Below are 55872 nucleotides of genomic sequence, written 5' to 3'. Positions count from 1 at the left end.
TTCGCGCTGGCCATCTTCAACCTTGTACCCCTGCTGCCTCTCGATGGCGGCCACGTGGCAGGTGCGCTGTATGAGGGGGCGCGGCGCCAAGTGGCCAGGCTGAGGGGAAAGCCGGATCCAGGTGCTTTCGATATCGCAAAGCTGCTTCCCGCCACATATGTGGTGGCAGCGCTGCTGATGGCCATGGGCGCGCTGCTGATCTACGCGGACATCGTCAAGCCCGTCAATATCTTTGGCTGAAATCCTCATGCCTCGGACAGCAGGGTCTGTTGGTGAGCTGGAATGGATGGCGGATCATCGCCACGCGGCGGGATAGGCTAGCTTCATGACTGTTTTCGCTGTTGAGTATGTATACGTCGCCGAGTCCGGCGCCCTCCGCGACGAAGCCCGCGCGGCGCACCGTGCCTGGCTGGGCGATCTCGCAGAGGATGGCACGCTGCTTGCGAGCGGACCCTACGGTGATGGTGCCGGCGCACTGCTCATCTTCAAGTCAGCAGATGAAGCCGAACTCAATGACCTCCTGAAGCAGGATCCGTTCGCTGAAGCCGGAGTGATAGCCGGCATCCGCACCACGGAATGGGACCCCATCATCGGCGTCCTGGCTGCCCACGCGTCCTAGCTCCGGCGTCCCCACCACAACGATCCACCCCAAACCCAAGGAGTCCACGTGACCTCGGTCAGCCTGGGAATGCCAGCCGCCCCACCCCCCGTCCTTGCCCCGCGACGTAAGACGCGGCAGATCAAGGTTGGGTCTGTTGGCGTTGGCTCCGATTCGCCCATCAGCGTGCAGTCCATGACTACCACGCCCACCACGGATATCAACGCCACGCTTCAACAGATCGCTGAACTGACGGCCTCCGGCTGCGACATCGTCCGCGTTGCGTGCCCGTCGGCAGACGACGCCGAGGCATTGCCGATCATTGCCCGCAAATCCCAGATCCCCGTGATCGCCGATATCCACTTCCAGCCGAAGTACGTTTTTGCGGCCATTGAAGCGGGATGCGCAGCGGTTCGTGTGAACCCAGGCAATATCCGGAAGTTCGATGACCAGGTCAAGGAAATCGCGGCAGCCGCGAAGGACCACGGCACATCCATCCGGATTGGCGTCAACGCTGGTTCCCTGGAGCCGGGCATCATGAAGAAGTACGGCAAGGCCACCCCCGAAGCGCTGGTGGAGTCCGCGGTCTGGGAGGCCTCGCTCTTCGAAGAGCACGGTTTCCACGACTTCAAGATCTCCGTGAAGCACAACGACCCCGTGATCATGGTTGCTGCCTACGAGATGCTCGCCGAAAAGGGCGACTGGCCCCTGCACCTTGGCGTGACCGAAGCCGGTCCGGCCTTCCAGGGAACCATCAAGTCCGCAACTGCCTTCGGGGCACTGCTGTCCCGCGGCATCGGTGACACTATCCGCGTTTCCCTCTCGGCGCCGCCCGTGGAGGAAATCAAGGTTGGCAACCAGATCCTGCAGTCGTTGAACCTGCGCCCCCGAAAGCTTGAAATTGTGTCCTGCCCGTCCTGTGGCCGCGCCCAGGTGGATGTGTACACGTTGGCTGAGCAGGTAACCGCCGGCCTTGAGGGGATGGAAATCCCCCTCCGCGTGGCCGTTATGGGCTGTGTAGTCAATGGTCCGGGTGAAGCCCGTGAAGCAGATCTCGGTGTGGCATCCGGAAACGGCAAGGGCCAGATTTTCGTGAAGGGCGAAGTCATCAAGACAGTGCCTGAAAGCGAAATTGTTGAGACACTGATCGAAGAGGCCATGCGTATCGCTGAAGAGATGGGGGAGGCCGATGGCGAAGATGCTGTCAAGGGTAGCCCCGTGGTTAGCGTCTCGTAACGAGACAGGCCTGGGGGTCAGGGTGCTCGGCAGTGCCGACACCTTGGCCCTTCGCGCGCTTGCGAGCGAAGATCCCGTTGCCAACGTCTTCATCCTTGCGCATCTGGACAGCGTAGGAACGGCAGCGCCCACCAGCGGCGGCGCCAGCGTCTTTGGCGTGTTCGACGACGACACCCTCCTTGGAGCCTGTTGGGCGGGGGCCAATCTGGTCCCGGTGCAACTCGACCCAGGGCTTACCGGATATGTAGCTACGGCGGCCCACCAATCCGGCAGGCGGTACGCCTCCATCTTCGGGCCGGCGGAAACAGTCCTCGCGCTCTACTCCCGCTTTGAGCAGTTGGGCCACTTCGCGCACGAAGTCCGCTCCAGGCAGCCCCTTTTGACCATTTCCGGCGGGCCGGCCATCGAAGCCAATCCGCTGCTGACCTTCGGCACTATGGCGGACTTCGAACGCATCCTGCCCGCCTGCGCCGCCATGTTCGAAGAAGAAGTTGGCTACTCGCCGTTCCTGGGCGGTCAGGACTTCTATAGCAGGCGCGTTGCCGGGCTTATCCGCCAAGGGCATTCCCTGGTCCACATCGACGCTGCCGGAAGCGTGGTTTTCAAGGCAGAGTTGGGTGCAGTTACCCAGGACGTCACGCAGGTCCAGGGCGTATGGATGAATCCGGAGATGCGTGGACACCACCAAAGCGCCGGTTACATGGCCGCCGTCGTAAATCTTTCACGTACCTTTGCGCCCGTAACGAGCCTGTACGTCAATGACTACAACGCTAAAGCGCGGGCCACCTACGAAAGAGTCGGCTTCGAGCAAGTGGGCACGTTCGCAACGGTCTTGTTCTAGCCCGGGGCGTCCAGGTTCCCGGTGAGATACCGCCGGATGGTGGGTGCCACCATGCTCACCACTTCCTCCTGATCAGCACTCGCCAGAGGTTCGAGCCGGATCACGTACCGGAGCAGCATCAGTCCCACCATTTGTGTCGCCACCAGGTTGCCACGCAGGCGGACTTCCTCAGCAGGACCTTGCACGCCCACCATGACCCGGGACAGGATGGTCCGGCTCACGGTCTCCCGCAGCAGTGCCGTTTTGGCTTTCGATCCGATGGTTCCCCGAACGAATGCCACCAGACCGGGCTGCGCCGGGCCCTCCCATAGCCGGACGACCGCACGGACAAGTGCTTCTGCCCTCGCCTCCGGTTCCAGGGTTTCAACGCCGGCCAGGACCTCTTCAGGATCGGCAGGCAACTCCACGCTGGAGGCGAACAATTCGTCTTTGCCTTTGAAGAAGTGATGCACCATGGCCGGGTCCACTGAGGCTTCCCTCGCCACTTGCCGAAGACTGGTGCCGTCGAACCCGTGCTCTGCGAACAACTTCCGGGCCGCCACCACAATGGCTTCGCGCGAATGGTCGCTCCCGCTTCGACGGCCACGGCGCAGGGGTTCCAGGCTCATGAGGTCTGCCGCCTCAGCGTCAATGAGGCCAGGACAAGGACTCCCACCACGATTCCGCCCATCACCATAGTGTCCTGCCACATGGTTTCAGTGGCATCGATGTTCCCTGCGATCTCCTGAAGGGCATCAACAGAAAACGTCAGGGGAAGAACTCCGGAGATGGCCTCGAGGACGTCGTTCATCTGCTCCCGGGCCACGAAGAGTCCGCAGAGCAGGATCTGTGGCACCACCACTACCGGCATGAACTGCACAGCCTGGAACTCGGTGCGTGCAAAGGCCGAACACAGCAGCCCCAGGGCCACGCCAAGGACAGCGTTGATGACCGCGATCAGCACGACGAACCCGGGACTGCCCTTGATGTCGAGATCGAAGATCCAGTATGCGACAGCCGTGGCAACCAGCGACTGCAGCGCGGCCATGATGGAGAAGGCAATGGCGTAGCCGAACAAGAGGTCCGCTTTATGGATGGGTGTAGTGAGGAGCCGCTCCAAGGTCCCGGAGGTTCGTTCCCGCAGCATGGTGATGGACGTGACCAGGAACATGACGACGAACGGGAAGATCGCCAACATCATCAGGCCGACGCGGTCGAAGGTGCGTGGAAAGCCCGGGGGCAGCGTTTCGTTCTCGAAAAGATAATAGACGGCGGTGAGCAGCAGCGCCGGAACCACCATAATGAGCGCCACACTGCGGTGATCGTGCCGCAATTGACCCAGGACCCGGGCGGTGGTGGCAAAGGTCATCCGAAGATTCATGATGCCACCTGGCTTTCCTTTGCCGGCTGACCACTGTCCGGGCCACGTTCGGCGTCTTTGATCATGTTCAGGAACGCGCGCTCAAGGTCATTGCTGCGTCCCCGGCTTGCGAGCTCGGCGGGTGTGAGCTGCGCCAGCAGCAGGCCGTCCCGCAGAAGCAGCAACGAAGAACAATGCGACGCTTCTTCCATCACATGACTGGAAACCAGGAGCGTTGTTCCGCCGGCGGCCATGTCAACGAACCGCTCCCACAATTCCGCACGCAGTACCGGATCCAAACCCACTGTCGGTTCGTCCAGGACCAGGAGCTTGGGGTGCGCCACCAGCGCGCATGCCAGGGACACGCGGCTGAACTCCCCGCCCGAGAGGTTCCCGGCTTTCTGCTTGGCAAACGATTCGAGCCCGACGGCGGCAATCGACTCCGCGACGTCCGTCGCCGTTGCCTTGTGCATGGCGCCGAAGTACTTGACGTTGGCTTCGACGCTGAGGTCCGCGTAGACGCTGGCACCTTGGGTGACGTACCCGACGTCGTGCCTTAACGGTGCGCTGCCGGCTGGGCGGCCTAAGACGCTGATGGACCCGCGGGTGATCCGCTGAACCCCCACGATGCCACGCATGAGTGTTGTCTTGCCGCTTCCTGACGGGCCGAGAAGCCCCGTGATGCGCCCGCTGTCCACCGTGAAGTCCAGGCCCCGCAGGATTCTTGTTCTGCCCCGGGAGATGTGCAGGCCTGTGGATTCTATTGCTGCTTGTGACATGGCTGCCTCCGGCACCAGCGAGTAATTCACCAAGTGATGAATTAACGCTAAGTCCGGCCAGTGGGGCGGTCAATAGGCCTTTGCCATCAAAATCCTTGAAAACGTGTCCGCTATCACATAGGTTTTTCCCAAGCCGTGTCGATGGGGCACGGGTGGTTACAGGGGGAATCATGGCAAAGACCTTGAAGGATGCCTTTGGCAGCCGCACCATCCGTGAGTTCGGCAGTCACCAATGCGTCCCAGTCGCAGGCGATCCCGTTCCGCTGGAGGGAACGGGGGACTAGTCCCCGGACAGAGTCTGCGGCCGGCCGGCCGCTGAGCCACGCCATCGCAGGATGACCAGCCGATCTTTGGCCAGGGGCTTCCAGACGCGACGGCGTGGCTCTTCTCTGTGATTACCGTTTTGGGGCTGAGCCATTCTGTGCCAAGCCGCCCGCTGGCAGCCGGTAGATTAGTAGACAGTTGTTTTTGCCACATCTGCCATAGAAACGGATACGTACCCGTGGTCCTTCGCCTTTCCCAGTTGTTCCTGCGCACCCTGCGTGAAGATCCCGTCGACGCCGAGGTCGCCAGCCACAAGCTCCTGGTCCGGGCCGGTTACATCCGCCGTGCCGCGCCTGGCATTTACACGTGGCTGCCGCTGGGACTCAGCGTCCTGCGCAAGGTGGAGGAAATCATCCGGCAGGAAATGTCCGCCATCGGCGCGCAGGAAGTCCACTTCCCGGCACTGCTGCCGCGCGAACCCTACGAGGCCACCAACCGCTGGACCGAGTACGGAGAGGGCCTGTTCAGGCTTCAGGACCGCAAGGGCGCCGACTACCTCCTGGCTCCGACGCACGAGGAAATGTTCACCCTCCTGGTCAAGGATCTGTACTCCTCGTACAAGGACCTGCCGCTGAGCCTGTACCAGATCCAGAACAAGTACCGCGATGAAGCGCGTCCCCGTGCAGGTCTCCTCCGTGGGCGCGAGTTCATCATGAAGGACTCCTACTCGTTCGACGTTGACGACGCCGGCTTGGACGCGAGCTACGCCGCCCACCGCGCCGCATACCTGAAGATCTTCGAACGTCTGGGCCTGGAAGTCATTCCGGTTGCTGCCACGGCAGGCGCCATGGGCGGCTCCAAGAGCGAAGAATTCCTCTTCCCCACGGAGATCGGCGAGGACACCTTTGTGCGCTCGGCCGGCGGCTACTACGCCAACGTCGAGGCCGTCACCACGGTTGTCCCTGAGGATATTGATTTCACGGACGCGCCGGCTGCCCAGGTTCTGGACACCCCGAACACACCCACCATCGAGACGCTGGTTGACGCAGCCAACCAGCTCGCACCCCGCGGCGAGGCCGACGGCGGCGCCTGGACTGCCGCTGACACGCTCAAGAACGTCGTGCTCGCCGTGACTCTCCCCACCGGCGAACGCCAGATCGTCGTCCTCGGCGTTCCGGGTGACCGTGCCGTGGATCTCAAACGGGTGGAAGCGAACATAGGATCGTTCCTTCCCATTGCCGGCGAGATCGGCCTGGAGGCAGCCAACGAAGAAGACCTCAGGAAGCTGCCGTGGTTGGTGAAGGGCTACATCGGGCCTGGCTTGTCCCTGGATGAAGCAGTGCTGGGCCTGGAAGGCTCTTCCAAGCTGCTGTACCTCGTGGATCCCCGCGTCGTCTCAGGCACAACCTGGGTGACGGGCGCCAACATCGATGGCAAGCACGTCTTCGGACTGGTAGCGGGCCGCGACTTCACCTGGGACGGCGTCATCGAATGCACCGACGTCCGCGCAGGGGATCCGGCACCGGATGGCTCCGGACCGCTTGAAACTGCCCGTGGCATCGAAATGGGCCACATCTTCCAACTCGGACGCAAGTACGCCGAGGCGCTGGATCTGAAGGTACTGGACCAGAACGGCAAGCAGGTAGTTGTCACCATGGGCTCCTATGGTGTTGGTGTCACCCGCGCTGTCGCAGCCCTTGCCGAAGCCAACCATGACGACCGCGGCCTCGTGTGGCCACGCTCGGTGGCCCCGGCCGACGTACACGTTGTGGCTGTGGGCCGCGGTGACGAAATTTTCGAAGCTGCAGAGAAGCTATCGGCGGAACTCGAGGCTGCAGGCCTCGACGTCATCTTTGATGACCGGCCCAAGGTTTCTCCCGGCGTCAAGTTTGGCGATGCCGAGCTCGTCGGCGTGCCCACTATCTTGGCCGTCGGCCGTGGACTCGTGGACGGCGTAGTGGAGATCAAGGACCGTCGCAGCGGTGAAGCCGAGAACATCTCGGTGGAAAAAGCCGTGGATTACGTGGTCAACGCTGTCCGTAACCGGTGATTTCCGGCTTCGAGACCATCCAGCTCACCACCATCATCCTGATTGTGGTGGCTGGATTCGCAGCCGGCTGGGTTGATGCGGTAGTAGGAGGCGGGGGGCTGATCCAGCTCCCCGCACTGCTGCTGGTGCCTGGCATTACCCCCGTCCAGGCCCTGGCCACGAACAAGATGGGTTCCATCTTCGGCACCACCACCAGTGCCACAACCTATTACCGGCGGGTGGGACCGGACCTCAAGACGGCGATACCCATGGCGGTGATTGCACTGGCGGGGAGCTTTGGCGGTGCCATCCTCGCTTCATCGCTGCCGGCCAGCGTCTTCAAGCCAATCATTGTGGTGGCGCTGATCGCCGTCGCGATTTTCACCGCACTCCGCCCCAGCGCAGGTGAGCTGACGGCTCTGCGGCACGATGGGCACAAGCACTATGTGGTGGCCTGCCTGATCGGTGCAGTGATCGGTTTCTACGATGGCCTGATCGGTCCCGGTACGGGATCATTCCTGGTGATCGCCTTGGTCTCGGCGATGGGCTACGCCTTCCTTGAAGCCAGCGCAAAAGCCAAGATCGTCAACATGGCCACCAATGCCGGTGCCCTCATTTTCTTCCTCCCTCACGGCTCCTTGCTGTGGGGAGTGGGCCTGGTGCTGGGGCTGGCGAACATGGCGGGCGGATACCTTGGTGCCCGGACAGCTGTAGCCAGGGGGAGCAGCTTTGTACGGATCGTCTTCCTGATCGTCGTGGCGGCACTGATCATCAAGCTCGGCGTGGACGTCTGGAACGACAACGTCAGCTGACTGCGTCCCCGGGCTCGGGCAAATCATGTGCTGCTGGAAGTCCTTCGAGCGTCCTGCCCGCCAGTGTGCTCGCCACCCACAGGGAACGGGCCAGATCGCCTTCGTGTCCTCGTTTTCCCGCATACCACAGGGCGTTGTCCACTTCGCGGGCAACGCTCCACTGTCGCGCGACCTCCGGATCAAGCCCAGCGGCGAGGCTGAAATCCCTGCATCGCTCCCGCAGGGCAGCTGCAGGGTCGCGATGTGACAGATCCTTGATCCGATTCCACAGAACAGGTGCCACCGCAAATTCGGCCTCACCGATCTGCGGCTGGGGATCAATGGCCAGGTAGTCGCGGCGGCCGGCGCCCAAGATGGCGAGGATGTTCATGAAGTGCAGATCGGTGTGCACCAGGACGTCCCTGCTGGATCGGCGGCCAACAGCACCGCGGGTCTGGCACACTTCCAGCGCGGCCTCCAATAACCATCGCGGGAAGGGCCGGTCCTGCCGCTCCCACTCCGAAGGCATTTCGTCGCTCCAGCGCTCGGCCGTGGCAGCGATGTGATCGAATCCCCGCCACTCGGGACGATCATCCGGGGCAATTGAAAGCTCGCGCATGATGTCACCCCAGACCTGCCGGGCTTCATCCATGGGGGCGTCCTGCAGCCACCGGGACGCGTCAAGGCGTTCCAGCAGCATCGAGCAACTCGTGGTGTCGGCAGCCAGGAGCCGGACAGCTCCGTGGCCGCCCCACAGGGCCAGGGCATGGCGCTCTGCAAGTGCTTCCTCATGCGGATAGGCGATCTTCAGCGCAGCCTGCCTGCCGTGCTGGAGAACGGGCACAACCAAGGCTCCGTGTCCGTTCCAGGGCTCTTCACCGGGTGCGAGGTCCACGGACAACTGCCAACGGTCCAAAGCCTCACGGATAAGCCCCGGAAGGCTCGCCAACCAGTCCCGCCCCGCAGAATCGCGGTTGTATCGGGCGTGCAGGTCGCCCGGAATCGGAATCATGGCGTGAAGGGTCACGCCATCAGCCTAGCTCTGCCCGGCGGTACTACCCTCAGAAAACGCCGCTGGCGCCCAACAGGCTTCCGATCGAGAACGTGGCTGCAAGCGCCAAGGCTCCGCCTGACACCACCCGTGCTGCAGCGCGGAATCTCGGTGCCCCACCAATCCAAGCCCCCACGGCTCCCGTGATCGCGAGAGCCAGCAGGACGGCAGCGAACGTCAGTGGAACGCGCATTCCGGGGGGAGGGAGCAGGATGGCCAGCATGGGAAGCACGGCGCCCAGGGTAAACGCCACTGCCGATGCAAGGGCGGCGTTCCACGGACTCACGATGTCGTCTTCATGGATATTGAGCTCGGCTGACAGGTGGGCGGCAAGAGCATCATGCTTCGTCAGTTCTTCCGCCACTGTCCGGGCGGTAGGCGCGGTGAGCCCCTTCGCCTGGTAGATCGCGGCGAGCTCTTCGAGTTCTTCCTCCGGCTGCTCAGCGAGTTCCCGGCGTTCCTTCTCGATGAGCGACTTCTGTGTGTCGCTCTGGCTGCTGACGGATACATATTCGCCCAACGCCATGGAAATGGCGCCACCGACCAGGCCAGCCGTGCCGGCGGCAAGGATGCTGCCGGTGTTGGTCGTGGCGCCGGCCACGCCGACGACGATTGCGGCGACGGAGACGATGCCGTCGTTCGCACCCAAAACTCCGGCGCGCAGCCAGTTCAGCCTGTGGGCAAGGTCATCGCGATGCGGTTCGTTCTCGTGTGTGGTGGCAGTTTCTGCGGAAGCCATGCTTCAAGCCAAGCACCGGCGGGCTGCCTTGACCAGCATGGCTAGGCTCGCCTATCCCATCCGCCGCTTGGACTCACTTCAGGTTGGGACTAACTGGTGTGGGCGTTGGCAGGGGAGGCAAGTCATCGTCGTCGAGCTCCAACCCCGGCAAGGCGGCAAGCGTGGCGCCCCAATCCAGGCTCCTGCGGACAGCAGCCAGCAGGCTGCTGGTAGCCCAGTCCCGGGTCTCTCCTGTCGAAAGCGCGATGAGGTCGCCAAATCCCTGCAGGGAGTCCGATTCCAGGGCTCCCAAGCCCGCGGCCGGGTCTTCAGCGAACTGTCCAGGCAGCCTGTATCCGGCCTCCCGGGTAGGGACGTCGCCACAGTTACGGCGGGTCAGGGCTTCCGCTTGTTGAAGGAGACGCTCGTGTACCGCAAGGTCCTTGGCGGCTTGGGCAGTTGCGCCAGCGTCCAATCGCTTCAGCGCCACCTGATAGATGTAGACGGCTTCCTGTTCGGAGCGGACAGTGGCCGCAAGAGCCGCATCGGTAGTGGCAGCGGTTGCCTCCGGGGTGGGGCTGACTGAAGGGCACTGGTGCACAGCTGGTGTTGTGGCAGGCGGGTTACCGCTCGACGTCGGCGACGGTACCCGCAGCTGCCACATCGCAGCCAGTTTTTCGCCCTGCAGAAGTTGGGCGGATCCGACGGCGGCGAGCAACCGGGCGATCCCGCCGTCGGCCTCGCGGGCGTCCTCCAGTCGTTGCCGGCCGCTGGCGGTCAGGCCGGCCACAACCGAAACAGGCGTCGCTTCGGGGGGCGCATCATCTTCAGCCTGGTCATCTTTATCGCCTGCCGTCGAGGCTGAGGAGGAGGCAGAAGTATCAGCAGTGCCGGCCATGGCGCTGGCTGCGGCAGAAGGTGGAAGGAGGGCCCGGGACTGTGTTGTCAGCAATGTCACAGCATCGTCCAGTGCGGCCGTTTGGGAACCGGATCCTGCAGCCGCCATCAATCCAGCAGTCGATTCCCGCAGCCTGTGGGTATCGGTGAAAGCGTCGGCGAGGGCAGACTCGGAGAACGAAACCGTAGGGGGAGTCCCGGAATCCCGCGGTAGAAGTACGATTCCCGTGCCCGCAACGAGCAGCGCAACCACGGAAATGAGAAGGAGCCGGCCCCAACCCGGTGATCGTCGTTTTTCATTTGTCTGCTCGTCCACAACACACCATGGTGTCATGTGGACGGGAAACTCCGTGCACCATGTGCTGCCGAAAATCGTTAGGCTAGTAGTCACAACAACATCTATCGGGAGGCGGCGGGCAACGTGAGTGACTCGGAAGCCACGACTTCAACAGACCGTACTGAGTCGAATTCAACGGCCACCATCCACAACCCGGAAGAGCGCAGGCTAAAGGCGCTGCTCGAACCGGCAGTCCTTGCCAACAGGCTCTACCTCGAGGATGTTTCCATCCACGTCGCCGGTTCACACCGCACGGTCCACGTCGTCGTGGATCTTCCGCAGGAGGAGACCGGGGGCGTCAGCCTTGACGCCATCGCAGATGTCTCGCGTGGGTTGTCCGATATTCTGGACAACGATCCCCACGACGACGGCCGTCCCTACGACCTCGAAGTTTCTTCGCCAGGAGTAGGCCGTCCGCTGACGGAACCACGCCACTGGCACAGGGCCCGCGGCCGCATGGTCAGGGTCAACGTCATCCAGGGTGAGAACGTCCTTGGCCGGATTGCGTCAGTAGATGACGCCGGTGTGACCCTCATTCCGGAGCACGAGGTCAAAAAGGGAATGAAGCCCAAACAGGGCGACCCCATCACTATTCCTTTCGACAGGATCCGCCACGGAAAAGTCGAGATTGAATTCAGCCACCTCCACGAGGCCGGGCTGGCAGACGAACACAATGGACCTTCCGAGGAGGCCTAATGGATATTGACATGAGCGCACTGAGACTCCTGGAGCGTGAGCGTGAAATCCCGCTGGACCTCCTGATTCCCACCATCGAGCAAGCGCTCCTGGTGGCCTATCACAAGACGCCCGGTGCCTTCGAGAAGGCCCGCGCCGAGCTGGACCGCAAGAGCGGCCACGTGACCATCTGGGCAACCGAAATCGACGACGACGGCGAAGCCATCGGGGAGTTCGAGGACACCCCGGCCGGTTTCGGCCGCATCGCTGCAAGCACGGCGCGCCAGATCATCCTTCAGCGTCTTCGTGACGTTGAGGACGATAACGTATTGGGCGAATTCAAGGGTCGCGAAGGCGAACTCGTCGCCGGCATGATCCAGCAGGGCAACAACCCGCACATGATCCAGGTAAACCTTGGATCCGTGGAGGCCCTGTTGCCGCCACCGGAGCAGGTTCCTGGCGAGAAGTACATTCACGGCAGCAGGCTTCGTGCCTTCGTGGTGGATGTCCACCGCGGGGCGAAGGGCCCGTCCATTACGTTGTCGCGTTCGCACCCGGGCCTGGTCCGTAAGTTGTTCGAAATGGAAGTTCCGGAAATCGCGGACCGTTCCGTCGAGATCGTGGCACTTGCCCGGGAAGCTGGCCACCGCACCAAGATCGCCGTCAAAGCGAACACCCCCGGTGTCAACGCCAAGGGCGCTTGCATCGGCGAAATGGGCTCCCGCGTCCGTGCAGTCATGACTGAGCTCAATGACGAAAAGATCGACATCGTGGACTTCAGCGAGGACCCGGCGACCTTCATCGCCAACTCCTTGTCACCGTCCCGGGTGAATTCGGTCACTATCACGGACGAGGCAACGCGCTCGGCCCGGGTAGTTGTGCCGGACTACCAGCTCTCCTTGGCGATTGGCAAGGAAGGCCAGAACGCACGCCTTGCTGCGAAGCTGACCGGATGGCGGATCGATATCGTGTCCGACGCCGCCCCGGCCAAGACCGACTAGCGATCGTTCCGGCGGCCTGGCCGTCGGGAGCCGCGCCGCGCTGGCGGTGTGGCCGGTTTCGGCTGTCCGGGGCCGGGGGGCTAGAATAGATGGAACCGGGCTTACGTCCGGTATCCGCGCGCTTTGACGTGCCTTATCTGCATGTGCAGTATCGGCCGTCAGCGCAAGTTTGCAGAGGCAGGTAAGGACACGTCGTGGCTGAACTGCTTGAACGCGGCCATGGCCCTGTTCGTACGTGCATCGGATGCCGGAAGCAAGGCTCCCGGTCCGAGCTTGTCCGGCTGGTCGCCCAAGGCCGTGGTTCGTCCACTGTCCTTGTCGATGTTCGACGCCGGATGGCCGGCAGGGGTGCGTGGCTGCATCCCAGCGAAAAGTGCTTGGCATTGGCAATCAAGCGGCGTGCTTTCGGAAGGGCCCTTGCGGGCGCTGCTGAAACGGGCGCCGTCGAAAGCTACTTCATGTCAGGCGCGCCACTTGTGGAGGCCCCGGCTGCCACAGGAAAACCGTCCAAACCTGAAAGCGGGTCAGAAAACTGATGGAAACCCGATGAGTTCCCAGCGATGAGTGCGTAACGATGACAACTTTGTTGCGCTCTGCAATGGGCCTTTCAGTCGCGCTAGCGGCAGGGGCCCGCAGTAAGAAGTAGACGGTTCGTGCCTGGCTCGGTGCGGACCGAGACAGGAGAAATGTGGCCAAGGTCCGCGTACATGAGCTCGCCAAAGAGCTCGGTATTACTTCCAAAGATGCAGTAACAAAACTGCAGGAATTGGGCGAATTCGTTCGCTCCGCCTCTTCCACCATTGAGGCCCCCGTCGTGAAGAAGCTTCGCGACGCTTACCCCGGTGCAGGCGCTGCAAAGGCAGCTGCCCCCGCACCTGCAGCCGCCCCCAAGGCTCCGGCTGCTCCCGCAACATCCCGTCCGGCCGCTCCGGCTCCGGGCCCCGCTGCACCCAAGGCTCCGGCTCCGGCAGCACCCGCCGCGGCGGCACCTGCTGCCCCCGCTGCACCTGCTCCTGCGGCGCCTGCCCCGGCAGCGCCCTCGGCTCCCGCCGCATCCACGACGCCGTTTTCGGCAAAGCCTGGTGCCCGTCCTGCTCCCAAGGCAGAGACTCCGGCTCCGTCCCGCCAGGGCGGCCAGGCCCCGCGTCCCGGCGGTCCCCGTCCGGGCAACAACCCCTTCGCTACGTCCCAGGGCATGCCCCGCGGCCGTGGTGGCGATGGCGAACGTCCGCCGCGCCCGGGTAACAACCCGTTTGCAACCTCACAGGGCATGCCCCGTGCAGGTGGCCGCAACGATGGCGAACGCCCCGGTGGTCCCCGTCCCGCAGCAGGTGCCGGTGGTCCCCGTCCCGCAGCAGGCAGCGGTGGTCCCCGTCCGGGTGCTCCGCGTCCCGGTGCACCCCGTCCCGGTGGTGCTCCGCGTCCGGCTGGCGGTCCCGGTGGCGGAAACCGGCCTACTCCGGGCATGATGCCCAACCGCACTGAGCGTCCGGCTCCCGGTGGCGCAGGTCGTCCCGGTGGCGCAGGCCGTCCGGGTGGCGGACCGGGTCGTCCCGGTGGCGCACCAGGTGCAGGTACCGGTGGCGGCGCTCCCGCCGGCGGTGGCTTTGGCAAGGGTGGCCGCGGTCGCGGTGGTACCCAGGGTGCCTTCGGCAAGGGCGGCGCCGGTCGTGGCAAGCAGCGCAAGTCGAAGCGTGCAAAGCGCCAGGAACTGGAGCAGATGAGTGCTCCGTCGCTGGGCGGCGTATCAGTACCCCGCGGCGATGGCGAGACCATCATCCGTTTGCGCCGTGGTTCCTCCATCACGGACTTTGCAGAGAAGATCGATGCGAACCCCGCGTCGCTCGTGACCGTTCTGTTCCACCTCGGTGAGATGGCAACGGCTACGCAGTCCCTCGACGAAGACACCTTTGGACTGCTTGGCGCCGAACTTGGGTACAAGCTCCAGGTTGTTTCGCCGGAAGACGAAGAGCGCGAGCTGCTGGACCAGTTCGACATCAACATCCAGGACGAGCTCGACGCCGAGGGTGACGACGTCCTTGAGGCCCGCCCGCCGGTTGTCACCGTCATGGGTCACGTTGACCACGGTAAGACCCGCCTGCTTGACGCCATCCGCAACTCCAACGTTGTGGCCGGCGAGCACGGTGGAATCACCCAGCACATCGGTGCTTACCAGATCAGCCACATCCACGAGGGCACGGCCCGCGACATCACGTTCATTGACACCCCCGGTCACGAGGCCTTCACGGCCATGCGTGCACGTGGTGCCAAGGTCACCGACATCGCGATCCTGGTTGTTGCAGCCGACGACGGCGTTATGCCGCAGACGGTGGAAGCACTCAACCACGCCCAGGCAGCCAACGTGCCGATCGTCGTGGCAGTGAACAAGATCGACAAGGAAGGCGCCAACCCCGACAAGGTCAAGGGTCAGCTCACCGAGTACGGCCTGGTTCCCGAAGAATACGGTGGCGACACCATGTTCGTTGAGGTCTCTGCCCGCCAGAACCTCAACATCGACGAACTGATCGACGCCGTCCTGCTGACGGCCGACGCCGCACTGGATCTGCGCGCCAACCCGGACAAGGACGCTCGAGGCATTGCCATCGAAGCGAACCTGGACAAGGGCCGCGGTTCCGTGGCCACCGTCCTGGTGCAGTCCGGTACCTTGGCCGTGGGTGACACGATCGTGGCCGGTACGGCCCACGGCCGCGTCCGTGCAATGTTCGACGAAAACGGCGAGGCCCTCGATGTCGCACTGCCGTCGCGTCCGGTCCAGGTCCTCGGCCTGTCCAACGTGCCGCGTGCAGGTGACACCTTCCTGGTGACGCCGGACGAGCGTACGGCCCGCCAGATCGCCGAGAAGCGTGAAGCTGCCGACCGCAACGCCGCACTGGCCAAGCGTCGCAAGCGCATCAGCCTGGAAGACTTTGACCAGGCCGTTGCTGAAGGCAAGATCGACACCCTCAACCTCATCCTCAAGGGTGACGTATCCGGTGCCGTGGAAGCCCTCGAAGACGCCTTGCTCAAGATCGATGTCGGAGACGACGACGTTCAGCTCCGTGTCATCCACCGCGGTGTGGGTGCCATCACGCAGAACGACGTCAACCTGGCAACGGTGGACAACGCCATCATCATCGGCTTCAACGTCAAGCCGGCTGAGCGCGTCGCTGAACTGGCTGACCGCGAAGGCGTGGACATGCGCTTCTACTCCGTCATCTACGCAGCAATCGATGACATCGAGATGGCCCTGAAGGGCATGCTCAAGCCGGAGTACGAAGAAGTCCAGCTCGGTACTGCCGAAGTCCGCGAAGTCTTCCGTTCCTCCAAGTTCGGAAACATCGCCGGTTCGATCGTCCGCACGGGCATCATCCGCCGTAACACCAAGGCACGTGTTAGCCGCGACGGCAAGGTCATCGGTGACAACCTCACCGTTGAGACGCTCAAGCGCTTCAAGGATGACGCAACCGAAGTCCGTACTGACTTCGAGTGTGGTATCGGTCTTGGCTCGTTCAACGACATCACCGAAGGCGACATCATCGAGACCTTCGAGATGCGCGAAAAGCCGCGCGTCTAGGTTCCGCTTGGAGCGGGTCCGTCGGGTAGCCCCGGCGGACCCGTTCCGTACCCGTTTCTACTTTCCAGGAGGAAGTCATGGCCGATCCGGCACGCGCTGCCAAGTTGGCGCAGCGGATAAAGGTCGTCGTTGCCGAGGCCCTTGGCCGCAGGGTCAAGGACCCGCGCGTCGAGTCCATCACGATCACCGACGCCCGCGTCACCAACGACCTTCAGCACGCCACCATCTACTACACCGTCTTTGGTGACGAGATAGCCCACGCCGACGCCGCCAGGGCATTGGAGAAGGCCAAGGGTGTGCTGCGACAGGAAGTCGGCCGCAATATCACCGTCCGGCTCACTCCCACCCTCGAGTTCGTTGCTGACCAGATCCCGGTCAACGCATCGAACCTTGAGGAACTGCTCCGTGAAGCAAAGCGTCGCGACGCCGAGGTAGCCGCTTTGGCTGCCGGCGCCAAGCACGCAGGCGAGGCTGACCCCTACAAGGGCGAGGCCTCCGAAGAAATCGACGAAGACGACTTCGACGAAGAAGACATCGACCTCGCGGACGATGACGAACTCGACGAAGACGCCAACCGCTAAAGATCTTTTTGAGTTTGTGTACATCTAATGCCCTTGGGACGCGTTCCCAGGGGCATTACGTGTACTCAAAGTCGTTAGTATCGAAAGCATGTCCGCGCACAGTGCACAGCAGCATAATGAATTCCTGAACCGTGATGAATTCCTGAACCGGGCCATACGGCTTGCTGTCCAGAACGTTTCCGACGGCGGTGGGCCGTTTGGCGCTGTTGTCGTTACCCCGGATGGCAGCGTCCATGAGGGCGTAAACCGGGTAACGCGCGACAACGATCCCACGGCGCATGCCGAAGTGGTGGCCATTCGCCGTGCCGCAGCGGACATGGGCAACTTCGATCTCAGCGGCTCGGTACTCTATGCCAGTTGCGAGCCATGCCCCTTGTGCCTCTCCGCCACACTCTGGGCCAGGATTGGCCGCGTGTATTTCGCTGCGGACCGGCACGGAGCCGCCAGGGCCGGTTTCGATGATGCAGTGTTCTATGAGTACTTCGCCGGTACCCGGCCTGAGCTGCTTCCCGTGGAACATGCGCCGGTAGCAGCCTCCGAGGCACCCTTTGAAGCCTGGCGTAACAACACCGAACGCACCGACTACTAGCGGCTCCTAGGGCCGGGCAGGAAGCCGGCTGACGCCGTCGAGCAGTTCCTGCTGATCGCCGCACAGAGCAATCCGGATCCAATCCTCGCCGATCGACCCAAAAGCGGTGCCCGGAGCGAAGCCAACACCCGAATCCGCCAGGAAGGAATGGACCCAGGTGCGTACATCGCCGCCACTGACGTGGGAGACATTTGTCCACAGGTAGAAGGCTCCCTGCGCGCCAAGGAACGGAATGCCCTTGCCTTCCAGGATGGCGGAGGCGGCATCACGGTTGCTCCTGTAGTGGTTGCGCGCGTCCGTCACGTAGTCCTGGGGGCCGGTCAACGCGGCCAAGGCCGCGTACTGCGATGGCGAGGCAACGCAGGAAACGATCGCTTCCATGACATTGTTCATCCTCTTTTCCATGCCCGGCGGACAGATCAAGGCTCCGATCCGGAGGCCCGTGAGCCCGTAGGTCTTTGACAGCGTCAGTGATGTGAAGACGCGCGCTTTTCCAGGGATGTCGCTATCGAACCGGGCTGGGCTGACATGCGGGACGTCAAAGGTGAAGGCTTCATAGCACTCATCAGAGATGATCCAGAGATCGTGCCGGACGGCGAGTTCCACAAGCTGCCGGGTTGCGTCCTCGCTGATGACGGCGCCCAGGGGGTTGGAGGGCGAGTTCAGCATCAGGACCCGGGTCTGCGGAGTGATGAGGGCTTCAATGTCCTCGATGTCCGGCTGGAAGTCGTTATGCGGGTACAGGGGATACGGAACGGGCACCGCGTGGAGGAGCCGGCTGGTCATGGCGAAGGTGGGGTAGCCGGGGTTGGGCAGGAGGATTTCATCGCCGGGGGAGAGAAGCAGGCTCATGGCGAAGTGCAGGCCTTGTTGGGCTCCGTCCACCACGTAGACGCGTTCGGCTCCGATATCCACGTGATGATGCTCACGGAACCTCTTGGCGAAGGCTTCGCGGAGCGCTGGGATTCCTGCGTTCGGGGTGTAGTTGGTTTCGTCCCGTTCAAGGCATGCTATTCCGGCGTCGAGGACGTGCCGTGGGAGTGCAAAGCCCGGCTCGCCGATGCTGAGCACGATCGCCCCTGGGGTGGTCCAGGCGGCCTCGGTGATTTCTCGGATCTGGTTCACGGGGACGTCGCGGACGTGTGCGGCAAGCTCAGGCATGGGAGCTATCCTAGCCACCCATATACTGGTAAGCGTGCTTTCTGGACTGGTAATCGTTGACAAACCGCAGGGATGGACCAGCCATGATGTGGTTGGCCGGATGCGGCGGCTGGCTGGCACCCGGAAAGTGGGGCATGCGGGCACGCTCGATCCCATGGCTACCGGCGTGCTGGTCCTTGGGATCAACAAGGCCACACGGCTCCTGACGTACATTGTGGGAACGTCCAAGACGTATACCGCCACTATCAGGCTCGGCGAGGCCACCATCACCGATGACGCCGAGGGCGAAGTCACTGAGGCGCGCAGCGCAGTGGAGGTCAGCGACCAGGCCATTGCACAAGGAGCCGCCGCCCTCACCGGCCCCATCCAACAGGTACCGAGCAGCGTCAGCGCGATCAAGGTCAATGGTGAACGCTCCTATGCCCGTGTCCGCTCCGGCGAGGAAGTCAAGCTTGCGGCCCGGCCCGTCACCATCCACCGCTTCGACATCCACTCAATTACCAGGATCGACGGCGGCCGGGTAGTCGACGTCGATGTCACCGTTGAGTGTTCTTCCGGCACCTACATCCGGGCTTTGGCCCGTGACCTCGGCATCGCTTTGGGCGTCGGTGGACATCTCACTGCCTTACGGCGAACCCAGGTGGGCCCTTACACGATCGAGCAAGCGCGGACGTTGGAAGAACTCGCCGGGGAACTCGAAGTCCTGGACATGTCCGTTGCCGCGCGTTCTCTGATGCCCAATCGCGAATTGAGTGACGAGGAAACTACCGAGATCTCCTTTGGCAGGCGCATTGCCGCAGGCCCTGGAGCCGGAACGCCAGCTGCTGCCACCGCTGAGAATCCTGCCGCAGCGTTCGCGCCGTCGGGAGAGCTGGTGGCCCTGCTGGCCGATACCGGGAGCTTCGCGAAGCCTGTGTTGGTCTTTGCCCCCGGAACCGGAACCGGCACCGTCACAGTCGGCGAGGACAAGTAGGCATGGACGGTTATTTCTACTCCATCCTTATTGTTGGTTTGGTATCCACGATCGCGTGCGTCGTGGCAGGTTTGATGAAGAAAGCCCCCAACGACGTCACCATCTTTTCCGTGTTGGCTGTGGAGTTGGCCCTGCTGGTCTACTTGGTTGGCTCGATTGTCCGCGTTGCCACGGGTGAACAGATGGCGGGCGAAGCCTGGGAGTTCTGGGGATACCTGATCACGGCGCTGATGATTCCGCTGGGGGCCGTGTATTGGGCCATCCTTGAACGGACACGGTGGAGCAACTTCGTCCTGGCAGCGGTGGGCGTCACTGCGCTCGTCATGGCCGCCCGCATGAACCAGATCTGGTACTGACCTTGAAGGAAAAACGCAAAATGACTGGAACCGAGACTGAGGCAAGTGCCGGCCGGACACCCCAAAAAGACACGCGGAACACCGGCCCTGGGCGATTGCTGATCGCGGTCTATGCCGTCTTCGCACTCTCGGCCACTGCCCGTGCCGGCTACCAGATTGCCACCAAGTTTGCCGAAGCTCCGCTGGCGCATATCCTCTCGGCGTTCGCCGCCGTCGTCTATGTCGTAGCTACCATCTCGCTGGCAAAACCGGGCCGCACATGGTTCAAAGTGTCGTTGGCCGCGGTACTCGTGGAACTCCTCGGCGTGCTGGTAGTTGGCGCCATAAGCCTGTTCGATCCGGTGGCCTTCCCGCATGACACTGTGTGGTCGCTGTTTGGGCGCGGTTATGGTTTCGTCCCGCTCGTGCTGCCCATCCTTGGACTCCTGTGGTTGAACAAGAGGCGGCCGTCCAAGGCGAACAGCCACAGCGGGTAACCTTAGAATGTTCCGGCGCCGGGAGGTTGCCGGACGGAACGAATATCTGCAGTAAAAGGCGAGGTTGATGGTCCACATCTGGAACGATCCCACCGAAGTCCCCAAGGACTTCGGACCAACAGTCGTTACCATCGGGAACTTTGACGGCGTCCATCGGGGCCACCAGCATGTTCTCGCGCAACTGACGAACACCGCCAAACGCCACCACATCCCTTCAGTGGCCGTCACCTTTGATCCCCACCCCGCCCAGGTCCACCGCCCGGAGTCGGCCCCGGAGCTGATCATGGGCCTCCAGGACAAACTGGACGCCCTCGGCGAAACAGGCGTGGACGCTGTCCTGGTCATGAAGTACACGCTGGACCTTGCCTCCATGACACCCATCGAGTTTGTCCGCCAAGTCCTCCTTGAGGGCCTGCACGCTGCGCACGTCGTGGTCGGCCACGACCTCCGCTTCGGCGCAGGGAACGTCGGCGATGTCGTGACCATGCAGGAACTCGGCGAGCAGTTGGGCTTTGGCGTCCAGGTGGTCAATGAGTATGGCGCAGGAGGCTTCCCGGTCCACGACGACGGCGATGCCGACCGCCGTTGCTCCTCCACCTGGGTGCGGGAAGCCTTGTCCGAAGGCGACGTCGTTACCGCTGCCGCCGTTCTGGGGCGCCCCCACCGCATGCGCGGCGAGGTGGTTCATGGAGCTGCCCGCGGGAGGAACCTCGGTTTCCCCACCGCGAACCTTGCGCATGATTCCACGGGTTACGTACCGGCGGACGGCATCTATGCCGGCTGGTTGATAGACCAGTCCGGAACGCGGTGGCCCGCTGCCATTTCCGTCGGCTCCAACCCCACGTTTGACGGTGTGAGCCGTCAAGTGGAGGCCCACGTCATTGACCGTCCCGAGGAGAACGTGGAGGACTTTAACCTCTACGGCCAGACTGTTGCGGTCGAATTTACCCAGCGCCTCCGCGGCATGGTGGCATATCAGGGGCCCGAGGCCCTGGTGGAGCAGATGTGCCTGGATGTAGCCCAAGCACACGAGCTGCTGACCCAGCGGTAGCGGTATTTCGACAACAATGCTGACCTGCCGGTAAACTGTTACTGGATCCGGCTGCAGTCCGTGGCGGCTGGACCTGTTTTTGTGTGCGGCGACGCACCGGAAGCAACCCGTCAGCGAGGCGCTGCACCGGGAGGCACGGCACAACTCTAGGAGTTCACGTGGCACTTGACGCCGCTGTAAAGCAGTCCATCATCAAGGAATACGCAACCTCTGAAGGCGACACCGGTTCGCCCGAGGTCCAGGTTGCAGTCCTGACCCAGCGGATCAAGGATCTGACTGAGCACATGAAGGAGCACAAGCACGACTTCCACACCCAGCGCGGTCTGCTGGCCATGGTTGGTCGTCGCAAGCGCATGCTTTCCTACCTGAAGAACACTGACATCGCCCGCTACCGTTCGCTCATCGAGCGCCTCGGCCTGCGCCGCTAGTCTGCCTTTGGGGGCGGCCCGGTCCCTCGCGGAACGGGCCGCCTTCTTCAAAAACAACTAAAAACAGGAAATCAACCGCATCGCGCATTCGCGGTCCTCGGTAGTGATTCCCGGGAGGGTCATCGGTGACGATGAAGCCCGTGGATCTCGATCGATGACCGGGTGTCGTACAGGCCAGGAATAAAGAAGAGGCCTGGGTTGATGCGGCGGACTTCCGCTAAATCAGAAACGGAGGTGACTCTCAATGGAGGGTCCCGAAATCCAGTTCTCCGAAGCGATTATTGACAACGGCCGTTTTGGTAAGCGTGTCATCCGCTTTGAAACCGGCCGCCTTGCCAAGCAGGCTGCCGGCGCTTCGATGGTCTACATCGACGAAGACACCGCGCTCCTCTCGGCAACCACCGCAGGCAAGCAGCCGCGCGAAGGCTTTGACTTCTTCCCGTTGACGGTTGACGTCGAGGAGCGCATGTACGCTGCCGGCCGTATCCCGGGTTCGTTCTTCCGCCGTGAAGGCCGCCCGTCCACGGAAGCCATCCTGGCTTGCCGCCTCATGGACCGCCCGCTGCGCCCGGCCTTCGTCAAGGGCCTTCGCAACGAGGTCCAGATCGTCGTCACCGTCCTGGCGATCAACCCGGACGAGCTCTACGACGTCGTGGCAATCAACGCCTCCTCCATGTCCACCCAGCTCTCCGGCCTCCCGTTCTCCGGCCCGATCGGCGGCGTCCGCGTTGCCCTCATCGCCGACGAACAGGGTTCACAGTGGGTTGCCTTCCCCAAGCACTCGCAGCTTGAGAACGCCGTGTTCAACATGGTTGTTGCCGGCCGCATTGCAGGTGACGACGTCGCCATCATGATGGTTGAAGCCGAAGCAACCGACAACTCCTGGAACCTCATCAAGGAACAGGGCGCAACTGCTCCCACCGAAGAAGTTGTTTCCGAGGGCCTCGAAGCCGCAAAGCCCTTCATCAAGGCTCTCTGCGAAGCCCAGGCCGATCTTGCTGCCCGGGCAGCGAAGCCGACCGTCGAGTTCCCGGTCTTCCTGGACTACCAGGATGACGTTTACGCAGCTGTGGAAGCCGCTGCTGCCGACAAGCTGGCTGCAGTCTTCCAGATCGCTGACAAGCAGGAGCGCGACAACGCTTCCGACGAGCTCAAGGACGAAGTCCTGGGCGCACTCGCCGGAAACTTCGAAGGCCGTGAGAAGGAGCTGTCCGCAGCTTTCCGCTCGGTCACCAAGCACGTTGTCCGCCAGCGCATCCTCAAGGACCAGGTCCGCATCGACGGCCGTGGCCTGACGGACATCCGCCAGCTGACCGCCGAGGTAGAGGTTCTGCCCCGCGTTCACGGTTCTGCGATCTTCGAGCGCGGCGAGACCCAGATCATGGGTGTCACCACGCTGAACATGCTCAAGATGGAACAGCAGATCGACTCGTTGTCGCCGGTGACGCGTAAGCGCTACATGCACAACTACAACTTCCCGCCGTACTCCACCGGTGAGACTGGCCGCGTCGGTTCCCCGAAGCGCCGCGAAATCGGTCACGGCGCCCTGGCAGAGCGCGCCCTCGTGCCGGTTCTGCCTTCCCGCGAGGAATTCCCGTACGCCATCCGCCAGGTATCCGAAGCCCTCGGTTCCAACGGTTCGACGTCCATGGGTTCGGTGTGTGCCTCGACGCTCTCCATGCTCAACGCAGGCGTCCCGCTGAAGGCAGCTGTTGCCGGTATCGCCATGGGCCTGGTTTCCGACCAGGTTGACGGCCAGACCCGCTACGCAGCCCTGACCGACATCCTTGGCGCCGAAGACGCATTCGGCGACATGGACTTCAAGGTTGCCGGTACGTCCGAGTTCGTCACGGCCATCCAGCTGGACACCAAGCTCGACGGCATCCCCGCTTCCGTGCTGGCAGCAGCGCTGAAGCAGGCCCGCGAAGCCCGCCTCCACATCCTCGAGGTCATCAACGCAGCGATCGACACCCCGGACGAGCTCTCCGAGTTCGCCCCCCGCGTCATCGCCGTCAAGATCCCCGTAGACAAGATTGGCGAGGTCATCGGCCCCAAGGGCAAGATGATCAACCAGATCCAGGAAGACACGGGCGCGGACATCTCCATCGAAGATGACGGCACGGTCTACATTGGCGCCACCAACGGTCCGTCTGCTGATGCAGCACGTTCCGCCATCAACGCCATCGCCAACCCGCAGGTACCGGAAATCGGTGAGCGCTACTTGGGCACGGTCGTCAAGACCACCACCTTCGGCGCTTTCGTTTCCCTTACCCCGGGCAAGGACGGCCTGCTGCACATCTCCGAGCTCCGCAAGCTGGCCAACGGCAAGCGCGTGGACAACGTTGATGACGTCGTCTCGGTGGGCCAGAAGGTCCAGGTCGAGATCACCAAGATCGATGACCGCGGAAAGCTTTCCCTCTCCCCGGTTGTTGCCGAGGAAGAAGGCGCAGCCTCCGAGGAAGCTCCGGAAGAAGCTGAAGTTTCCGCAGAGTAGTCTGTAAAGCAGTATCCGGCGGGGCCGGTGGGCTTGAAAAAGCACCACCGGCCCTTCCGGCCTTAACTCGAAAACCTGAAAGGTCTTAATGACTGTCGTACCCTTGCCGTTGGAGCAGACACTTCCCGGCGGAGACCTGATCCATGGTGCCGAGGGCGGTTCCGTCGTACGGCGTTCGGTCCTTCCCGGCGGCGTCCGCGTCCTCACCGAGGCAATGCCCGGGCAGCGTTCGGCCACCATCGGATTCTGGGTGGCAGTCGGTTCCCGCGATGAGGCCGATGGCCAGCATGGTTCAACTCACTTCCTGGAACACCTCCTGTTCAAGGGCACCAAGCGTCGCACCGCCCTGGAAATTGCTTCAGCCTTTGATGAGGTGGGTGGCGAGTCCAACGCTGCGACTGCCAAGGAGAGTACCTGTTACTTTGCGCGGGTCCTGGATTCGGATCTGCCGATGGCCATCGACGTCATAGCGGACATGATCACCGGTGCTGTCCTGGATCCGGCGGAGCTGGAACAGGAACGGGACGTCATTCTTGAAGAAATCGCCATGGACAGCGATGACCCAACAGACGTAGCCCACGAAAAATTCGTAGCAGCAGTACTCGGCAGCCACCCGCTCGCGCGTCCTATTGGCGGAACTCCGGACGCTATCAAAGCGGTCGCCAGGGACTCGGTCTGGGAGCACTACCAGCGCTACTACCGTCCGGAAGAACTGGTCATCACCGCGGCCGGCGGTTTGGACCATGACGTCGTCTGCGATCTCGTGCAGAAGGCGTTGGAAGCAGCAGGCTGGCAGCTGGATCCGGAAGCAGCTCCGGTAGATCGCAGGGCTACCAACCGCGCCGTGATCACCGGCACATCCGGCCTTCACGTGGTCAAGCGTCCCGTGGAACAGGCAAACATCATCATGGGTTGCCCCACCATCGTGGCAACGGATGATCGCCGATTTGTCATGAGCGTGCTTAACGCCGTGCTCGGCGGGGAATGTCCTCCAGGCTTTTCCAGGAGATCCGGGAGAAGCGTGGCCTTGTCTACTCCACGTATTCTTTCACCGCCGCCTACGCCGATGCCGGCTATTTCGGCATGTATGCGGGCTGCACGCCGTCAAAAGTCCGCCAAGTGCTCGATCTTCTTGGTGTTGAGTTGGACAAGCTCGCGAAGGAAGGCATCACGGAGGAGGAACTCCGGAAGGCGGTGGGACAACTCAGCGGCGGCATCGTCCTCGCCCTCGAGGACACGGGCTCGCGTATGTCCCGGTTGGGCCGGGCAGAACTCGTATCCGGGGAGTTCCAGGATATTGATGAGACCTTGGCCCGGATCAAGGCAGTCACTGTGGATGAAGTCCAGGAGCTCGCCCGGGAACTTGCCGCAGCTCCCCGCACCATCACCGTCGTCGGACCGTTTGAAGAGAGTGAGACCTTCGGTCTTTAGGACACAGCGCGTGCAGCTGGTCCACCGTCTCTGGACTCCCGCAGTGTAAACAGGGCAGCATGATCACACGATCATGCTGCCCTGCTCACATTGGAGTCGTTATGGATCTGCCCCCAACGGGACATGCCGCAGAACTGCTGAAGGACTTCATCGGACATTGGCGGGGCATCACGGAAATAGCACAGTCTCCTTGGGGTGCAGCGCGGACTGCGGAAGCCGAAGCCGTCTTCACGCAAGCCGCGGGGGGCTACGCCGTTGTGCAGAGCTACCGACACCGTGAGCCGGATGGAACGCACTTCGAAGGGCACGGGATGTTCACCGTGGATCCGGCACATGGGGACACGCTCTGGTATTACGTGGACAGCATGGGCCGGCCGCCAACTGCCCCGGTTCGCGGTACGTGGCACGCGGGGACACTGACAGTGGAACGGCGAACCCCGGAGGGGGTAGCACGGCATACCTTCCGTGTTGAAGATGGCGTCCTGGTGCACACCGCGGAACTGCGGCTCGAGGGCACGGCCGAGTTCAGTCCCTTGCTCAAGAGCGTGTTCCGGAAAGCCTGACGGCGGCATGAGGGAAGCCGCCCAGCGCTGCGGCCAGGCAGGTACTCCGTCAATATGTTCCCGTATACACCGTTTCGGCAATCCGCGTCTTTGGCGCACCTTGAAGGGCGGGTGCGTTGACTGGGGAACTCCAGACCGTCGCGTGTAGTCGCTCCACCATGTCCGCTGCCTGCTCTGCACGCTCGAAATCCATTTCAACCAGCACATAGCGGGCATCTTCCAGGGGCGTCCCCACCCGGAACTGTTTCACTCCTGAAGCGGCTCGGTCCAGTGGATCTCGATCAAAGGCAGCTTTCCACTGGGTGAAGTCCTTGATTCCGTGTTCGATGTACAGGGTGTACATGGCAATCCCTCTGGTGGAGTCCGCGTTGGTGGTGCCAGCCTAGGAGGCGAGGGACGGCCACCGATATCCCTGATTTATGGGGGTCAGGAACCGCCAGCGGCGGCGCATACTTGCTCCATGGCCAGTTCATGGGCAACCCACCGGACACGGGAACGGGTTGAGGACCTGTTTCTCTCCGCCGGAGATGACCATGCCCTTCGCGAGGCTGCTTTGGCGGAGCTCGGGCACGTGGTGGGTTTCAGCGCTTTCGTCTGGCCCCTGACTGATCCCGAGTCGGCCACCGGTGTTGCGCCCATGGCGGCGGTGCCGTGCCCCAGCGAAGTGCCGCTGGTCATCAAGGCCAGATATGGCAGCCGAATAAACCGCTGGACAGTCCTGTCCGAAGCCGAACGGCCGGCTGCCTCACTCTTTGCGGCCACAAATGGCGATCCCGCCCGACACCCGCTCTGGGACACCGTCCTGCGCGGATACGGAGTGGGAGACATAGCGTCACTTGCACTGGGGGACCAGCACGGTATCTGGTCATGGCTTGATCTCTGGAGGGAGGACACAGATCCTGCGTTCAGCGAGGAGGACCTCGACTTCCTTGTTTCGCTCGCGCCGGCAATGACCCGCGGACTGCGCCGCAGCCGGGCCCGGCAATTCGCCGCATCTCCTGTTGGGTCGAAAGGGTCCATGCCCGCCCAAGCGGTCCTGGTCATGGACGAAGACATGCAGGTCCTCGGGCAGACAAGCAGCGCCAGCAACTGGTTGTCCCTTCTGCAACGGGCGCCCCGGCCACATGCCGGAATCCCGGCAGAGGTGTACAACGTCGTGGCGCAGCTGTTGGCCAAGGAAGCGCATATTGACAATCGTGCCTCTGCAGCGAGAATCCATATCGGAGGAGGACAATGGGCCTCCTTGCGGGCTGCACGGATGCACAGTCCCGCTCACACGCCAAATGGTCCGGCCATCGCCGTCACCATCCAGGAGTGCCTGCCCGCAGCCCGGCTTGGGGTGTTTGTTCGGGCCTACGGATTAACGGCCCGCGAAAGGCAGGCTTTGGCCTTGTTGGCGGCAGGAATGGAGAACGAGGTCCTCGCCGGACGGATGGGAATTTCGCCCCTCACGGCACAGGATCATTTCAAGAGCATCTTCGCGAAAACCGGAATGCACAGCCGTGCCGGCGTCTTGGCGTTGGCACTTGGAAACGCCGGAGCGGGTGAAAGCGGGTTTGTTGGCTCTGCCGTTTAGCCACCGGCGAACGGCGGAAGGACGTCGATAACGTCCTCCGCGCCCAGGGGAGCTGAAGGGTCTCGAACCGCTACTTCGTTCCTGAGGAAGCTGCTGCGGGCCACAATGCGGGCAAGCGTTGGTGTCCCCTCCGGAGGCACAGGACGTTCGACGGCGAGGGCAGCTTCCAGCAACGCCTCGAGGCTCGATCCTTCCGGCAGCGGGTGGATCTCCTCTTCGACACCTGCAGCGGCGCGTGCGGCAGCGAAGTAACGTACAAGCAAGGATTCAGCCTCCGATTGCGCTCATGCTGCGGTCCGGCTGCACGAAGTCCGGTGCGCCGAGGCCGGTATGGTCCATGCCGTGGGCTTTGGGTTTGACCCACATGGCGTCCTGCCAACGTTGGGCAAGCTGGTCATCCGTTGCGCCCTCCCGAAGCAGTCCGAGGAGATCGAACTCCTCACGGGAGAACAGGCAGCTCATGATCTTGCCTTCAGCAGTAATGCGGGTGCGGCGGCAGTCTGAACAGAACGGTTCGGTGACCGATGCGATGATCCCGACTGTACCGAGGACCGCCCCTGTAGCTTCACCGGTTGCCTGGTCCCGGCGTCGTACTTCAAAACGTTCGGCGGGGGCGCCGTCGCGTTCACGTGGATCCCGGCTGAGGACGAAGTCCTTTGACAGCAATTCCCGGATTTCAGCCGCGGTGATCATGTTGCGCCGGGTCCAACCGTGGTCTGCGTCGAGAGGCATCTGTTCGATGAAGCGAAGTTCGTAGCCGCGGCCCAAGGCCCAAGCGAGGAGGTCCGGAGATTCGGCATCGTTGATGCCCCTCATCAGCACGGCATTCAACTTGACCGGACCAAGGCCGGCAGCCCAGGCGGCGTCCACGCCAGCCAGGACGCGGTCCAGGAATGGCCGGCGGGTGAGCTTGGTGAAGGTTTCCTCGTGGAGCGAATCCAGGGAGACGTTGATCCGGGTGAGTCCTGCGGCCTTGAGGGCGGCCGCTTTCTTGTCCAGGCCCACGCCATTGGTGGTCATCGAAATGGGAAGTTCAGGGTGCTCGTTCCGGATACCTGCGATGACGTCAACCAGATCAGCCCGGACCAGGGGCTCACCTCCGGTGAGCCGCAATTCCCGCACACCCAGGGCGTTAACGCCCACACGCACAATCCGAATGATTTCGTCTTTGGTCATCACCGCCTGCTTGGAGAGCCATTCCAACCCTTCCGCAGGCATGCAGTACGTACAGCGCAGATTGCACTTATCCGTCAGGGACAGGCGCATATCAGTTGCCCGGCGTCCGTAGCGGTCCCACAAACCGGTGGGCGTGCCAGCCGGACGCGGCGGCGGAACCGGGCCGCCTACGGCGCTGCCCGAAGGAGGCACAGGCATGCCTAGCTGAACACTCATAAATTCAGGCTACGCCACCCTGGCCTGAACAGTGATACCGGCAACATTTCGTTTCACTCAGCGGACATTCGTTCGGATGCTCCCGGGAAGGTCGCAGTCATGTCCCGCGCTGTAGTCAGATCTTACGGAATGCGGACATTCGCCCGGAAGTGACCCGTAGCCGGTGCCGGGCAGCTCCGGCGTACCTATGCTGAAAGCGTGACCATGCAATCGGCATCATCAGCGGCAGAGCCTGGTAATCGCCGCATCCTCCTCGTCGAAGACGAGCAGACCATTGCCGATGTTGTGCGCGACTATCTCCTGCAGGCCGGATTCCAGGTTGACGTAGCCGGGGATGGGTTCTCGGCGCTGAACCTCGCTGCAACCCGACAGCCGGATCTGGTGATCCTGGACCGCATGTTGCCAGGACTGGACGGTGTGGAAGTGTGTCGTCGGCTCCGCCAGAGTATGAGCGTGCCGGTCATCATGGTTACGGCCCTGGGAACCGAAGATGACCGCATCCTTGGTTTGGAGATGGGCGCGGACGATTACGTCACCAAGCCGTTCTCGCCGCGGGAGCTTGTCCTTCGCGTCAAGTCCGTGCTTCGCCGCAGTGTGAAGGAATTCTCCCCTGAACCACCTGTTGAACTGGCAGGCTTTGAACTGGATCCCGCATCCCGGACCGTCACTCACCGTGGAGCGCCGCTGACGTTGACAGTGCGTGAATTCGATCTGCTGGCCTTCATGCTGCGCAGGCCCAACCAGGTCTTCAGCCGGGAAGAACTGATCAAGGCAGTCTGGGGCTGGGACTTTGGCGATCTTTCAACGGTGACCGTCCATGTGCGTCGCCTCCGCGAGAAGATCGAGGACAACCCCACCAAACCCGAGCTTCTCAAGACCGTTTGGGGCGTTGGATACAGGTTCGATGCGAAGGGGGATGGCCATGGAGGGCACTGAGCTTGCCACCATCCTTGCCTGGGTGCTCCTGTGGGCAATGGTCATCGGTGCCATCACGCTGGTTCTGCTACGCGTCCTGCGCAGGGCCTCTGTGTTGGCGCAGATCTGCCTGGTTGTGGTGGCTACCGTGGCAGTCCTCGTGGCAGGCATGGTCAGTGCTTTCAACGCTATGTTCATTTCTGCCAGGGACCTTGAGGTCATGTGGTACATCCTGGCAACGGCTTCGGCAGTAGCAGTGGCCTTATCGCTCGTGCTGGGAGCCGGGGTATCCCGGAACGCGGCGCGCCTTGTGGCGGCGGCCAGGAGACTCGGCCGGGGCGAGACCCTGGACCACAGCAGTAAGAACGGAAAGCGGGCCGAACCTGCCATGACCTCAGAACTCGCTGAACTTGCCCAGGAGCTGGAGGCCAGCAGCCGAAACCTGGCGGAGTCGCGGGCCAGGGAGACCGCCATTGAAACCGCACGGCGCGAACTCGTCTCGTGGATTTCACATGACCTCCGCACTCCACTTGCCAGCATGCGCGCCATGACCGAAGCCCTCGAGGACGGCATGGTGGCCGATATCCCGGAGTACTACCGGAAGATCATCGGGCAGACCGAACAAATGACTGCCATGGTCAACGACCTCCTGGAGTTGTCCAAGATCCAGGCGGGAAGCCTTCGCTTACGTGCCGAATCGCTGGACCTCTATGACCTTGTCAGTGATGCACTATCCGATCTCGCGCCGCTGGCCGCCCAACGCGGCATTACGCTCACTGGCGGGGGAGACCGCGAGTGCATGGCCGTAGCCGACGGACCCAGCATGGCCCGGGCGGTCCGGAACGTACTTCTCAACGCGATCATTTACAGCAGGCCGGATACGGACGTGCACATCAGCGTGGGGCGGGACAACGGAAACGCCGTGGTCGCAGTGCAGGACCACTGCGGGGGCATCCCGGAGGAGGACCTTCCCCACCTGTTCGAAACCGGCTGGCAGAAGGACCCTTCACGGGGGAACCCGGCGGGAGCGCAGGGCAGCTACAGCGGAGCAGGAATCGGACTGAGCATGGTGGCAGGCATCGTAAAGGCGCATGGGGGAGCTGTGAACGTGGAAAACGTCGACGGCGGTTGTCGGTTTGCGCTGTCGCTTCCGGCTGGCTCTCTTCCGGAGGGATCCCTGCCTGCTGGCCCCCTGCCTGCTGCGTCTGTCGTGGATCGCCAAGGAGGCGCAGCATGAGAAAGCCTGGATTCTGGGCTGCAGTTGCCGGGGTGGCTGCCGGGGCAGCAGGCATTGCAGCGGGCGAACTGAGCGCCGGCTTCCTCAGCCCCCTCGTTTCGCCAGTGACGGCACTGGGCGGTGCCGTGATCGATTCCGTTCCTCCGGGAGTGAAGGACCTCGCCGTGCAGCTCTTCGGGACGGCGGACAAGATCGTGCTGGTCGCTTCCATCCTGATCGTGGCTGTGGTCCTGGCTGCCCTGGCCGGGATTCTGGAGCGCCGTCGAACCGGACTTGGACTTGTTCTGGCGGCCTTGGCAGGTGCGGCGGGCCTAAGCGCCGTCCTGACCCGGGCCCAAACAACACCGCAGGCCGCCATCGCGCCCATCGTGGCCGCCGTCGTCACCATGCTGCTGCTCCGCATGCTGATTCGCCGGCTGGGCACCTGGGTGCCGCCACGTGAATCGTCTTCCGGTGTGGTGGCATCAGCTCCAGCCAGTGCCTCACCCTCGCCGGAACCTGCACCTCTGGCACGACGGAGCTTCCTGAACGCCCTGGCGGCCACATCGCTTGCGGCAGCCGTGGGCGGAGTGGTCACCGGTATCCTTACGCGGGCCACGACCGTGGCTTCCGGTTTCAGGGGCTCTTTGACGCTGCCAGCTCCAGCGACGACGCAGCAGGCTATCCCTGCAGGGGCATCGCTGCCGCTGGAAGGGATCAGTCCCTTGGTGACACCGAACCCTGACTTTTACCGTATCGACACCGCATTGACGGTTCCGGCCATCGACCCTCCACAGTGGAAATTGAAAGTGACCGGAATGGTGGATCGCGAGGTCGAACTCGACTTCGCCACCCTCCTCACCAAGCCCATGACGGAGCGGCACATCACCATCGCGTGCGTGTCCAATGATGTGGGCGGCGATCTCATCGGTAATGCCCTGTGGCTGGGCTGGCCTGTGCGGGAGCTCTTGGCCATGGCGGGTCCCAAACCAGGAGCGGACATGGTGCTGTCCACCAGCAACGATGGCTTTACAGCAAGTACGCCGCTGGAAGCGCTCACGGATAACCGCGATGCCCTCCTGGCCGTTGGCATGAACGGCGAGCCGCTGCCCCTGGAACACGGCTTCCCAGTGCGGATGATCGTGCCCGGACTCTACGGCTTCGTCTCGGCAACCAAATGGCTCACCGAACTCAAGGTCACCCGTTTTGCGGACGATACTGCTTACTGGACTCCCCGTGGCTGGAGTGATCACGGCCCCATCAAGACGCAGTCCCGCATCGATGTCCCGCGCAGTGGCCGCACGGTCAAAGCAGGCAAAGTCCAGTTTGGTGGCGTTGCTTGGGCCCAGCATCGTGGGGTGGACCACGTGGAGCTCCGCGTCAACCGTGGTCCTTGGCGACAGGCGATGCTTGCACCAGGGATATCCACGGATACCTGGTACCAGTGGCAGCTGGGACTTGACCTCACACCCGGCGACTATGAAGTCCAAGTGCGTGCCACTGACTCCACGGGCAAACCACAAACCGAAGACCGGGCCCCGGTGGCTCCCGACGGCGCCACCGGCTATCACACCATCAACGTCAAGGTCACTTAAGGCCCTACTCTGGGTACGTCCGGATAATCTCCGGACGCGAACGTGATCCAGCGTGACCACACAGGAGGATGTCCTTGCCCAGATCCGTTGCTGCCCATCGCGACGCCGTGGTGGAACTACTGAGCGGTCCGGCCGCCACCATGGCCACTGAAAAACTGCCACTGCTTGAAGCGCTGGGCAAGGTGCTGGCCGTGGACCTCCACGCGCCGCTTTCCCTGCCGCCGTTCGCCAACTCCCAAATGGACGGCTTTGCAGTCAACTCTGCCGAGATTCCCGACGGCGGCGCGAAGCTACGGGTGGCGTCACCTGTTCCGGCGGGGGCGGCTCCGGAGGCGTTGAAGCCAGGCTTTGCCGCGCCCATCATGACCGGCGCCATGATTCCCGAGGGTGCGGACGCCGTAGTTCCCATTGAGCGGGCACGCCCCAGCACCTTCCCGAATCCTGGGGCCAAGGACGTTGATGTTGAACTCCCCGCCACTGCTCCGGGCACCTATGTTCGAAACGCGGGCAGTGACATCAAAGAAGGCGATCTGGCCCTTCCCGCGGGGACCTGTTTAGGACCAGCGCAGCTTGGCCTGTTGGCCGCGCTGGGGTTGACCGCCGTTGAAGTCCGCAAGCCATGGCACGTCCTGCTGGTCACCACGGGCGATGAGGTCCTGGAACCCGGCCGGAATCTCACGCCCGGCAAGATCTACGACTCCAACGGAACCCTCCTGGAAGCATCCATGCGCCAAGCGGGCCTTGACGTTGCACGAAGCCGAATCTCCGTTGATGATCCAGCACAGTTGCTCGAACTCCTTCGCAGCCACCTTGGAAGCGATGACGGCAAGCGGTCGATAGACCTGATCGTGACCACCGGCGGCGTCAGCAAGGGGGCATACGAGGTTGTCCGCCAAGCCATGGCCGCCCAGCACGTGGAGTTCCTGCCAGTGGCCATGCAGCCCGGAGGCCCACAAGGAATCGGCCGCTTTGAAGGGGTTCCGTTCCTCGGCTTTCCGGGCAACCCTGTCAGCTGCCTCGTTTCCTACGAAATGTTCCTGCGCCCTGCCCTTTCGCTGATCCACGGCGCCCCGGCACCCCGGCCGGTGCAGCGGGTGCGCTTGATGGAACCACTGCATTCACCAGAGGGCAAGCATCAAGTCCGCCGCGGAACGGTGCTGCCTGACGGCTCCGTCCGAATGGAGGGTGGCGCGGGAAGCCACCTGGTGCACGCCTTGGCCCGCTCGAACGCCCTGGTGCAGATCCCCAGCGACGTCACGGAACTCGCGGAGGGAAGCGAAGTGGAAGTATGGATGCTGTGAATGAAACTCCCACGAACACGTCCGGCAACACCGGCGGCCTGACCCATCTCCGGCAAGACGGTACTGCCCAGATGGTGGATGTCTCAGAGAAAGCAGTCACCACCCGTGAGGCAACCGCCACGGCCACGGTGCGCAGCACTGCCGAAGTCCTGGCCCTTCTCGGCGCTGGCGAACTTCCGAAGGGCGACGCGCTCGCAGTGGCGCGCGTGGCCGGGATTATGGCCGCTAAGAAGACACCCGAATTGATCCCGCTGTGCCACCCGTTGCCGATTTCCAAAGTCACCGTCGATTTTGAGTTGGGAGCCGACTCGATCGAAGTACTGGCTACCGTGAAGACGCGCGGTGTCACCGGCGTCGAAATGGAAGCTCTTACGGCTGCCTCTGTAGCGGCCCTGAGCGTCTACGACATGATCAAGGCCGTGGATAAGCATGCAGTCCTGACAGACATCCAGGTGCTGGCAAAAAGCGGTGGCAAAAGTGGGGATTGGAAGCACGGTGACTGGAACCGGGGCAGCGCTGCCCCGAAATCTGCGCCGGAATCCGCCCCGGAAGGAGCTCAAGCATGAGTGCGTGCGAACCAAACACCCACGGGCCGCGGAAGGCCGGTGTCGTTATTGCCTCCACCCGTGCGGCAGCGGGAATCTACGCCGACGAAACCGGCCCCGTCATCCTGGACTGGCTCAAGGAGCATGGCTTTGATGCCTTCCCCACCATGGTGGTGCCGGATGGCGAGCCCGTGGGCGCGGCTTTGAGGGCGCTCCTGACCCAGCAGCCCGCCGTCGTCATCACCAGTGGCGGAACGGGCCTGAGCCCGGACGACCAGACGCCGGAAGTAACGTTGCCGCTGCTGGATCGTGAGATCCCGGGCATCATGGAAGGTATTCGGCGGGCGGGCACTGCAAAGACGCCCATGGCGATGCTGAGCCGTGGGCACGCAGGAGCAGCAGGAAAGACATTCATCATTAACTTGCCCGGTTCCCCGAAGGGCGTCATGGACGGTTTGACTGTCCTGGATCCGGTGATCGGGCACCTTTGCGATCAATTGGAAGGAAGCCATGGGCACTGAAACAGACTTTGAAGTTGTTAGCGCGGTCCTGAGCGCCGAGCCGATCTCCGTTGACCAGGCAATTGCCGCGGTGGAGTCTGACACCGCCGGGGCAGTAGTCAGCTTCAGCGGCGTGGTGCGCAACCACGATTCCGGTAAGCCCGTGGACCGCCTGAGCTACAGCGCGCATCCCACCGCGCACCGGATCATGTCCGACGTCGTCGCGCAGCTGGTTGCGGAGCACTCCGGCGAAGCAGAGCAACCTGTCAGGATTTGGGCCGCTCACAGGATCGGGATGCTGGAGATCGGGGATCCCGCGCTGGTGTGTGCCGTGGCTGCCGCCCATCGTGGCCAGGCGTTTGCCGTGTGTTCGGAACTCGTGGACCGGGTCAAAGAACAGGTGCCCATTTGGAAGGAACAGTTCTTCAGCGACGGCACCGTGGAATGGGTCGGGGCCGGGGAGTAATTGGGAACCCCGGGGACTAAGCGCGGAGTCACGGTTCCTGCCCTACCCCGGCCCGGCGGTAGGGTTAAAGGCATGACCGAACAACTTGCTGTTGCAGTGCTGGGCGCCTACGGGCGCATGGGAATTGAAGCCGTGAAGGCTGTTGAAGCAGCCGACGATATGAAGCTGGTAGCGGCTCTCGGTCGCGGCGATTCCCTGCAGACACTGCTCGACGCAGGTGCCGAGTATGTTGTGGACCTGACTGTTCCGGACACTACCGAGGCCAATGTGCGCTTCGCGGTTGAACATGGCATCCACGCGGTGGTTGGGACCACCGGTTGGGATGGCCAGCGCCTTGGATCGTTGCGCACCCTCTTGGAACAGAAACCGGAAACAGGCGTTCTGATCGCCCCGAATTTTGCCTTGGGTTCTGTGCTGGCGTCGGCGTTTGCGGCGAAGGCTTCGCAGTACTTCGAGTCCGTGGAGATCATTGAACTGCATCACCCGAACAAGGTAGACGCGCCTTCAGGTACGGCCGTGCGTACTGCGCAGCTGATTGCCCAGGCCAGGCAGGAAGCGGGTGTGCCGGCAAGTCCTGACGCCACAGAAACTTCCCTTGATGGCGCCCGGGGCTGCGACGTGGAGGGTGTGCGTGTCCACAGTGTGCGGCTCCGCGGGCTGGTGGCGCACCAGGAGGTGCTCTTCGGCGGGCCTGGTGAACAGCTGACGTTGCGCCACGATTCCTTCGACCGTGCCTCGTTCATGCCCGGTGTCCTGCTCGGGCTGCGTAAAGTTGCGGACCACCCAGGCCTGACCGTGGGCCTGGATGGCTACTTGGACCTGGGGCTTTAGGATCATGGGAACTCTTTGGGAGTCTGTGAAGAAAAACCGCACCAAAATCTGGGTTGGTGCCATCACCTTGCTGTTGGTGTTGTATCTGGTGGTGTCCCTTCAGCGGTCCATCCTGTTGCTTGGTGATCCCAACCTGGTGGCTAAGGGTATCGGCGCTGCCTACCTCGTTTTGCCTGTGATTGGCGCTTGGGCGCTCATTCGTGAGCTGTTGTTTGGGGCGCGGACCGAACAGATGGCCAAGGTCTTGGAGGCCGAAGGCGGCCTGCCTGTGGACACCCTGCCGCGCACGCCCGGTGGCCGGATTGTCCGTGCGGCCGCTGACGCCGAGTTCGAAAAGTACCGTGCGGAGGCTGAGGCAGCACCCGGGGATTGGCGTTCCTGGTTCCGGTTGAGCTGCGCCTACGACGCCTCCGGCGATCGCAAACGTGCCCGTGCTTCAATGCGCGACGCCGTGAAGCTGTTCCGCTCTCAGCCCACGGCGGCCGGACGGTAACTGCCCAGGCGCGAGGCCTGGTGGGCCAGCCACTCCAGTGGTCCCCGGCGGCGTAACAAGGCAAAGCACACGCCGATGCCCACCGCGGCCACGGCCTGTGCCCAATACATTCCTTCATCAGTCCACCCCGCTGGAAGTGGCTTGTTGTGGAAACCGGATACCACCCACACGTGGATTGAATACAGCGTGAGGGTCATGGCGCCCGGACCGCTGAGGAGTATGAGGAAGTTGACCTTGATGCGTTCGGCAAGGGTGCCGAGCATCAGGAAGAACCCGACGCCGGCGGCAGCCACCCCGCTGGTATGAAGCAGGTCCAGGGTGGTGCCGGCATGTGGTGCGGCGCTTGCCAGCCACCACCACGAATCCACCTGTTGCAACCCGGTCAGGTTCACTTGGAGCATGCTCTCCAGTGGGTATCCCCGTGTTCCGGGCAGTGCTTCCAGTGCGGCGCGGCCGCCCCACACCTCCATGGCCAGGGTTCCTGCGACTTTCGACAAAGCGGCCACGGCGATTCCGCAGGTGAACAGCAGCAACTGGACGTTCGCCGTCGTGAGTGCCAAACGGCCGATCGCCAGTCCGATCAGCAAATAGGCGATCCATTGGAACACGGGGTAGTAGCCCGTGAAGAACAAGTCGGCGATGAGGCGTCCCGGCGTCTCCAGATCCTCGCTGTTTGGGTTGTGCCCCAGCTGCAAGGGAGGGTTGGCGTCGAGCAGCCAGGGTCGGACGAGGTAGGCGATCAAGGGTGACACCAGTACCCAGCCGAGCGCCCACACGAAGAGCGCTTTCAGTCGCAATCCCAGGAACGGCAGGATGCACAGGAACAGGACGGCATAGTGCACCAGGATGATCGCGATGTTGACGTCCAGACCCCCAAGAGTCAGCCCGACGACGGCAATCACCAAGGCGCGCATCGCTACACCGCTTCTCGCCGCCCAGAGGTCCAGGCCCTGGCGCGGCTCCTGCTTTCCGGTGGTGAGTGCCAACCCGATTCCGGCGAGGACTGCGAACAGCGCAGCGGACCTGCCCGAGAAAACCAGTCCCACCCATGTGGGTTCCCACTGGGGGGAGGGGCCGAACGTTGGCATCAGATGGGTGGCCATCATTCCGAGCAAGGCCAGGCCGCGGGCGGCATCTATGCCCGTAAGGCGGGTGGAGACTTTGCGTCCCCTGGGCACCTTCCGGGCTGGCGCCGTCTCTTGCGAAGTCATGCTGCGATCGTCTCACAAGGGACTGTGGCCCTGCTGTGAAGCGGGCTGGAAGCATCTCCGGGGACAGACGTCTCATTGCGGAAATGATTCACGCAAATGACCCCACGAGGCGGGCGAGCGGTGGGGGTGCCTGTCCTGCCGGCAGGGCGTCGACGAGCAGGGAGGCGTATCGGATTTTGTTGCCGCTGCGTCCCCCGAAGAACCGGCGCAGCTGCGCCGATGCCGGCTTGCCGCGCTGTGAGGGCTGGCGTTGGAGAAGCCGGAACGAGGCAAGCTCTCCCTGGGCCGCAATGACGTTGAGCACGGCATCGACGCCAAGGCAGCGGATGAGTTCGTCCTCCAGATCCGCCTGGCAAACGTGGAAGCCGTTCTCGGACGAGGAGCCGGAACCGAGGCCTGCCCGGGTGAGTGCGCGGGCGATGCCCTTTGCTTCGCCTGCATCGCAAAGTCCGAGTATCCGGTGGTCCGTGCCGTTGGGGCCGTAGCGGTCAAGGAAGCGGACGATGTTCGTCGCGCCTCCCATCGGCACCACAGAGACGCGCTCAGCCATGAGGTCATGGCCAAGGCGAACGGCCAGTGTCTCCACCGCAAGCCGGTCACTTTCGCCCTCGACCAACACAGTCGTCACCCGCATGGAACCAGTATGTAGGAAGCGCGGTGCTGGCTCACAGGCCTTGTCTTCGAATATATGTTCGAATAACATGGCTTCATGAACGATGCTCCAAAGCCTCCGCCTCCAAATCCTCGGCAAGGCCTCCAGGGACCCATGAGGGCTATGAGTCCAGGTGTTGTCGACTTCCTTTTCAGGCAACTCGTGGCAGGCGAACCGCCAGAAGATGTCCAGTGGCGCCGCGAGGGAACGGTCCTTGCTGAGCAGGCGCCAGGTGCTGAACTTGCACGTCGCCTGGCTGAAACAGACCTAGAGGCCCTCACGCCAAGGGAACTCTTCGACTACGTCCGCGCTTCCCAGCGTTTGGTCGCCTGGGCGGAACAATTGAAGGAAAAAGCGGTGGCGCAATATTGCTCTGAGGGCACGGCGAGGACGCCTAAGCCCGCATAGTCAGCGGCACCGATGACGACCATCACGCGGAACCCATTCCCGGAACATGGCCGTGACAGGGTAACGTTTTTCTTATGTCTGACTCCCGCGCCCACATTCCCGCACTTGGTACCCTGCTGACCGCCATGGTCACCCCGTTCACCGAGGATGGCAAGGTGGACTACGACCAAGCTGCGGCGTTGGCGGAGAAGCTGGTCCAGGACGGTTGCGACGGACTCGTGGTAACCGGTACCACTGGAGAGACCTCAACCCTTACTGACGAAGAAAACCTCGGCATGTTCCGTGCGGTCAAGGAAGCCGTGGGGGGCAAAGCCGCCATCATTGCCGGAACCGGCACCAACGACACCGCGCACTCGGTGCATCTGTCCCAGCGCGCGGCCCAGATTGGCATCGACGGCCTTCTGATCGTCACTCCGTACTACAACAAGCCCAGCCAGGCCGGTGTTCGAGCACATTTTGAGACGATTGCGTCCGCTACGGACCTGCCGGTCATGCTCTACGACATCCCCGGCCGCTCGTCCATTGCCATCGCGCCCGAGACCATGATCGGGCTTGCGAAGCACCCGAACATCGTGGCCGTCAAGGACGCCAAGGCGGACTTCGCAGCAGCCACCCGCGTCATGGCCGAGACTGATTTGGTCTTTTACTCCGGCGACGACGGCCTCACCCTGCAGTGGATGGCGCTGGGCGCAGCAGGCCTCGTGGGCGTGACCACGCACGTGGCCACGCGCCGATTCCGCGAACTCATTGACGCTGTCAATTCCAATGACCTTGCCAAGGCGCGGGCCATCAACTTTGAACTGGAACCCGTGGTGCGTGCAACCATGACGCGGGTCCAAGGCGCCGTAGCCGCCAAGCAGATTCTCAAGTGGCAGGGAGTCCTGCCCAACTCGGTTGTCCGTTTGCCCCTCGTGGAGCCGGACGAGGCCGAGATCCAAACCATCCGCGGGGATTTGGCGGAAGCCGGAATGGACTTCAACGTCTAGGACGGTTCCGCCGGAAAGAAGCACAATATGACCCAAACAGCCCTTCCTGGACTGGTTACTCCGCCGAAACTGCCGCAAGGCACACTGCGGATTGTTCCGCTGGGTGGACTGGGGGAGATAGGCCGCAACATGGCGGTCTTCGAAATCGACGGCAAGTTGCTGATCGTTGACTGCGGCGTACTTTTTCCCGAGGAAACGCAGCCTGGCGTTGATTTGATCCTTCCCGACTTCTCTTACATCGAGGACCGGCTGCAGGATGTTGTTGGTGTGGTGCTCACGCATGGCCACGAAGACCACATCGGCGCTGTTCCCTATCTGCTGCGCCTCAAGGCCGACATCCCGCTGATCGGCTCCCAGTTGACGCTGGCCCTGGTGGAGGCGAAGCTTCAGGAGCATCGGATCAAGCCGTACACGCTGACCGTTACTGAGGGCCAGGTTGAGCAGTTCGGCCCGTTTGAGTGCGAATTCATCGCAGTGAACCACTCGATCCCGGACGCCTTGGCTGTCTTCATTCGCACCGCGGGCGGCACTGTCCTGCATACGGGCGACTTCAAGATGGACCAACTGCCCTTGGACGGCCGCATTACCGACCTCCGGCACTTCGCCCGTTTGGGCGAAGAAGGAGTGGACCTTTTCATGGCCGACTCCACCAACGCTGACGTTCCCGGGTTCACCACCGCCGAGAAGGAAATCGGCCCCACCCTTGATCGATTGTTCGGGCAGGCGAAGAAGCGCATCATCGTGGCTTCCTTCTCTTCCCACGTTCACCGCGTACAGCAGGTTCTCGACGCCGCAGCCAAGCACGGCCGCAACGTTGCGTTCGTCGGCCGTTCCATGGTTCGGAACATGGCCATCGCGGCGAAGCTGGGGTACCTTGACGTGCCCAACGGGATCCTGGTGGACATCAAGAACATTGACAATCTCCCCGATGACCGCGTGGTCCTCATGTCCACCGGCTCGCAGGGCGAGCCCATGGCAGCACTGTCACGCATGGCCAACGGCGACCACCGCGTGGTTGTCGGCCAGGGCGATACCGTGATCCTGGCCTCGAGCCTTATTCCAGGCAACGAGAATGCGGTGTTCCGCATTATCAACGGATTGTTGAAGCTCGGTGCCGATGTCATCCACAAGGGGACAGCCAAGGTTCACGTATCCGGGCACGCCGCTGCCGGCGAATTGCTGTACTGCTACAACATCCTTGAGCCCCTCAATGCGATGCCAGTTCACGGTGAAACGCGTCACTTGATTGCCAATGGAAATATCGCCGAAGAATCGGGCGTGCCGTCCGAAGGCATCATCCTCAGCGATAACGGCACTGTCATTGACCTGAAGGACCACAAGGCCAACATCGTTGGCCAGGTAGAGGTCGGCTTTGTTTATGTGGACGGTTCCAGCGTTGGTGAAATCACCGATGCGGATCTGAAGGACCGCCGCATCCTGGGCGACGAAGGCTTCATCTCCATCATCACGGTCATTAACCGGACCACCGGCAAGATCGTCTCCGGACCGGAAATCCATGCACGCGGCGTGGCGGAGGACGACGCCGTCTTCGACGAAATCATCCCCAAGATCAACGCCGCGTTGGAAGAAGCTGTGCTCAACCACGCAGACCACACCAACCACCAGCTGCAGCAGGTTGTGCGCAGGATCATCGGAACGTGGGTGAACCGGAAGCTTCGTCGCCGTCCCATGATCATTCCGGTGGTCCTGGAGGCGTAGTCCACCGGCAACATGCATCCCAGGGGGCCTGAAATCCGCGGATTTCGGGCCTCCTTGGGGTAGCGTGGCAACCATGGCGACCCGTACTTCCTCCACGCCACGAGGCAGCTCCAGTAGTAAATCCGGCGGCACAGGCCGGGGCGGAGCTGCATCCAAAAGCAGTGCAGCCACGCCCAGAAACGGTCGGGGCAGCAGTGCACGGTCCAAGCAGCCAGCCGCCGTCGAGCCCCATGCACCGCTGCCATTGCGCATGCTCGCAGGCGCCTGGCAGGGTATTGGCCACGTCGTTGGCGCAGGAGTCCGCCGGATCGGGTACGACGTCAGCGATCTGGATCCCGCCGATCGCCGCGATGGCGCAGCCCTGTTCAACCTCGTGTTGGGCATCGGCATTGCAACGTTCGCCTGGTGGGGCCTGACCGGATGGCTGCCTGACGCCGTCTACAGCGTGGTCAATGGCACTTTCGGCTGGATGTCGCTTGTTTTGCCTTTCATGCTTTTCATCTGTGCTTTCCGTCTCTTCCGCAAACCGCAGGATGGCCGCGGCAACAACCGCGTTGGCATCGGCTTCATGATTATGACTTTTGCCGGTTCCGGTTTGGCCCACATCATTGGCGGCCAGCCCACCGTGGCCGATGGCTTCGATGGGCTGCGCAGGGCGGGCGGAATGCTGGGCTTCCTTGCAGCGTCGCCACTTGCAGCCATTCATGCCGCTGTCCCGGTGATCGTCTACAGCCTGTTGGCCTTCGTGTCCGTGCTGATCGTTACGGCTACGCCGTTCGGTGCGATCCCCTCCAGGATCCGCTCCGCCTATGAGCACCTCATGGGCGTGGACCTCATGGACGCCGAGTCCGGCAAGGACGCCCATGATCGCAGCTACCTCTATGAAAACGGGGCTGTAGCTAAGCCCAAGAAGAAGAAGCGGATGCGCTTCTTCGGCAAGGATGAGGATACCGACGCCGGCTTGGAAGGCTACGTCGGTGACGAGGCCTTTGAGCACGCAATAGTCGACGACGACGAAACTCCCCAAGCGTCTGTACCCCGCGTTCCACCGGGCGTACGCCGCCCCACCCAGGCCGAGATAGCGGTGGGTAAGATCAAGGCTGCCCAGGGCCTGGGCGCTGCTCCCGGAATCGACAACCCCACAGAGGCCATTCCCGTCCTCACTCCGGAGATGACTGCGCCCACGGTGGCGCAGGTTCCGGCCAGGCCGGCAACGCCACCTCCGCCGCCCACGCCAATTCCCCAGCGCACGGAGCAACTGTCCCTGGCAGGGGACGTCACGTATACCCTGCCTGCCTCTGACTTCCTCACGCCAGGCTCCATTCCGAAGGAGCGCACCGAAGCGAATGACGCCGTCGTGGCCGCCCTGACGGACACGCTGACCCAATTCAATGTCGATGCCGCTGTAACCGGCTTCAGTCGCGGCCCCACAGTGACACGCTATGAAATCGAGCTGTCTCCCGGCACCAAGGTGGAGCGCGTAACGGCGCTGTCCAAGAACATCTCCTACGCGGTGGCATCCAGCGACGTACGTATCCTGAGCCCGATTCCCGGCAAGTCCGCAATCGGCATCGAGATTCCCAACACGGACCGCGAAACGGTCTCCCTGGGCGATGTGCTGCGGAGCCAGAACGCACGCCGGACCGACCACCCCATGGTCATGGGTGTCGGCAAGGACGTCGAGGGTGGTTACGTCGTTGCCAACCTTGCCAAAATGCCACACCTCTTGGTGGCCGGCGCTACAGGTGCTGGTAAATCCAGCTTTGTGAACTCCATGATCACCTCGATCCTGATGCGCGCTACGCCTGACGAAGTCCGCATGGTCATGGTGGACCCAAAGCGTGTGGAACTGACTGCGTATGAAGGCGTTCCACACCTGATCACGCCCATCATCACCAATCCCAAGAAGGCCGCCGAGGCCCTGCAGTGGGTGGTTCGCGAGATGGACGCCAGGTATGACGACCTCGCCAACTACGGTTACAAGCACATCGACGACTTCAACAAGGCTGTCAGGGCAGGAAAGGTCACGCCGCCGGTTGACTCCAAGCGTGTCATCAAGCCCTACCCGTACTTGTTGGTCATCGTGGACGAGCTCGCGGACCTCATGATGGTGGCGCCACGCGACGTCGAAGATTCGATCGTCCGCATCACCCAGCTGGCGCGTGCCGCGGGCATTCACTTGGTGTTGGCTACGCAGCGACCCTCCGTGGATGTCGTCACGGGCCTCATCAAAGCCAACGTTCCCTCCCGCATGGCGTTCGCCACCTCGTCCGTTACGGATTCCCGTGTGGTGCTGGACCAGCCGGGCGCCGAAAAACTCATTGGCCAGGGTGACGCGCTCTTCCTGCCGATGGGCGCTTCCAAGGCCATGCGTGTGCAGGGTGCCTGGGTGACGGAATCCGAAATCCACAAAGTTGTGGAACACGTCAAGGGCCAGTTGCAGGCCGTGTACCGGGACGACGTCGCTGCTGAGGCCCCCAAGAAACAGATCGACGACGACATCGGAGACGACCTCGAGGTGCTGCTGCAGGCCACCGAATTGGTGGTCACCACCCAGTTCGGTTCCACCTCCATGTTGCAGCGCAAGCTTCGTGTCGGCTTCGCCAAGGCCGGGCGCCTCATGGACCTCCTGGAGTCCCGCGGCGTCGTGGGTCCTTCCGAAGGTTCCAAGGCCAGGGACGTCCTGGTCAAGCCGGATGACCTGGCTGCCGTGCTTGCTGCCATGAAGGGACAGGAATCCCCGGCGGCGCCTGACGCCCACACTGCCGCCCTGAGCGATAACGCGAACTCCAACATCGCCGTCGGCGGTTATGCCGAGGACCTGGTGGCAGCGGATCTGGACAACCGGGCCCAAGCCGTTGAGTATTTCGACGGCGCCGACGCCTCCGATGACGAGGACGACGGCGGCGAGGACGCCTGGTCACTCACCGGACGGTAGCCTAGAGGGGTGACTACAGCCGAGGGTGACAACGCCTCTTCCGCCAGCTCCGATGTCTGGAACCTTCCCAATATCCTCACGATGCTCCGCATCGTCCTGGTTCCGTTTTTCGTCTGGTTCCTGGTGGCGGATGAGAATCACCAAGGTATTTGGCGGTGGGCGGCTGTTGTGGCCTTCGCCGTAGCGATCTACACGGACAAGCTCGACGGCGACATCGCCCGTGCGCGTGGCCTCATCACCAACTTCGGCAAGATCGCGGACCCCATTGCGGACAAACTGCTGATCGGTTCAGCACTGGTGCTCTTGTCCATCCTCGGGGAACTGCCCTGGTGGGTGACGATCCTCATCCTGGTCCGTGAGTGGGGCATCACGGCACTGAGGTTCTTTGTGATCCGATACGGCGTCATGCCGGCCTCACGCGGCGGAAAGCTGAAGACCGTCATCCAAACAGTAGCCATCTTCCTGTACATCCTGCCGCTTGAGGCGATCGCACCGTGGCTGGTTATTGTGGCCTTCTGGGTCATGATGGCCGCCCTTGCCATCACGCTATGGACCGGAGGGGAATACGTCGTCCAGGCGCTCCGGCTTCGTGCTGCGGGCCGCCGCGCATGAGTCACCCCGCAGACGCTGCCAGAGCGGCAGAGCTAGCGGCGACGGCAGTGGCGCTCGCGCTCGGAAAGAGCCTGACCGTGGCGACGGCGGAGTCACTGACCGCGGGGATGGTGGCGGCAAGCCTGGCCAACACGCCCGGTGCGTCCGGAACGTTGCAGGGCGGCGTGGTTGCTTATCAGAACTCCGTGAAGGTCTCCGTCCTCGGTGTTTCAAGGGAACTGATTGCTGCCGTTGGTTCAGTCGATGGCGCAGTAGCTGCGGCGATGGCCGAGGGAGCAAGACGCGCCTGCATGGCCGACGTCGGGATATCCACCACTGGTGTGGCTGGTCCGGAGCCCCACGACGGCAAAGCCGTGGGAACTGTCTTCGTCGGAGTTGCCACGAGTACCGGCACCGGATCGTTTGAACTCAGCTTTTCGGGGGACAGGCAAAGTATCAGGCAACAAGCCTGTGAAGCTGCGCTGGCGCGCCTGATCGATGCACTGGAAGGGGTTGGTTACCGTTCGTAAAGTAGCCGGGAACAAAAACTCATTGCCAATAGTTGTGTCATTGTGTCGCTTCGGAACAGCCGGGGCGCCTAGGATGTAGAAAACCACACCGGTCCGCCAGCCAGCGAACCGGATGAACGAGGGAGCAAGGCGATACAGATGGTAAAGCAGCCCGTATCCGTAAACGGCGTTGTCCGCTGGAAGGATGTGGGCTTGGCTAAGCAGGCACAGAGCGAACAGAAGGAGCGCAAAATGGTTGTACTACGCCACGAAATCGGTGATGTACTGCGCGATGTCCGCCAGCGTCAGGGCCGTACCCTCCGCGAGGTCTCGCACAGCGCCCGTGTCTCACTCGGATATCTGAGTGAGGTTGAACGCGGCCAAAAGGAGGCTTCTTCCGAGCTCCTGTCCTCTATCTGCACCGCCCTGGACGTTCCGTTGTCCAGCATGCTCCGCGAAGTCAGCGACCGCGTGGCCGTTGCGGAGGGCGTAGCTGTTCCGGACACCGTTCCGCAGGAATTCTCCCAGCGCTACGGTCGCGATCTTGACCTTACCGACGACTTCCCGCAGGGCATGCTCTCCGGAGCCCGGTAACGGTCACACCCACACCAGGAATTATCACAAAAGGTCCCCAGCCTACGGCTGGGGACCTTTTGCGTCCGGTGACATTGCTCATGGTGCTGATGATGCTGCTGCGCGGTCTGGAGCCGGGTTGGAAGGCGCGTCAGTCCTCGGTGGGATTGGCAGTCTCCGCGGACTCGGTCTCCTTCAGAGTGGCGTCCTTGATGATGCTTTCGCCGTAGACGGCGTTGAGCCGGCCCATGTAGTCGGCCAAGGTTTGGACGTCTTCCAGCGGCCACTCACCGAGCCGCTCACGGAACACCTGGCGGCGGGCGTCCTGGACTTGATGCATCTTCTCCTCGCCTTTTTCCGTCAGGCGGATGGACTGAGCCCGTCCGTCCTGCGGATCTGCCTCCTTGTAGACCAGGCCAATACTTTCCAGAAATGCAATCTGGCGGCTCACTGAGGGCTTGCCCACTCCGATGCACGAGGCAAGGTCCGTCAGGCGGATGGGGCCTTCGCGGCGAATGATCGTCAGCAGGCCGTACGCGGCAGGCTCCATGTCGGGATGGACCTGGCGGGACAACTGATGCGAGATGGAACGGGCACGGCGCCAGAGCAGGCTCAGCTGGTGTTCCACCTGCTGAAGGGCGTCGTCTATGGTGTCACCTGGCACGGCCTCGGGGGGCGTGCTCTGGAGAGGATTGCTCATGGCAACCATTCTAGAGTCCGGCGTCGTGAGAGACTCTATCGGTGAGGGCAAGTGACTTTTGGCGTTTAATGGACGATGAATTTGGGGCAGGCTATTCCCGCGTCCTGGCCAATTCCCTGGTGCTGGCCGGGGTGGGAGGCCGGACCGCCGTAGAGGCGCTGGCTGCCGGCTACCAGCCACGGGAAGTCTGGCTGGCGATGTGCGAAGTCCAGGATGTCCCCATGGAGCGCAGGCTCGGCAGGGACATCAAGCCTGCTGCCAACTGAAGTCCGGCCTTGTTTGCCGAGGGGCTTCCAGCTCTGTGGGTGACACGCCCGCACGCATTGTTCGAATATCTGTTCGGATGGGGATATGCTCCTGTGAGAGGAAAATTGTTCCTGAAGGACGCATTCCACAGGCAATCCGAGGGTTGGTTATCCACATAGCCCACGTCGGCTTCAAAAAATGTCAGGGAGCCGTAATAGCGTCTGACATGACAGGAAAGCGGCCATCCAGGCCACTCCACAGCGAGAAAGCATCAGAGGTGTGAACCATGGCGGCAACCCCGGATCGTGAGAAGGCGCTCGAAGCAGCGCTTGCCCAGATCGACAAGCAGTTCGGCAAAGGCTCCATCATGCGCTTGGGTGATGACACCCGCGCCCCGATCGAAGTCATTCCTACTGGATCCATTGCACTGGATGTCGCTCTTGGCATTGGCGGCCTGCCCCGTGGCCGCGTCGTGGAGATCTATGGCCCGGAATCCTCTGGTAAGACCACAGTGGCCCTGCACGCTGTAGCCAATGCGCAACGTAACGGTGGCATCGCGGCCTTCATCGACGCTGAGCACGCCCTTGACCCCGACTACGCCGCCAAGCTTGGGGTGGACACGGACGCCCTGCTCGTCTCGCAGCCGGACACTGGTGAGCAGGCCCTGGAAATCATGGACATGCTGGTGGGCTCCGGCTCCCTGGACGTCATCGTCATTGACTCCGTGGCTGCCTTGGTCCCGCGTGCTGAAATCGAGGGCGAAATGGGCGACTCCCACGTCGGCCTTCAGGCGAGGCTCATGAGCCAGGCCCTGCGAAAGATTACCGGCCGCCTGAGCCAGACCAAGACCACCGCCATCTTCATCAACCAGTTGCGTGAGAAGATCGGCGTCTTCTTTGGATCGCCGGAAACCACCACCGGTGGTAAGGCTCTGAAGTTCTACGCCTCGGTGCGCATCGATGTCCGTCGCATTCAGACGCTGAAGGAAGGTGCTGACTCCGTCGGTAACCGGACCAAGGCCAAGATCGTCAAGAACAAGATGGCCCCGCCCTTCAAGATTGCTGAATTCGACATCATCTACGGCCAGGGCATCTCCCGCGAGGGAGGCATCATTGACATGGGCGTCGAGCACGGCATCATCAAGAAGTCCGGCTCGTGGTTCACGTACGACGGCGATCAGCTGGGCCAAGGTATGGAGAATTCACGGCGCTTCCTGCGGGACAACCCGGAGTTGGCTCAGGAACTTGAGCGCCTCATCAAGGAAAAGCTTGGCGTGGGTGTCAAGCCGGAGGCCGATTCCCCGAAGCTGAAGGCCGTTGACGGCTAGAACCGGGCCGGACCCGGAGTCCTCCGTATCCGGCGATCCTGAGCCTGATCCCGAATCCGTGGCCCGCGCCATCGTCCTGCGGCAATTGACGATGGCGCCACGGAGTCGGCTGCAGCTGTCCCGCAAGCTGGCCGAGCGGAATGTCCCTCTGGACGTTGCTGAGGCTGTGTTGGACCGCTTCGAGGAAGTCCAGCTCATTGATGACGCTGAGTTTGCCAGAATGTGGGTACGCAGCCGCTCCCAAAGCAGAAAACTGGCCAAGGGTGCCATTCGCCGGGAGCTGACGGAGAAAGGTATCGAGCTCGATGATGCCGAGGAAGCACTCTCACAGCTCAGCGATGAAGATGAGGAAATCGCCGCCCGTGAGCTTGTTGAGCGCAAACTGAGGCCAGGCGTGGATCTTTCCGATCGTGCAGAACGTGACAAGTACACCCGCAGGCTGGCATCCATGCTGGCACGGAAGGGCTATGCCCCTTCAATGGCCTTCCGGATCGTCGGTGAGGTACTTGCCCAAGCCGGTACCCTTGAGTAGTGAGTTTGACCATTCCTTCCCCCTCAGCAGAAACCACGCCTTCGGCCGTAGCATTGGCAACCAATGCTGATGCCCAAGTGACGGATGCCTCTGCCCCGTTTGAACCGGCCCCGTTTGAACCGAGGACGTATCAGGTCCGGACTTTCGGCTGCCAGATGAACGTCCACGATTCCGAACGTATGGCCGGCCTCCTTGAGGACGCCGGCTATGTGCCCGCGGAGGGTGAGGTTGCGGACATCGTGGTGTTCAATACGTGCGCCGTTCGGGAAAATGCCGACAACAAGCTCTATGGGAACCTTGGCCAGCTTCGGCAGGTCAAGGCAGCCAACCCTGGCATGCAGATCGCCGTCGGTGGCTGCCTCGCCCAGAAGGACCGGGAAACCATCGTCAAGAAGGCTCCTTGGGTTGACGCTGTGTTTGGCACCCACAACGTAGGAGCACTTCCGGCATTGCTGAAGCGGGCGCGGCACAACAACGAGGCCCAACTCGAAATCCTGGAATCGCTGGACGTCTTCCCCTCCACCCTTCCCACCAAGCGCGACTCCGTCTATTCAGGCTGGGTTTCGATTTCAGTAGGTTGCAACAACACCTGCACGTTCTGCATCGTGCCATCGCTCCGTGGCAAGGAGAAGGACCGTCGTCCCGGAGAAATCCTGGCTGAAATTCAGGCCTTGGTGGACGACGGCGCCGTGGAAGTCACGTTGCTGGGCCAGAACGTGAATTCCTACGGCGTTGAGTTCGGTGACCGCTTGGCCTTCTCAAAACTTCTCCGTGCTTGTGGGGACATCGAAGGCCTTGAGCGCGTACGCTTCACCAGCCCGCATCCTGCCGCATTTACGGACGACGTCATCGATGCGATGGCCGAGACACCCAACGTGATGCCCCAGTTGCACATGCCCCTTCAATCGGGCTCGGACAAGGTCCTGAAGGATATGCGGCGCTCGTACCGCTCCAGCAAGTTCCTTGGCATCCTGGACAAGGTGCGTGAGCGAATCCCGAACGCGGCCATTACTACGGACATCATTGTTGGCTTCCCGGGAGAAACCGAGGAAGATTTCCAAGCGACGCTTGACGTCGTGGAGAAATCCCGGTTCGCCTCAGCCTTTACCTTCCAGTACTCGAAACGGCCTGGTACGCCTGCTGCCGAGCTCCCGGAGCAACTTCCCAAAGCAGTGGTCCAGGAGCGTTTTGAGCGGCTGACCGCCCTGCAGGACCGGATCGCCGCCGAGGAGAACGCCAAGCAACTGGGGCGCCGCGTGGAGGTTCTGGTAACAGCGCAGTCCGGCCGCAAAGCAGAGGAAACGCACCGGTTGTCCGGCCGGTCCAAGGATCAGCGACTGGTTCATTTCTCAGTACCTGATGGTGCGGAAACCCCTCGCCCCGGCGACTTTGTCACCGTGACTGTCACCGAAGCCGCGGCATTCCACCTGGTTGCCGATCCTGCCGGCCTTGAGGATTACATGCTGCGACGCTCACGGGCGGGTGACGCCTGGGATCGTTCGCAGGCAGATTCCTGTGGTGTTCCCAGTGCGGGGGCGGCCCCGGGCAAGAAGGGTGTGTCTTTGGGCATGCCGTCGCTGCCTGTCCGCGGCGCCTGACGCCGATTATTCGAGATCGAATGGCTCCTTCCCATGCCGCGCCGGCGGTAATCGCAGTCGTAGGCCCAACCGGTTCCGGTAAATCGGACCTGGGCGTCGAGCTGGCCCTTGCACTCAATGGTGAGGTCATCAACGCTGACGCCCTGCAGTTCTATCGGGGCATGGACATCGGTACGGCTAAGATCACTGTGGACGAGCGCAAGGGTGTGCCACACCATCTGCTGGACACAAAAGACGTCACGGAGGAAGCCAGCGTGGCGGACTTCCAGGCGGAATGCCGCGCCATCATTGATGACGTCCACGCCCGGGGCAAGCGCGCCATCATGGTGGGAGGCTCCGGCCTTTATGTGCGGGCCGCCCTGGATGTACTGGAGTTCCCTGGCACGGATCCTGACTTGCGAAAACGGCTTGAGGATGAATGGGAAACGTTCGGTCTGGCGCCGTTACGGGCCCGGCTTGAAAAGGTGGATCCCATCTCTGCAGGCCGTCTGGGGGATGCCCGGCGGGTGATCAGGGCCCTGGAGGTGTATGGAATGACGGGACGGCCGTTCAGCTCGTTCATGCCGCAACGCGAGTACTTCCAGCCGGCCATACAGATTGGCCTGTCTGTGGACCGGGAGGTGCTGCGGGAACGGCTGGCGATCCGCGTACACCGGATGGTGGATGCGGGGTTGCTGCAGGAAGTGGAACGGCTTGATGCGGCTGGCCTGCGGCGCGGCAAAACAGCCTCGCGTGCCCTGGGATATGCCCAGTTCCTCAGGGTGCTCGACGCCGAAGCCAGCATCCCGGAGGCGGCCGAGGAAACCATTGTGGCCACGAGGCAGTTCGCCCGGCGACAATTGACGTGGTTTCGGGCCGATCCCCGCATCGCCTGGCTCGATTGGCAGGATCCGGAGCTCGTGTCCAAAGCAGTGGCGCTGGCCTAGCCGGCCTGGCACTCCACATAGCAATTTCTGGCCGAACCTGCCCGGCGGGTAGCCTAGTCCCATGGATCAAACCGCCGCAGTTCCCGCCCAGCAGTCCGCCGCTGCCGGTGCCCCCGTGCCCACTGCCAGCCTTTCCGGTTTGGCGTTTTCCAAGGGCCATGGAACGGGCAATGATTTCGTCCTGATTGCTGATCCCGGTGACGTCCACGAGATCTCTCCCGAGCAAGTAGCACAGCTGTGCGACAGGCATCGGGGGATAGGTGGCGACGGCCTTATCCGGGCTGTTCCATCCCGGTATTTGCCTGAAGGCCGCGCCCTGCTCGAGCAGGACGACTCTGCGGAATGGTTCATGGACTACCGTAACGGCGATGGCTCACTGTCCGAGATGTGCGGCAACGGCGTCCGCGTGTTCGTGCATTTCCTGATCGCCCAAGGCCTGGTTGAGCTCGGGCCGGGCCAGTCCTTGACCATCGGAACACGTGGCGGCATTAAGAAGATTGTGCGCACGGCGGACGGCTATGCCGTGGATATGGGCCCTTGGGAATTCATTTTCCCTGCAGAAGCACAAGGCAAAGCAATGGATGCCTTGGTCAGCGCAGACGGTCTGGAGGTGGCCCGGCCCGGACTCTCAGTCAGCATGGGCAATCCACACACGGTAGTAGCGCTTGCCGAGCTAAGCGAGCTCTCCGCCACGAAGTTGTTCACCGCGCCGGTAGTAGATCCCAAGCCTGCCAATGGCACCAATGTCGAGTTCGTGGTACCCGCAGAGCCGCTGGTTCACGATGGTGTGGGAACCATCACGATGCGCGTCCACGAGCGTGGGGTAGGCGAAACCCAATCGTGCGGCACCGGTGCTTGTGCCGCCGCCGTCGCGATCCGTCATTGGGCCGGCAGCAGCGCCCCCAACTCTTGGCACGTCAACGTTCCCGGTGGCGTGGTGGATGTCAAGTTCTTCCCGGGGGCGGATGGCCGCGAACACGTTGAGCTCAGCGGCCCCGCAGTCATTGTGGCTAGTGGGACGCTTTCCTGACCCGAAGGATCCTGAAGGACTTCGAAGTGCTCTCGCGGGAGACTGTGAAGGACTTGTCCAGTTCGTTGGCCAGCCAGCGTTGGAGGGAGTCCGAGCCCAGGTTCTTCTGAACCACCATCCACGCGTTGCCGCCAGGTGCCAGCCGGGGCAGCCACGTCAGGAGCAGCGAGTGTAGTTCGTCCTTGCCGATGCGGATCGGCGGGTTGGACCAGATCGTGTCGAATTCGACGCCGGGGTCTACCTCTTGCGGGAGGCTGGCCTTCACGTTGTTCAAGCCCAGGGCAACTGCGTTCTCATTGGTCAGGGCGATGCAGCGCTCGTTGACGTCCACGGCGTAGACCTGTGCCAGGGGCGCCATGAGCCCCATGGTGAGGGCAACGGGACCCCAACCGCACCCGATATCCAGCAGGTTGCCCCGGGGCGATGGCGGTGGAACCTCGGCCAAAAGTACCTTGGTGCCCTTGTCCACACCGTCGGGGCTGAAGATGCCCGACGACGTCTGCACATGGCGGGTAGCTCCAGCGAGTTCCACAGTGAGGGGCTTGCGGGTGAAGGGACCGGCCGGTTGGGCGCTGAAATAGTGTGCAGACTCCATAATTTGCCAGATTAGTTGGCTATCGGCGGCTTGGGAAACTGCCCTCGGGCTGGGACGGTTTGACAGTGCTGCTAATGTTGAAGGCATGTTCTTGATCTTTGAGTAATCAGCCCGAGCCGACCCAACACGTCGGCAAGGCACCTGCCCGCGATGCAGGCCCGCTTGGCGTACTAGCCCAGCGCATGGCCATTCCGCCCGCAGGTTCCGTCCGGCAGACTCCGCACCTCCCATTGTTGGTGGATCGCGGTTGCTCAGTAGAACATGTCCCACCCCAGCTGTCGTGAAAGCAGTGGCCTAGCCATCTGCTGTTAGCTCCTGGCTTATGGTTTGGCGATGAATTCTCCGGCAGGACAGGACCTCCCGCGGACCAACCCGCTCGATACAAAGCACCACAGGAGGCCCTATATGGCCGAAGCTCGTCAGCCCACCGCGAATACCGTCCCATTGGACACCAAACAGCACTATTCTGGATATGCCGAACAGTCTAAGGAGACCATGACCACCCAGAAGCACTCCGGATCCGATTCCGACGCCCAGGACATGAGTCCTGAACAAATCCAGGCCGTCATCGACCGGATTCTTTCCAAGGATGTACCCGCACAGGCATCCGATGACAATGATGCCAGAGGCGTTTTCGGCAGGGCTCAAGCGATCTCCACGCTTGACCACGAACACAGCATTTACGACGGCGACCAGGAAGACCTGGCCGAGCGCCGTGCCCTCCGCCGTACCGCGGGCCTTTCCACCGAACTCGAAGACGTCACCGAGGTTGAATACCGGCAGCTGCGTCTGGAACGCGTTGTCCTGGCTGGCCTGTGGACAGAAGGCACTTTGGCTGACGCCGAGAATTCGCTCCGCGAACTCGCAGCACTGGCAGAAACTGCCGGATCCGAGGTCCTTGACGGCCTGGTTCAGCGCCGCACGAAGCCGGATCCCGGAACGTTCCTTGGGTCGGGCAAGGCCCAGGAACTCAAGGACATCGTGGCCGCAACGGGAGCCGATACCGTGGTGGTCGACACCGAGCTTTCCCCCTCGCAGCGGCGAGGACTTGAGGACATCGTCAAGGTCAAGGTGGTGGACAGGACCACGCTGATCCTGGATATCTTCGCCCAGCATGCAAAGAGCCGTGAAGGTAAGGCACAGGTTGAGCTCGCACAGCTCGAGTACCTGCTCCCCAGGCTTCGTGGTTGGGGTGACTCCATGTCCCGCCAGGCCGGTGGCCAGGTGGGTGGAGCCGGTGCCGGTATGGGTTCCCGTGGTCCCGGTGAAACAAAGATCGAACTCGATCGCCGCAGGATCCGCACACGCATGGCCAAGCTCCGCCGGGAGATTGCCGCCATGAAGCCGGCGCGCGAGACCAAGCGGGCCAACCGCCGTCGTAATGCCGTACCTTCGGTTGCCATCGCCGGCTACACCAACGCCGGGAAGTCCTCGCTCCTGAACCGGCTGACCGACGCCGGCGTGCTGGTGGAAAACGCCCTGTTCGCCACCCTGGACCCGACGGTCAGGAAGGCACAGACACCGGATGGCATCGGCTACACGCTGGCTGACACCGTTGGATTCGTCCGCTCGCTGCCTACGCAGCTGGTGGAGGCCTTCCGCTCCACGCTGGAGGAGGTAGCGGACGCAGACCTGATCCTGCATGTTGTAGATGCCTCCCACCCGGACCCGGAAGGGCAAATCGCGGCAGTGCGTGCTGTCTTCACCGAGGTCGACGCCCGCAAGGTTCCGGAAATCATCGTCCTGAACAAGGTGGACGTAGCGGATCCTTTCGTGGTGGAACGCCTGAAGCAGAAGGAGCCGCGGCACGCCGTGGTTTCCACCCGCACGGGCCAGGGCATTCCTGAACTCCTGGAAGAGATCAGCCGGTCCATTCCCCGGCCGGGAGTCCGCCTCGAGGTCCTCATCCCGTATGACCGCGGCGACATGGTCAACAAGCTGCACAACTCCGATTCGGAAATCCTGAGCCTCGAGCACGAGGAAAACGGAACCCGCGTGGTGGCCATGGTTCGTGAAGGATTGGCCGCCGAGCTGGAGTCATTCGTCAGCAATGGTTGAGAAGGTGGCGGCGGACGTCGTCGAGTCAGTGGGGGAGAAGTTCACCCTCGAGCTGTTGGACAAAGCTGTTGCCGGGATGGGCGGTCAAAGCCGTTCAGGCCAGCACGAGATGGCAAGGCAAGTCACCAGGGCCATCGAGTCCGGTAAACATTTGCTGGTCCAGGCGGGAACGGGAACGGGTAAGTCCTTGGCTTACCTGATTCCGCTGAT

The 55872-nt window shown here is 62.5% G+C and carries 58 protein-coding genes and 1 pseudogene (2 of these 59 running past the window's edge); 45 read left to right on the top strand and 14 right to left on the bottom strand.

The genetic code is table 11. From position 1 onward, the window contains the following. The 4 genes from ACTAQJ_RS08730 to ACTAQJ_RS08715 all read left to right on the top strand — a co-directional run. On the top strand, positions 1-240 hold the 3' end of the coding sequence (locus ACTAQJ_RS08730) for a M50 family metallopeptidase (RefSeq protein ID WP_431119431.1). The gene continues 1092 nt to the left of window position 1, outside the view; 240 of the gene's 1332 nt are visible here — the last part of the coding sequence; the start codon falls outside the window, past its left edge; it ends in the stop codon at positions 238-240. A gap of 85 nt (positions 241-325) precedes the next feature. Then, positions 326-619 carry a YciI family protein gene (locus tag ACTAQJ_RS08725; RefSeq protein WP_431119433.1) on the top strand — a complete coding sequence of 98 codons (294 nt, stop codon included), beginning with the start codon at positions 326-328 and terminating at the stop codon, positions 617-619. A gap of 48 nt (positions 620-667) precedes the next feature. Then, positions 668-1834 (top strand): flavodoxin-dependent (E)-4-hydroxy-3-methylbut-2-enyl-diphosphate synthase, encoded by a 1167-nt coding sequence (ispG, locus tag ACTAQJ_RS08720; RefSeq protein WP_216925300.1) that lies wholly within the window; start codon positions 668-670, stop codon positions 1832-1834. Beyond that, a complete protein-coding gene (locus tag ACTAQJ_RS08715) occupies positions 1797-2675 on the top strand; it encodes a GNAT family N-acetyltransferase (RefSeq protein ID WP_431120174.1) in 879 nt (292 codons plus the stop codon). The genes ispG and ACTAQJ_RS08715 overlap by 38 nt, the downstream gene beginning before the upstream one ends. Here the strand turns inward: ACTAQJ_RS08715 and ACTAQJ_RS08710 are convergent. Genes ACTAQJ_RS08710 through ACTAQJ_RS08700 form a run of 3 tightly spaced genes read right to left on the bottom strand, consistent with a single transcriptional unit; the run spans position 2672 to position 4793 of the window. Beyond that, positions 2672-3283, bottom strand: a complete 612-nt coding sequence (locus ACTAQJ_RS08710) for a TetR/AcrR family transcriptional regulator (protein WP_498701715.1) — start codon at positions 3281-3283, stop codon at positions 2672-2674. The genes ACTAQJ_RS08715 and ACTAQJ_RS08710 overlap by 4 nt on opposite strands. Further along, a complete protein-coding gene (locus ACTAQJ_RS08705) occupies positions 3280-4023 on the bottom strand; it encodes an ABC transporter permease (protein ID WP_477513621.1) in 744 nt (247 codons plus the stop codon). The genes ACTAQJ_RS08710 and ACTAQJ_RS08705 overlap by 4 nt, the downstream gene beginning before the upstream one ends. Positions 4024-4031: 8 nt before the next feature. After that, positions 4032-4793, bottom strand: a complete 762-nt coding sequence (locus ACTAQJ_RS08700) for an ABC transporter ATP-binding protein (RefSeq protein WP_498701714.1) — start codon at positions 4791-4793, stop codon at positions 4032-4034. Positions 4794-5295: 502 nt separating this feature from the next. On the opposite strand from ACTAQJ_RS08700, the gene ACTAQJ_RS08695 reads away from it, so the two are divergent. Further along, positions 5296-7107: a proline--tRNA ligase gene (locus ACTAQJ_RS08695; protein WP_498701713.1), complete on the top strand. Its 1812-nt coding sequence runs from the start codon at positions 5296-5298 to the stop codon at positions 7105-7107. Beyond that, on the top strand, positions 7104-7898 hold the full coding sequence (locus ACTAQJ_RS08690) for a sulfite exporter TauE/SafE family protein (RefSeq protein WP_477513618.1): 795 nt from the start codon (positions 7104-7106) through the stop codon (positions 7896-7898). Before ACTAQJ_RS08695 ends, ACTAQJ_RS08690 begins: the two co-directional genes overlap by 4 nt. Here the strand turns inward: ACTAQJ_RS08690 and ACTAQJ_RS08685 are convergent. The 3 genes from ACTAQJ_RS08685 to ACTAQJ_RS08675 form a co-directional block, all read right to left on the bottom strand. Further along, a complete protein-coding gene (locus tag ACTAQJ_RS08685) occupies positions 7891-8904 on the bottom strand; it encodes an aminoglycoside phosphotransferase family protein (protein ID WP_498701712.1) in 1014 nt (337 codons plus the stop codon). The genes ACTAQJ_RS08690 and ACTAQJ_RS08685 overlap by 8 nt on opposite strands. Positions 8905-8938: 34 nt before the next feature. Then, positions 8939-9667 carry a VIT1/CCC1 transporter family protein gene (locus ACTAQJ_RS08680; RefSeq protein ID WP_498701711.1) on the bottom strand — a complete coding sequence of 243 codons (729 nt, stop codon included), beginning with the start codon at positions 9665-9667 and terminating at the stop codon, positions 8939-8941. Positions 9668-9740: 73 nt separating this feature from the next. After that, positions 9741-10859, bottom strand: coding sequence for a DUF4439 domain-containing protein (locus tag ACTAQJ_RS08675; protein WP_498701709.1), 1119 nt, complete (start codon positions 10857-10859; stop codon positions 9741-9743). 105 nt (positions 10860-10964) lie between these two features. On the opposite strand from ACTAQJ_RS08675, the gene rimP reads away from it, so the two are divergent. From rimP to ACTAQJ_RS08645, 6 genes are all read left to right on the top strand, one after another. Further along, positions 10965-11576: a ribosome maturation factor RimP gene (gene rimP / locus ACTAQJ_RS08670; RefSeq protein WP_224092279.1), complete on the top strand. Its 612-nt coding sequence runs from the start codon at positions 10965-10967 to the stop codon at positions 11574-11576. Beyond that, positions 11576-12556 (top strand): transcription termination factor NusA, encoded by a 981-nt coding sequence (nusA, locus tag ACTAQJ_RS08665; protein WP_431119447.1) that lies wholly within the window; start codon positions 11576-11578, stop codon positions 12554-12556. The genes rimP and nusA overlap by 1 nt, the downstream gene beginning before the upstream one ends. A 194-nt stretch (positions 12557-12750) precedes the next feature. Beyond that, the gene (locus tag ACTAQJ_RS08660) at positions 12751-13092 is read left to right on the top strand and encodes a YlxR family protein (protein ID WP_498701708.1); all 342 of its coding nucleotides are present in this window, start codon (positions 12751-12753) and stop codon (positions 13090-13092) included. 152 nt (positions 13093-13244) lie between these two features. Then, positions 13245-16130 carry a translation initiation factor IF-2 gene (gene infB, locus ACTAQJ_RS08655; RefSeq protein ID WP_431119449.1) on the top strand — a complete coding sequence of 962 codons (2886 nt, stop codon included), beginning with the start codon at positions 13245-13247 and terminating at the stop codon, positions 16128-16130. A gap of 77 nt (positions 16131-16207) precedes the next feature. Continuing rightward, the gene (rbfA, locus tag ACTAQJ_RS08650) at positions 16208-16711 is read left to right on the top strand and encodes a 30S ribosome-binding factor RbfA (RefSeq protein WP_431119451.1); all 504 of its coding nucleotides are present in this window, start codon (positions 16208-16210) and stop codon (positions 16709-16711) included. Between the two features lie 88 nt (positions 16712-16799). Further along, positions 16800-17300, top strand: a complete 501-nt coding sequence (locus tag ACTAQJ_RS08645; RefSeq protein ID WP_498701707.1) for a nucleoside deaminase — start codon at positions 16800-16802, stop codon at positions 17298-17300. Positions 17301-17306: 6 nt separating this feature from the next. Here the strand turns inward: ACTAQJ_RS08645 and ACTAQJ_RS08640 are convergent, their stop codons facing one another. Continuing rightward, positions 17307-18461 carry a pyridoxal phosphate-dependent aminotransferase gene (locus ACTAQJ_RS08640; RefSeq protein ID WP_498701706.1) on the bottom strand — a complete coding sequence of 385 codons (1155 nt, stop codon included), beginning with the start codon at positions 18459-18461 and terminating at the stop codon, positions 17307-17309. 34 nt (positions 18462-18495) lie between these two features. Here ACTAQJ_RS08640 and truB point away from each other — a divergent pair, with 34 nt between their 5' ends. The 8 genes and pseudogenes from truB to ACTAQJ_RS08600 all read left to right on the top strand — a co-directional run bounded on the left by truB (position 18496) and on the right by ACTAQJ_RS08600 (position 26233). Beyond that, positions 18496-19434 carry a tRNA pseudouridine(55) synthase TruB gene (truB, locus tag ACTAQJ_RS08635; RefSeq protein ID WP_498701705.1) on the top strand — a complete coding sequence of 313 codons (939 nt, stop codon included), beginning with the start codon at positions 18496-18498 and terminating at the stop codon, positions 19432-19434. 2 nt (positions 19435-19436) lie between these two features. Beyond that, positions 19437-19790 carry a hypothetical protein gene (locus ACTAQJ_RS08630; RefSeq protein ID WP_442005769.1) on the top strand — a complete coding sequence of 118 codons (354 nt, stop codon included), beginning with the start codon at positions 19437-19439 and terminating at the stop codon, positions 19788-19790. Positions 19791-19810: 20 nt separating this feature from the next. Further along, positions 19811-20266, top strand: a complete 456-nt coding sequence (locus tag ACTAQJ_RS08625) for a hypothetical protein (protein ID WP_498701704.1) — start codon at positions 19811-19813, stop codon at positions 20264-20266. Positions 20267-20333: 67 nt separating this feature from the next. Beyond that, positions 20334-21317: a bifunctional riboflavin kinase/FAD synthetase gene (locus tag ACTAQJ_RS08620; protein WP_498701703.1), complete on the top strand. Its 984-nt coding sequence runs from the start codon at positions 20334-20336 to the stop codon at positions 21315-21317. 158 nt (positions 21318-21475) lie between these two features. Further along, complete coding sequence (gene rpsO, locus ACTAQJ_RS08615) at positions 21476-21745, top strand: 30S ribosomal protein S15 (protein ID WP_144652206.1); 270 nt, start codon at positions 21476-21478, stop codon at positions 21743-21745. Positions 21746-21989: 244 nt separating this feature from the next. Then, positions 21990-24239: a polyribonucleotide nucleotidyltransferase gene (locus ACTAQJ_RS08610; RefSeq protein WP_431119461.1), complete on the top strand. Its 2250-nt coding sequence runs from the start codon at positions 21990-21992 to the stop codon at positions 24237-24239. Between the two features lie 88 nt (positions 24240-24327). Then, a pseudogene (locus ACTAQJ_RS08605) lies at positions 24328-25670 on the top strand (M16 family metallopeptidase). A gap of 101 nt (positions 25671-25771) precedes the next feature. Beyond that, the gene (locus ACTAQJ_RS08600) at positions 25772-26233 is read left to right on the top strand and encodes a DUF1579 family protein (RefSeq protein ID WP_431119464.1); all 462 of its coding nucleotides are present in this window, start codon (positions 25772-25774) and stop codon (positions 26231-26233) included. Positions 26234-26282: 49 nt separating this feature from the next. Here the strand turns inward: ACTAQJ_RS08600 and ACTAQJ_RS08595 are convergent, their stop codons facing one another. Then, a complete protein-coding gene (locus ACTAQJ_RS08595; protein WP_431119466.1) occupies positions 26283-26576 on the bottom strand; it encodes a hypothetical protein in 294 nt (97 codons plus the stop codon). A 117-nt stretch (positions 26577-26693) separates the two neighbouring features. On the opposite strand from ACTAQJ_RS08595, the gene ACTAQJ_RS08590 reads away from it, so the two are divergent. Beyond that, positions 26694-27809: a helix-turn-helix transcriptional regulator gene (locus ACTAQJ_RS08590; protein ID WP_498701702.1), complete on the top strand. Its 1116-nt coding sequence runs from the start codon at positions 26694-26696 to the stop codon at positions 27807-27809. On the opposite strand, the gene ACTAQJ_RS08585 is transcribed toward ACTAQJ_RS08590, so the two are convergent. Continuing rightward, positions 27806-28072, bottom strand: coding sequence for a MoaD/ThiS family protein (locus tag ACTAQJ_RS08585; protein ID WP_477513604.1), 267 nt, complete (start codon positions 28070-28072; stop codon positions 27806-27808). The two genes, ACTAQJ_RS08590 and ACTAQJ_RS08585, sit on opposite strands and share 4 nt — an antisense overlap. 4 nt (positions 28073-28076) lie before the next feature. Next, positions 28077-29201 (bottom strand): GTP 3',8-cyclase MoaA, encoded by a 1125-nt coding sequence (moaA, locus tag ACTAQJ_RS08580; RefSeq protein WP_498701701.1) that lies wholly within the window; start codon positions 29199-29201, stop codon positions 28077-28079. Positions 29202-29405: 204 nt separating this feature from the next. Here moaA and ACTAQJ_RS08575 point away from each other — a divergent pair, with 204 nt between their 5' ends. From ACTAQJ_RS08575 to ACTAQJ_RS08535, 9 genes are all read left to right on the top strand, one after another. Next, positions 29406-30137 (top strand): response regulator transcription factor, encoded by a 732-nt coding sequence (locus tag ACTAQJ_RS08575; protein ID WP_498702166.1) that lies wholly within the window; start codon positions 29406-29408, stop codon positions 30135-30137. Then, a complete protein-coding gene (locus tag ACTAQJ_RS08570; protein WP_498701700.1) occupies positions 30124-31353 on the top strand; it encodes a sensor histidine kinase in 1230 nt (409 codons plus the stop codon). The genes ACTAQJ_RS08575 and ACTAQJ_RS08570 overlap by 14 nt, the downstream gene beginning before the upstream one ends. Next, positions 31350-32927, top strand: a complete 1578-nt coding sequence (locus ACTAQJ_RS08565; RefSeq protein WP_498701699.1) for a molybdopterin-dependent oxidoreductase — start codon at positions 31350-31352, stop codon at positions 32925-32927. Before ACTAQJ_RS08570 ends, ACTAQJ_RS08565 begins: the two co-directional genes overlap by 4 nt. A gap of 68 nt (positions 32928-32995) precedes the next feature. Next, positions 32996-34228, top strand: coding sequence for a molybdopterin molybdotransferase MoeA (locus ACTAQJ_RS08560; RefSeq protein WP_498701698.1), 1233 nt, complete (start codon positions 32996-32998; stop codon positions 34226-34228). After that, the gene (gene moaC, locus ACTAQJ_RS08555; RefSeq protein WP_498701697.1) at positions 34216-34794 is read left to right on the top strand and encodes a cyclic pyranopterin monophosphate synthase MoaC; all 579 of its coding nucleotides are present in this window, start codon (positions 34216-34218) and stop codon (positions 34792-34794) included. Before ACTAQJ_RS08560 ends, moaC begins: the two co-directional genes overlap by 13 nt. Beyond that, entirely contained in the window at positions 34791-35294 is a 504-nt protein-coding gene (locus tag ACTAQJ_RS08550) for a MogA/MoaB family molybdenum cofactor biosynthesis protein (protein WP_498701696.1), read from the top strand. The genes moaC and ACTAQJ_RS08550 overlap by 4 nt, the downstream gene beginning before the upstream one ends. Beyond that, positions 35284-35739, top strand: coding sequence for a molybdenum cofactor biosynthesis protein MoaE (locus ACTAQJ_RS08545; protein WP_431119483.1), 456 nt, complete (start codon positions 35284-35286; stop codon positions 35737-35739). The genes ACTAQJ_RS08550 and ACTAQJ_RS08545 overlap by 11 nt, the downstream gene beginning before the upstream one ends. 72 nt (positions 35740-35811) lie before the next feature. After that, entirely contained in the window at positions 35812-36570 is a 759-nt protein-coding gene (gene dapB, locus ACTAQJ_RS08540; protein ID WP_498701695.1) for a 4-hydroxy-tetrahydrodipicolinate reductase, read from the top strand. Between the two features lie 4 nt (positions 36571-36574). Beyond that, positions 36575-37063 (top strand): hypothetical protein, encoded by a 489-nt coding sequence (locus ACTAQJ_RS08535; RefSeq protein WP_498701694.1) that lies wholly within the window; start codon positions 36575-36577, stop codon positions 37061-37063. Here ACTAQJ_RS08535 and ACTAQJ_RS08530 read toward each other — a convergent pair. Further along, positions 37039-38274 carry a heparan-alpha-glucosaminide N-acetyltransferase domain-containing protein gene (locus ACTAQJ_RS08530; RefSeq protein ID WP_498701693.1) on the bottom strand — a complete coding sequence of 412 codons (1236 nt, stop codon included), beginning with the start codon at positions 38272-38274 and terminating at the stop codon, positions 37039-37041. The two genes, ACTAQJ_RS08535 and ACTAQJ_RS08530, sit on opposite strands and share 25 nt — an antisense overlap. Before the next feature lie 88 nt (positions 38275-38362). Then, on the bottom strand, positions 38363-38908 hold the full coding sequence (locus ACTAQJ_RS08525) for a TOPRIM nucleotidyl transferase/hydrolase domain-containing protein (protein ID WP_498701692.1): 546 nt from the start codon (positions 38906-38908) through the stop codon (positions 38363-38365). 141 nt (positions 38909-39049) lie between these two features. Here ACTAQJ_RS08525 and ACTAQJ_RS08520 point away from each other — a divergent pair, with 141 nt between their 5' ends. The 7 genes from ACTAQJ_RS08520 to ACTAQJ_RS08490 all read left to right on the top strand — a co-directional run bounded on the left by ACTAQJ_RS08520 (position 39050) and on the right by ACTAQJ_RS08490 (position 46671). After that, positions 39050-39334 (top strand): hypothetical protein, encoded by a 285-nt coding sequence (locus tag ACTAQJ_RS08520; protein ID WP_431119492.1) that lies wholly within the window; start codon positions 39050-39052, stop codon positions 39332-39334. 74 nt (positions 39335-39408) lie between these two features. Further along, positions 39409-40320: a 4-hydroxy-tetrahydrodipicolinate synthase gene (gene dapA / locus ACTAQJ_RS08515; protein ID WP_498701691.1), complete on the top strand. Its 912-nt coding sequence runs from the start codon at positions 39409-39411 to the stop codon at positions 40318-40320. Positions 40321-40347: 27 nt separating this feature from the next. After that, positions 40348-42039, top strand: coding sequence for a ribonuclease J (locus ACTAQJ_RS08510; protein ID WP_431119494.1), 1692 nt, complete (start codon positions 40348-40350; stop codon positions 42037-42039). A gap of 73 nt (positions 42040-42112) precedes the next feature. Beyond that, positions 42113-44977 carry an FtsK/SpoIIIE family DNA translocase gene (locus ACTAQJ_RS08505; RefSeq protein WP_431119495.1) on the top strand — a complete coding sequence of 955 codons (2865 nt, stop codon included), beginning with the start codon at positions 42113-42115 and terminating at the stop codon, positions 44975-44977. A 9-nt stretch (positions 44978-44986) separates the two neighbouring features. Next, positions 44987-45589 carry a CDP-diacylglycerol--glycerol-3-phosphate 3-phosphatidyltransferase gene (pgsA, locus tag ACTAQJ_RS08500; RefSeq protein ID WP_498701690.1) on the top strand — a complete coding sequence of 201 codons (603 nt, stop codon included), beginning with the start codon at positions 44987-44989 and terminating at the stop codon, positions 45587-45589. Next, positions 45586-46098: a CinA family protein gene (locus ACTAQJ_RS08495; protein WP_431119498.1), complete on the top strand. Its 513-nt coding sequence runs from the start codon at positions 45586-45588 to the stop codon at positions 46096-46098. Before pgsA ends, ACTAQJ_RS08495 begins: the two co-directional genes overlap by 4 nt. Before the next feature lie 138 nt (positions 46099-46236). Beyond that, the gene (locus ACTAQJ_RS08490; protein ID WP_216925260.1) at positions 46237-46671 is read left to right on the top strand and encodes a helix-turn-helix domain-containing protein; all 435 of its coding nucleotides are present in this window, start codon (positions 46237-46239) and stop codon (positions 46669-46671) included. A 130-nt stretch (positions 46672-46801) separates the two neighbouring features. Here the strand turns inward: ACTAQJ_RS08490 and ACTAQJ_RS08485 are convergent, their stop codons facing one another. Continuing rightward, positions 46802-47359 (bottom strand): MarR family winged helix-turn-helix transcriptional regulator, encoded by a 558-nt coding sequence (locus ACTAQJ_RS08485; protein WP_431119500.1) that lies wholly within the window; start codon positions 47357-47359, stop codon positions 46802-46804. Between the two features lie 32 nt (positions 47360-47391). Here ACTAQJ_RS08485 and ACTAQJ_RS08480 point away from each other — a divergent pair, with 32 nt between their 5' ends. The 6 genes from ACTAQJ_RS08480 to dapF all read left to right on the top strand — a co-directional run bounded on the left by ACTAQJ_RS08480 (position 47392) and on the right by dapF (position 53009). Continuing rightward, positions 47392-47616: a DUF3046 domain-containing protein gene (locus ACTAQJ_RS08480; RefSeq protein ID WP_431119501.1), complete on the top strand. Its 225-nt coding sequence runs from the start codon at positions 47392-47394 to the stop codon at positions 47614-47616. A gap of 266 nt (positions 47617-47882) precedes the next feature. Next, positions 47883-48923: a recombinase RecA gene (recA, locus tag ACTAQJ_RS08475; protein ID WP_223936581.1), complete on the top strand. Its 1041-nt coding sequence runs from the start codon at positions 47883-47885 to the stop codon at positions 48921-48923. Continuing rightward, a complete protein-coding gene (locus ACTAQJ_RS08470; protein ID WP_431119503.1) occupies positions 48913-49455 on the top strand; it encodes a regulatory protein RecX in 543 nt (180 codons plus the stop codon). Before recA ends, ACTAQJ_RS08470 begins: the two co-directional genes overlap by 11 nt. Beyond that, the gene (miaB, locus tag ACTAQJ_RS08465; protein ID WP_498701689.1) at positions 49455-51053 is read left to right on the top strand and encodes a tRNA (N6-isopentenyl adenosine(37)-C2)-methylthiotransferase MiaB; all 1599 of its coding nucleotides are present in this window, start codon (positions 49455-49457) and stop codon (positions 51051-51053) included. Before ACTAQJ_RS08470 ends, miaB begins: the two co-directional genes overlap by 1 nt. A gap of 20 nt (positions 51054-51073) precedes the next feature. After that, positions 51074-51979 carry a tRNA (adenosine(37)-N6)-dimethylallyltransferase MiaA gene (miaA, locus tag ACTAQJ_RS08460; protein WP_498701688.1) on the top strand — a complete coding sequence of 302 codons (906 nt, stop codon included), beginning with the start codon at positions 51074-51076 and terminating at the stop codon, positions 51977-51979. A 61-nt stretch (positions 51980-52040) separates the two neighbouring features. Then, positions 52041-53009, top strand: coding sequence for a diaminopimelate epimerase (gene dapF, locus ACTAQJ_RS08455; protein WP_498701687.1), 969 nt, complete (start codon positions 52041-52043; stop codon positions 53007-53009). Here dapF and ACTAQJ_RS08450 read toward each other — a convergent pair. Further along, a complete protein-coding gene (locus ACTAQJ_RS08450; RefSeq protein WP_431119510.1) occupies positions 52990-53604 on the bottom strand; it encodes a class I SAM-dependent methyltransferase in 615 nt (204 codons plus the stop codon). The two genes, dapF and ACTAQJ_RS08450, sit on opposite strands and share 20 nt — an antisense overlap. Positions 53605-54099: 495 nt before the next feature. Between ACTAQJ_RS08450 and hflX the strand changes: the two genes are divergently transcribed. After that, complete coding sequence (gene hflX / locus ACTAQJ_RS08445) at positions 54100-55662, top strand: GTPase HflX (protein ID WP_431119512.1); 1563 nt, start codon at positions 54100-54102, stop codon at positions 55660-55662. Further along, positions 55655-55872, top strand: partial view of an ATP-dependent DNA helicase gene (locus tag ACTAQJ_RS08440; RefSeq protein ID WP_498701685.1) — the start only. Its footprint extends 1840 nt past the window's final position; only the first 218 of its 2058 coding nucleotides appear in the window; the start codon lies at positions 55655-55657; the stop codon falls past the right edge of the window. Before hflX ends, ACTAQJ_RS08440 begins: the two co-directional genes overlap by 8 nt.

Source organism: Arthrobacter sp. alpha11c (genome assembly GCF_054149985.1).
Note: the sequence above shows the minus strand (reverse complement) of the source record. Positions and strands in the feature narration are given on the sequence as shown.

Coding starts and splice junctions, on each gene's coding strand:
- ACTAQJ_RS08595 (WP_431119466.1), bottom strand. CDS start 26,576: ATGTACACCCTGTACATCGAACACGGAATCAAGGACTTCACCCAGTGG.
- ACTAQJ_RS08485 (WP_431119500.1), bottom strand. CDS start 47,359: ATGGTTGCCATGAGCAATCCTCTCCAGAGCACGCCCCCCGAGGCCGTG.
- moaA (WP_498701701.1), bottom strand. CDS start 29,201: ATGAGTGTTCAGCTAGGCATGCCTGTGCCTCCTTCGGGCAGCGCCGTA.
- ACTAQJ_RS08725 (WP_431119433.1), top strand. CDS start 326: ATGACTGTTTTCGCTGTTGAGTATGTATACGTCGCCGAGTCCGGCGCC.
- moaC (WP_498701697.1), top strand. CDS start 34,216: ATGGATGCTGTGAATGAAACTCCCACGAACACGTCCGGCAACACCGGC.
- ACTAQJ_RS08535 (WP_498701694.1), top strand. CDS start 36,575: ATGGGAACTCTTTGGGAGTCTGTGAAGAAAAACCGCACCAAAATCTGG.
- ACTAQJ_RS08490 (WP_216925260.1), top strand. CDS start 46,237: ATGGTAAAGCAGCCCGTATCCGTAAACGGCGTTGTCCGCTGGAAGGAT.
- ACTAQJ_RS08510 (WP_431119494.1), top strand. CDS start 40,348: ATGACCCAAACAGCCCTTCCTGGACTGGTTACTCCGCCGAAACTGCCG.
- rbfA (WP_431119451.1), top strand. CDS start 16,208: ATGGCCGATCCGGCACGCGCTGCCAAGTTGGCGCAGCGGATAAAGGTC.
- ACTAQJ_RS08630 (WP_442005769.1), top strand. CDS start 19,437: ATGGACGGTTATTTCTACTCCATCCTTATTGTTGGTTTGGTATCCACG.
- ACTAQJ_RS08520 (WP_431119492.1), top strand. CDS start 39,050: ATGAGTCCAGGTGTTGTCGACTTCCTTTTCAGGCAACTCGTGGCAGGC.
- ACTAQJ_RS08570 (WP_498701700.1), top strand. CDS start 30,124: ATGGAGGGCACTGAGCTTGCCACCATCCTTGCCTGGGTGCTCCTGTGG.
- ACTAQJ_RS08705 (WP_477513621.1), bottom strand. CDS start 4,023: ATGACCTTTGCCACCACCGCCCGGGTCCTGGGTCAATTGCGGCACGAT.
- ACTAQJ_RS08550 (WP_498701696.1), top strand. CDS start 34,791: ATGAGTGCGTGCGAACCAAACACCCACGGGCCGCGGAAGGCCGGTGTC.
- ACTAQJ_RS08450 (WP_431119510.1), bottom strand. CDS start 53,604: ATGGAGTCTGCACACTATTTCAGCGCCCAACCGGCCGGTCCCTTCACC.
- ACTAQJ_RS08620 (WP_498701703.1), top strand. CDS start 20,334: ATGGTCCACATCTGGAACGATCCCACCGAAGTCCCCAAGGACTTCGGA.
- ACTAQJ_RS08600 (WP_431119464.1), top strand. CDS start 25,772: ATGGATCTGCCCCCAACGGGACATGCCGCAGAACTGCTGAAGGACTTC.
- ACTAQJ_RS08610 (WP_431119461.1), top strand. CDS start 21,990: ATGGAGGGTCCCGAAATCCAGTTCTCCGAAGCGATTATTGACAACGGC.
- ACTAQJ_RS08560 (WP_498701698.1), top strand. CDS start 32,996: ATGTCCTTGCCCAGATCCGTTGCTGCCCATCGCGACGCCGTGGTGGAA.
- hflX (WP_431119512.1), top strand. CDS start 54,100: ATGACCACCCAGAAGCACTCCGGATCCGATTCCGACGCCCAGGACATG.
- ACTAQJ_RS08565 (WP_498701699.1), top strand. CDS start 31,350: ATGAGAAAGCCTGGATTCTGGGCTGCAGTTGCCGGGGTGGCTGCCGGG.
- ACTAQJ_RS08530 (WP_498701693.1), bottom strand. CDS start 38,274: ATGACTTCGCAAGAGACGGCGCCAGCCCGGAAGGTGCCCAGGGGACGC.
- ACTAQJ_RS08710 (WP_498701715.1), bottom strand. CDS start 3,283: ATGAGCCTGGAACCCCTGCGCCGTGGCCGTCGAAGCGGGAGCGACCAT.
- ACTAQJ_RS08495 (WP_431119498.1), top strand. CDS start 45,586: ATGAGTCACCCCGCAGACGCTGCCAGAGCGGCAGAGCTAGCGGCGACG.
- ACTAQJ_RS08505 (WP_431119495.1), top strand. CDS start 42,113: ATGGCGACCCGTACTTCCTCCACGCCACGAGGCAGCTCCAGTAGTAAA.
- dapF (WP_498701687.1), top strand. CDS start 52,041: ATGGATCAAACCGCCGCAGTTCCCGCCCAGCAGTCCGCCGCTGCCGGT.
- ACTAQJ_RS08645 (WP_498701707.1), top strand. CDS start 16,800: ATGTCCGCGCACAGTGCACAGCAGCATAATGAATTCCTGAACCGTGAT.
- recA (WP_223936581.1), top strand. CDS start 47,883: ATGGCGGCAACCCCGGATCGTGAGAAGGCGCTCGAAGCAGCGCTTGCC.
- ACTAQJ_RS08700 (WP_498701714.1), bottom strand. CDS start 4,793: ATGTCACAAGCAGCAATAGAATCCACAGGCCTGCACATCTCCCGGGGC.
- dapB (WP_498701695.1), top strand. CDS start 35,812: ATGACCGAACAACTTGCTGTTGCAGTGCTGGGCGCCTACGGGCGCATG.
- ACTAQJ_RS08680 (WP_498701711.1), bottom strand. CDS start 9,667: ATGGCTTCCGCAGAAACTGCCACCACACACGAGAACGAACCGCATCGC.
- ACTAQJ_RS08590 (WP_498701702.1), top strand. CDS start 26,694: ATGGCCAGTTCATGGGCAACCCACCGGACACGGGAACGGGTTGAGGAC.
- miaA (WP_498701688.1), top strand. CDS start 51,074: ATGGCTCCTTCCCATGCCGCGCCGGCGGTAATCGCAGTCGTAGGCCCA.
- nusA (WP_431119447.1), top strand. CDS start 11,576: ATGGATATTGACATGAGCGCACTGAGACTCCTGGAGCGTGAGCGTGAA.
- dapA (WP_498701691.1), top strand. CDS start 39,409: ATGTCTGACTCCCGCGCCCACATTCCCGCACTTGGTACCCTGCTGACC.
- ACTAQJ_RS08625 (WP_498701704.1), top strand. CDS start 19,811: ATGACTGGAACCGAGACTGAGGCAAGTGCCGGCCGGACACCCCAAAAA.
- ACTAQJ_RS08545 (WP_431119483.1), top strand. CDS start 35,284: ATGGGCACTGAAACAGACTTTGAAGTTGTTAGCGCGGTCCTGAGCGCC.
- ACTAQJ_RS08715 (WP_431120174.1), top strand. CDS start 1,797: ATGCTGTCAAGGGTAGCCCCGTGGTTAGCGTCTCGTAACGAGACAGGC.
- ACTAQJ_RS08640 (WP_498701706.1), bottom strand. CDS start 18,461: ATGCCTGAGCTTGCCGCACACGTCCGCGACGTCCCCGTGAACCAGATC.
- ACTAQJ_RS08525 (WP_498701692.1), bottom strand. CDS start 38,908: ATGCGGGTGACGACTGTGTTGGTCGAGGGCGAAAGTGACCGGCTTGCG.
- ACTAQJ_RS08575 (WP_498702166.1), top strand. CDS start 29,406: ATGCAATCGGCATCATCAGCGGCAGAGCCTGGTAATCGCCGCATCCTC.